65 protein-coding genes (2 of these 65 running past the window's edge) are annotated in these 53,359 nt (G+C 64.7%); 31 read left to right on the top strand and 34 right to left on the bottom strand.

What is annotated here, in order from left to right:
- On the bottom strand, window positions 1–479 hold the 5' portion of the coding sequence (gene thiS, locus E0473_RS08890; protein ID WP_137680508.1) for a sulfur carrier protein ThiS. It extends 511 nt beyond the left edge of the window; the window shows 479 of its 990 coding nt (coding positions 1–479); its start codon is at window positions 477–479; its stop codon lies off the left edge, out of view.
- A gap of 20 nt (window positions 480–499) precedes the next feature.
- Window positions 500–856, bottom strand: a complete 357-nt coding sequence (locus E0473_RS08885; protein WP_241657417.1) for a MerC domain-containing protein — start codon at window positions 854–856, stop codon at window positions 500–502.
- A gap of 109 nt (window positions 857–965) precedes the next feature.
- Here E0473_RS08885 and E0473_RS08880 point away from each other — a divergent pair, with 109 nt between their 5' ends.
- The 4 genes from E0473_RS08880 to rpsI all read left to right on the top strand — a co-directional run bounded on the left by E0473_RS08880 (window position 966) and on the right by rpsI (window position 3,555).
- Complete coding sequence (locus E0473_RS08880) at window positions 966–2,000, top strand: COX15/CtaA family protein (protein WP_137680506.1); 1,035 nt, start codon at window positions 966–968, stop codon at window positions 1,998–2,000.
- A gap of 2 nt (window positions 2,001–2,002) precedes the next feature.
- Entirely contained in the window at window positions 2,003–2,332 is a 330-nt protein-coding gene (gene cutA / locus E0473_RS08875; RefSeq protein ID WP_137680505.1) for a divalent-cation tolerance protein CutA, read from the top strand.
- Window positions 2,333–2,521: 189 nt separating this feature from the next.
- A complete protein-coding gene (rplM, locus tag E0473_RS08870) occupies window positions 2,522–3,001 on the top strand; it encodes a 50S ribosomal protein L13 (protein WP_137680504.1) in 480 nt (159 codons plus the stop codon).
- The gene (gene rpsI, locus E0473_RS08865; protein WP_137680503.1) at window positions 3,001–3,555 is read left to right on the top strand and encodes a 30S ribosomal protein S9; all 555 of its coding nucleotides are present in this window, start codon (window positions 3,001–3,003) and stop codon (window positions 3,553–3,555) included. Before rplM ends, rpsI begins: the two co-directional genes overlap by 1 nt.
- A 61-nt stretch (window positions 3,556–3,616) precedes the next feature.
- Here the strand turns inward: rpsI and E0473_RS08860 are convergent, their stop codons facing one another.
- The 4 genes from E0473_RS08860 to E0473_RS08845 form a co-directional block, all read right to left on the bottom strand.
- On the bottom strand, window positions 3,617–3,817 hold the full coding sequence (locus E0473_RS08860; protein WP_137680502.1) for a hypothetical protein: 201 nt from the start codon (window positions 3,815–3,817) through the stop codon (window positions 3,617–3,619).
- A gap of 72 nt (window positions 3,818–3,889) precedes the next feature.
- Window positions 3,890–4,747, bottom strand: coding sequence for a metallophosphoesterase family protein (locus E0473_RS08855; RefSeq protein WP_137680501.1), 858 nt, complete (start codon window positions 4,745–4,747; stop codon window positions 3,890–3,892).
- Complete coding sequence (locus E0473_RS08850) at window positions 4,740–5,588, bottom strand: diacylglycerol/lipid kinase family protein (protein WP_161981550.1); 849 nt, start codon at window positions 5,586–5,588, stop codon at window positions 4,740–4,742. Before E0473_RS08850 ends, E0473_RS08855 begins: the two co-directional genes overlap by 8 nt.
- A gap of 42 nt (window positions 5,589–5,630) precedes the next feature.
- Entirely contained in the window at window positions 5,631–5,894 is a 264-nt protein-coding gene (locus tag E0473_RS08845; protein ID WP_137680499.1) for a hypothetical protein, read from the bottom strand.
- A gap of 247 nt (window positions 5,895–6,141) precedes the next feature.
- Here E0473_RS08845 and E0473_RS08840 point away from each other — a divergent pair, with 247 nt between their 5' ends.
- Complete coding sequence (locus E0473_RS08840; protein ID WP_137680498.1) at window positions 6,142–6,453, top strand: UrcA family protein; 312 nt, start codon at window positions 6,142–6,144, stop codon at window positions 6,451–6,453.
- Window positions 6,454–6,578: 125 nt separating this feature from the next.
- Here E0473_RS08840 and E0473_RS08835 read toward each other — a convergent pair whose 3' ends face one another.
- From E0473_RS08835 to E0473_RS08825, 3 genes are all read right to left on the bottom strand, one after another.
- Entirely contained in the window at window positions 6,579–7,322 is a 744-nt protein-coding gene (locus tag E0473_RS08835) for a LytR/AlgR family response regulator transcription factor (RefSeq protein ID WP_137680497.1), read from the bottom strand.
- Between the two features lie 14 nt (window positions 7,323–7,336).
- A complete protein-coding gene (locus E0473_RS08830; protein ID WP_137680496.1) occupies window positions 7,337–8,485 on the bottom strand; it encodes a histidine kinase in 1,149 nt (382 codons plus the stop codon).
- A gap of 98 nt (window positions 8,486–8,583) precedes the next feature.
- Window positions 8,584–10,101, bottom strand: a complete 1,518-nt coding sequence (locus tag E0473_RS08825; RefSeq protein ID WP_137680901.1) for a fumarate hydratase — start codon at window positions 10,099–10,101, stop codon at window positions 8,584–8,586.
- Window positions 10,102–10,254: 153 nt separating this feature from the next.
- On the opposite strand from E0473_RS08825, the gene E0473_RS08820 reads away from it, so the two are divergent.
- Genes E0473_RS08820 through E0473_RS08805 form a run of 4 tightly spaced genes read left to right on the top strand, consistent with a single transcriptional unit; the run spans window position 10,255 to window position 13,197 of the window.
- Complete coding sequence (locus E0473_RS08820) at window positions 10,255–10,851, top strand: protein-L-isoaspartate O-methyltransferase family protein (RefSeq protein ID WP_137680495.1); 597 nt, start codon at window positions 10,255–10,257, stop codon at window positions 10,849–10,851.
- 2 nt (window positions 10,852–10,853) lie between these two features.
- Window positions 10,854–12,305 (top strand): TolC family outer membrane protein, encoded by a 1,452-nt coding sequence (locus E0473_RS08815; protein WP_137680494.1) that lies wholly within the window; start codon window positions 10,854–10,856, stop codon window positions 12,303–12,305.
- Window positions 12,306–12,307: 2 nt separating this feature from the next.
- Window positions 12,308–12,847, top strand: coding sequence for a DUF2497 domain-containing protein (locus E0473_RS08810; RefSeq protein ID WP_137680493.1), 540 nt, complete (start codon window positions 12,308–12,310; stop codon window positions 12,845–12,847).
- Window positions 12,766–13,197, top strand: a complete 432-nt coding sequence (locus E0473_RS08805) for a (2Fe-2S) ferredoxin domain-containing protein (RefSeq protein WP_241657416.1) — start codon at window positions 12,766–12,768, stop codon at window positions 13,195–13,197. The genes E0473_RS08810 and E0473_RS08805 overlap by 82 nt, the downstream gene beginning before the upstream one ends.
- Here the strand turns inward: E0473_RS08805 and E0473_RS08800 are convergent.
- Window positions 13,194–13,529: a hypothetical protein gene (locus E0473_RS08800; RefSeq protein WP_137680492.1), complete on the bottom strand. Its 336-nt coding sequence runs from the start codon at window positions 13,527–13,529 to the stop codon at window positions 13,194–13,196. The genes E0473_RS08805 and E0473_RS08800 overlap by 4 nt on opposite strands.
- A 127-nt stretch (window positions 13,530–13,656) precedes the next feature.
- Between E0473_RS08800 and E0473_RS08795 the strand changes: the two genes are divergently transcribed.
- From E0473_RS08795 to xth, 3 genes are read left to right on the top strand one after another with little or no spacing between them, the layout of a single operon-like run.
- The gene (locus E0473_RS08795; RefSeq protein WP_137680491.1) at window positions 13,657–14,085 is read left to right on the top strand and encodes a CBS domain-containing protein; all 429 of its coding nucleotides are present in this window, start codon (window positions 13,657–13,659) and stop codon (window positions 14,083–14,085) included.
- Window positions 14,086–14,116: 31 nt separating this feature from the next.
- Window positions 14,117–14,446, top strand: a complete 330-nt coding sequence (gene erpA / locus E0473_RS08790) for an iron-sulfur cluster insertion protein ErpA (RefSeq protein WP_137680490.1) — start codon at window positions 14,117–14,119, stop codon at window positions 14,444–14,446.
- A gap of 1 nt (window position 14,447) precedes the next feature.
- Window positions 14,448–15,218, top strand: a complete 771-nt coding sequence (gene xth / locus E0473_RS08785; RefSeq protein WP_241657415.1) for an exodeoxyribonuclease III — start codon at window positions 14,448–14,450, stop codon at window positions 15,216–15,218.
- Window positions 15,219–15,264: 46 nt separating this feature from the next.
- On the opposite strand, the gene E0473_RS08780 is transcribed toward xth, so the two are convergent.
- The 10 genes from E0473_RS08780 to E0473_RS08735 form a co-directional block, all read right to left on the bottom strand.
- Window positions 15,265–15,927 (bottom strand): cell wall hydrolase, encoded by a 663-nt coding sequence (locus E0473_RS08780; protein ID WP_241657414.1) that lies wholly within the window; start codon window positions 15,925–15,927, stop codon window positions 15,265–15,267.
- Between the two features lie 224 nt (window positions 15,928–16,151).
- Window positions 16,152–16,475 (bottom strand): DUF1491 family protein, encoded by a 324-nt coding sequence (locus E0473_RS08775; RefSeq protein ID WP_137680488.1) that lies wholly within the window; start codon window positions 16,473–16,475, stop codon window positions 16,152–16,154.
- A 19-nt stretch (window positions 16,476–16,494) separates the two neighbouring features.
- A complete protein-coding gene (locus tag E0473_RS08770; RefSeq protein ID WP_241657413.1) occupies window positions 16,495–16,989 on the bottom strand; it encodes a PaaI family thioesterase in 495 nt (164 codons plus the stop codon).
- Window positions 16,964–17,425: a PTS sugar transporter subunit IIA gene (locus tag E0473_RS08765; RefSeq protein ID WP_137680486.1), complete on the bottom strand. Its 462-nt coding sequence runs from the start codon at window positions 17,423–17,425 to the stop codon at window positions 16,964–16,966. Before E0473_RS08765 ends, E0473_RS08770 begins: the two co-directional genes overlap by 26 nt.
- Window positions 17,426–17,561: 136 nt before the next feature.
- On the bottom strand, window positions 17,562–18,137 hold the full coding sequence (hpf, locus tag E0473_RS08760; RefSeq protein ID WP_137680485.1) for a ribosome hibernation-promoting factor, HPF/YfiA family: 576 nt from the start codon (window positions 18,135–18,137) through the stop codon (window positions 17,562–17,564).
- Window positions 18,138–18,187: 50 nt separating this feature from the next.
- Window positions 18,188–18,874: a DNA polymerase III subunit epsilon gene (dnaQ, locus tag E0473_RS08755; protein ID WP_137680484.1), complete on the bottom strand. Its 687-nt coding sequence runs from the start codon at window positions 18,872–18,874 to the stop codon at window positions 18,188–18,190.
- A 36-nt stretch (window positions 18,875–18,910) separates the two neighbouring features.
- The gene (coaE, locus tag E0473_RS08750; RefSeq protein WP_137680483.1) at window positions 18,911–19,501 is read right to left on the bottom strand and encodes a dephospho-CoA kinase; all 591 of its coding nucleotides are present in this window, start codon (window positions 19,499–19,501) and stop codon (window positions 18,911–18,913) included.
- Window positions 19,498–20,358 (bottom strand): shikimate dehydrogenase family protein, encoded by an 861-nt coding sequence (locus E0473_RS08745; RefSeq protein WP_137680482.1) that lies wholly within the window; start codon window positions 20,356–20,358, stop codon window positions 19,498–19,500. Before E0473_RS08745 ends, coaE begins: the two co-directional genes overlap by 4 nt.
- Window positions 20,355–20,933 carry a Maf family protein gene (locus E0473_RS08740; RefSeq protein ID WP_137680481.1) on the bottom strand — a complete coding sequence of 193 codons (579 nt, stop codon included), beginning with the start codon at window positions 20,931–20,933 and terminating at the stop codon, window positions 20,355–20,357. Before E0473_RS08740 ends, E0473_RS08745 begins: the two co-directional genes overlap by 4 nt.
- Window positions 20,930–21,775 carry a pyruvate, water dikinase regulatory protein gene (locus E0473_RS08735; protein ID WP_137680480.1) on the bottom strand — a complete coding sequence of 282 codons (846 nt, stop codon included), beginning with the start codon at window positions 21,773–21,775 and terminating at the stop codon, window positions 20,930–20,932. Before E0473_RS08735 ends, E0473_RS08740 begins: the two co-directional genes overlap by 4 nt.
- A gap of 298 nt (window positions 21,776–22,073) precedes the next feature.
- On the opposite strand from E0473_RS08735, the gene hemE reads away from it, so the two are divergent.
- From hemE to E0473_RS08690, 9 genes are all read left to right on the top strand, one after another.
- Window positions 22,074–23,090, top strand: coding sequence for a uroporphyrinogen decarboxylase (gene hemE, locus E0473_RS08730; protein WP_137680479.1), 1,017 nt, complete (start codon window positions 22,074–22,076; stop codon window positions 23,088–23,090).
- 53 nt (window positions 23,091–23,143) lie between these two features.
- Window positions 23,144–23,587, top strand: a complete 444-nt coding sequence (locus E0473_RS08725) for a CopD family protein (RefSeq protein WP_137680478.1) — start codon at window positions 23,144–23,146, stop codon at window positions 23,585–23,587.
- 176 nt (window positions 23,588–23,763) lie between these two features.
- The gene (rho, locus tag E0473_RS08720) at window positions 23,764–25,020 is read left to right on the top strand and encodes a transcription termination factor Rho (RefSeq protein WP_137680477.1); all 1,257 of its coding nucleotides are present in this window, start codon (window positions 23,764–23,766) and stop codon (window positions 25,018–25,020) included.
- 98 nt (window positions 25,021–25,118) lie between these two features.
- The gene (locus E0473_RS08715) at window positions 25,119–25,382 is read left to right on the top strand and encodes a DUF6489 family protein (RefSeq protein ID WP_137680476.1); all 264 of its coding nucleotides are present in this window, start codon (window positions 25,119–25,121) and stop codon (window positions 25,380–25,382) included.
- A gap of 13 nt (window positions 25,383–25,395) precedes the next feature.
- Window positions 25,396–26,670, top strand: a complete 1,275-nt coding sequence (mnmE, locus tag E0473_RS08710) for a tRNA uridine-5-carboxymethylaminomethyl(34) synthesis GTPase MnmE (RefSeq protein ID WP_137680475.1) — start codon at window positions 25,396–25,398, stop codon at window positions 26,668–26,670.
- 81 nt (window positions 26,671–26,751) lie between these two features.
- Window positions 26,752–28,611: a tRNA uridine-5-carboxymethylaminomethyl(34) synthesis enzyme MnmG gene (gene mnmG, locus E0473_RS08705; RefSeq protein ID WP_137680474.1), complete on the top strand. Its 1,860-nt coding sequence runs from the start codon at window positions 26,752–26,754 to the stop codon at window positions 28,609–28,611.
- Window positions 28,608–29,228, top strand: coding sequence for a 16S rRNA (guanine(527)-N(7))-methyltransferase RsmG (gene rsmG, locus E0473_RS08700; protein ID WP_137680473.1), 621 nt, complete (start codon window positions 28,608–28,610; stop codon window positions 29,226–29,228). The genes mnmG and rsmG overlap by 4 nt, the downstream gene beginning before the upstream one ends.
- The gene (locus E0473_RS08695) at window positions 29,225–30,001 is read left to right on the top strand and encodes a ParA family protein (protein WP_137680472.1); all 777 of its coding nucleotides are present in this window, start codon (window positions 29,225–29,227) and stop codon (window positions 29,999–30,001) included. The genes rsmG and E0473_RS08695 overlap by 4 nt, the downstream gene beginning before the upstream one ends.
- Window positions 29,998–30,975, top strand: a complete 978-nt coding sequence (locus tag E0473_RS08690) for a ParB/RepB/Spo0J family partition protein (RefSeq protein ID WP_137680471.1) — start codon at window positions 29,998–30,000, stop codon at window positions 30,973–30,975. Before E0473_RS08695 ends, E0473_RS08690 begins: the two co-directional genes overlap by 4 nt.
- A gap of 42 nt (window positions 30,976–31,017) precedes the next feature.
- Here the strand turns inward: E0473_RS08690 and E0473_RS08685 are convergent, their stop codons facing one another.
- Both E0473_RS08685 and E0473_RS08680 read right to left on the bottom strand, forming a co-directional pair.
- Window positions 31,018–31,635, bottom strand: coding sequence for a hypothetical protein (locus E0473_RS08685; protein WP_137680470.1), 618 nt, complete (start codon window positions 31,633–31,635; stop codon window positions 31,018–31,020).
- Window positions 31,636–31,783: 148 nt separating this feature from the next.
- Window positions 31,784–32,266, bottom strand: coding sequence for a GAF domain-containing protein (locus E0473_RS08680; RefSeq protein ID WP_137680469.1), 483 nt, complete (start codon window positions 32,264–32,266; stop codon window positions 31,784–31,786).
- A gap of 74 nt (window positions 32,267–32,340) precedes the next feature.
- On the opposite strand from E0473_RS08680, the gene E0473_RS08675 reads away from it, so the two are divergent.
- Window positions 32,341–33,801 carry a PQQ-dependent sugar dehydrogenase gene (locus E0473_RS08675; protein WP_137680468.1) on the top strand — a complete coding sequence of 487 codons (1,461 nt, stop codon included), beginning with the start codon at window positions 32,341–32,343 and terminating at the stop codon, window positions 33,799–33,801.
- A 135-nt stretch (window positions 33,802–33,936) separates the two neighbouring features.
- On the opposite strand, the gene E0473_RS08670 is transcribed toward E0473_RS08675, so the two are convergent.
- On the bottom strand, window positions 33,937–34,758 hold the full coding sequence (locus tag E0473_RS08670) for an ATP-binding protein (RefSeq protein ID WP_137680467.1): 822 nt from the start codon (window positions 34,756–34,758) through the stop codon (window positions 33,937–33,939).
- Between the two features lie 80 nt (window positions 34,759–34,838).
- On the opposite strand from E0473_RS08670, the gene E0473_RS08665 reads away from it, so the two are divergent.
- Entirely contained in the window at window positions 34,839–35,780 is a 942-nt protein-coding gene (locus E0473_RS08665; protein WP_137680466.1) for an L-threonylcarbamoyladenylate synthase, read from the top strand.
- Here E0473_RS08665 and E0473_RS08660 read toward each other — a convergent pair.
- The 5 genes from E0473_RS08660 to E0473_RS08640 all read right to left on the bottom strand — a co-directional run bounded on the left by E0473_RS08660 (window position 35,777) and on the right by E0473_RS08640 (window position 40,365).
- On the bottom strand, window positions 35,777–36,094 hold the full coding sequence (locus tag E0473_RS08660) for a hypothetical protein (RefSeq protein WP_137680465.1): 318 nt from the start codon (window positions 36,092–36,094) through the stop codon (window positions 35,777–35,779). The genes E0473_RS08665 and E0473_RS08660 overlap by 4 nt on opposite strands.
- A 119-nt stretch (window positions 36,095–36,213) precedes the next feature.
- On the bottom strand, window positions 36,214–36,747 hold the full coding sequence (locus E0473_RS08655; RefSeq protein WP_137680464.1) for a CarD family transcriptional regulator: 534 nt from the start codon (window positions 36,745–36,747) through the stop codon (window positions 36,214–36,216).
- A 289-nt stretch (window positions 36,748–37,036) separates the two neighbouring features.
- The gene (gene fdxA, locus E0473_RS08650) at window positions 37,037–37,375 is read right to left on the bottom strand and encodes a ferredoxin FdxA (protein WP_137680463.1); all 339 of its coding nucleotides are present in this window, start codon (window positions 37,373–37,375) and stop codon (window positions 37,037–37,039) included.
- Complete coding sequence (locus E0473_RS08645; RefSeq protein ID WP_137680462.1) at window positions 37,372–37,725, bottom strand: S4 domain-containing protein; 354 nt, start codon at window positions 37,723–37,725, stop codon at window positions 37,372–37,374. The genes fdxA and E0473_RS08645 overlap by 4 nt, the downstream gene beginning before the upstream one ends.
- Before the next feature lie 3 nt (window positions 37,726–37,728).
- Window positions 37,729–40,365, bottom strand: a complete 2,637-nt coding sequence (locus tag E0473_RS08640; RefSeq protein ID WP_421721782.1) for a helicase-related protein — start codon at window positions 40,363–40,365, stop codon at window positions 37,729–37,731.
- Between the two features lie 216 nt (window positions 40,366–40,581).
- Between E0473_RS08640 and E0473_RS08635 the strand changes: the two genes are divergently transcribed.
- Genes E0473_RS08635 through E0473_RS08610 form a run of 6 tightly spaced genes read left to right on the top strand, consistent with a single transcriptional unit; the run spans window position 40,582 to window position 45,209 of the window.
- Window positions 40,582–42,213 (top strand): M23 family metallopeptidase, encoded by a 1,632-nt coding sequence (locus E0473_RS08635; protein ID WP_241657411.1) that lies wholly within the window; start codon window positions 40,582–40,584, stop codon window positions 42,211–42,213.
- Between the two features lie 47 nt (window positions 42,214–42,260).
- Complete coding sequence (gene hemB / locus E0473_RS08630; protein WP_137680461.1) at window positions 42,261–43,256, top strand: porphobilinogen synthase; 996 nt, start codon at window positions 42,261–42,263, stop codon at window positions 43,254–43,256.
- Window positions 43,249–43,809 (top strand): GNAT family N-acetyltransferase, encoded by a 561-nt coding sequence (locus E0473_RS08625; protein ID WP_137680460.1) that lies wholly within the window; start codon window positions 43,249–43,251, stop codon window positions 43,807–43,809. Before hemB ends, E0473_RS08625 begins: the two co-directional genes overlap by 8 nt.
- Complete coding sequence (locus E0473_RS08620) at window positions 43,806–44,378, top strand: GNAT family N-acetyltransferase (RefSeq protein WP_241657410.1); 573 nt, start codon at window positions 43,806–43,808, stop codon at window positions 44,376–44,378. The genes E0473_RS08625 and E0473_RS08620 overlap by 4 nt, the downstream gene beginning before the upstream one ends.
- A complete protein-coding gene (locus E0473_RS08615; RefSeq protein WP_137680458.1) occupies window positions 44,375–44,950 on the top strand; it encodes a gamma carbonic anhydrase family protein in 576 nt (191 codons plus the stop codon). Before E0473_RS08620 ends, E0473_RS08615 begins: the two co-directional genes overlap by 4 nt.
- Window positions 44,931–45,209, top strand: coding sequence for a DUF167 domain-containing protein (locus E0473_RS08610; RefSeq protein ID WP_137680457.1), 279 nt, complete (start codon window positions 44,931–44,933; stop codon window positions 45,207–45,209). The genes E0473_RS08615 and E0473_RS08610 overlap by 20 nt, the downstream gene beginning before the upstream one ends.
- On the opposite strand, the gene E0473_RS08605 is transcribed toward E0473_RS08610, so the two are convergent.
- The 6 genes from E0473_RS08605 to E0473_RS08580 form a co-directional block, all read right to left on the bottom strand.
- Window positions 45,192–45,842 (bottom strand): YoaK family protein, encoded by a 651-nt coding sequence (locus E0473_RS08605; protein WP_161981549.1) that lies wholly within the window; start codon window positions 45,840–45,842, stop codon window positions 45,192–45,194. The genes E0473_RS08610 and E0473_RS08605 overlap by 18 nt on opposite strands.
- A gap of 61 nt (window positions 45,843–45,903) precedes the next feature.
- Entirely contained in the window at window positions 45,904–46,311 is a 408-nt protein-coding gene (locus E0473_RS08600; RefSeq protein ID WP_137680455.1) for a group II truncated hemoglobin, read from the bottom strand.
- 78 nt (window positions 46,312–46,389) lie between these two features.
- Window positions 46,390–47,988 carry a cisplatin damage response ATP-dependent DNA ligase gene (locus E0473_RS08595; protein ID WP_137680454.1) on the bottom strand — a complete coding sequence of 533 codons (1,599 nt, stop codon included), beginning with the start codon at window positions 47,986–47,988 and terminating at the stop codon, window positions 46,390–46,392.
- The gene (locus E0473_RS08590) at window positions 47,989–48,990 is read right to left on the bottom strand and encodes a ligase-associated DNA damage response exonuclease (RefSeq protein WP_137680453.1); all 1,002 of its coding nucleotides are present in this window, start codon (window positions 48,988–48,990) and stop codon (window positions 47,989–47,991) included.
- A gap of 73 nt (window positions 48,991–49,063) precedes the next feature.
- Window positions 49,064–51,433 carry an ATP-dependent Clp protease ATP-binding subunit ClpA gene (gene clpA / locus E0473_RS08585; protein ID WP_137680452.1) on the bottom strand — a complete coding sequence of 790 codons (2,370 nt, stop codon included), beginning with the start codon at window positions 51,431–51,433 and terminating at the stop codon, window positions 49,064–49,066.
- Window positions 51,434–51,618: 185 nt separating this feature from the next.
- Window positions 51,619–51,837, bottom strand: a complete 219-nt coding sequence (locus E0473_RS08580) for a DUF1192 domain-containing protein (protein ID WP_137680451.1) — start codon at window positions 51,835–51,837, stop codon at window positions 51,619–51,621.
- Between the two features lie 125 nt (window positions 51,838–51,962).
- Between E0473_RS08580 and E0473_RS08575 the strand changes: the two genes are divergently transcribed.
- Both E0473_RS08575 and E0473_RS08570 read left to right on the top strand, forming a co-directional pair.
- On the top strand, window positions 51,963–52,943 hold the full coding sequence (locus tag E0473_RS08575; RefSeq protein ID WP_137680450.1) for an NAD(P)H-quinone oxidoreductase: 981 nt from the start codon (window positions 51,963–51,965) through the stop codon (window positions 52,941–52,943).
- 48 nt (window positions 52,944–52,991) lie between these two features.
- Window positions 52,992–53,359, top strand: the 5' portion of a protein-coding gene (locus tag E0473_RS08570; protein WP_137680449.1) for a DUF8021 domain-containing protein. It continues 535 nt past the right edge of the window; the window shows 368 of its 903 coding nt (coding positions 1–368); it begins with the start codon at window positions 52,992–52,994; its stop codon lies beyond the right edge, outside the window.

The raw sequence follows: 53,359 nt of genomic DNA, 5'->3' as shown, positions 1-53,359 counted from the left end.
CGCAGCGTGCGAATCGCGTCCTCGGCAGTGAAACAGCCGGCGGTGTTGGGCAAATAGGTGACCTTCTTGGGGTCGATATGGTCCATCAGCACCGGCTGGCTGGGATCGGAGATGTTCACCCGGCGCACTGCCACGGTGACGATCTCGGCCCCCGCCGCCTCGACTGCGGCGGCGTTCTGGGCGAAGTCCTTGTATTTCCCGGTGCCGACGATCAGGCGGCTGGTGAACCGATGCCCGGCCACTTCCCAGCTATCGTCGTCAGCCTCACCCGATCCGCCGCCGACGAAATGGACGATCTCAAGCTGATCGCCATCGCCCAGTTGCACTTCTCCCAGCCCCGAGCGCGGCGAAATCTCGCCATTGTGCTCGACCGCGACTTTCTCGGGGGCAAGGCCCAGTTCGCGCACGAGATCGGCAATGGTGGCGCAGGAGGTGCGGCGGCTTTCGCCGTTGACGGTGAGGGAGATCGTGCTGGTCATGTGCCAGCAGATAGCGCGCTTCAGGCGTGGCGCAAGTTCAGCACGTGCCCAACGGCCACCAGCGTGACGCCGATCATGGTCAGCACCACCTCTTCCGCGCCGTGGCCGACCGCAAGCGCGCCGCCCATAAACGAAAGGCCCGTCATCGCGACCACGAAAGGTAGCCGGCGCCGGTGCCGCACCGCACCGATGCCAATGGCGATACCCGCCACGATGACCGCCACAACCAGCCCAACACGGTGAATGGCAGGGTCGAGCAGGAAGGTCGCGCCAAGGCCCATCCCGGCCACCAACACCGTGCCCGCGATGCAGTGGACCAGGCACAGTGCGGACAGCACCACGCCTAGCCGATCGAATCGACCGCGAATCCCGGGCATTCTCTGCTCCATTCGACCCATGTATGTAACGCTATAACATTGCGCAAGTGCGAACTTTCGTTTCATGCCCTTGCCAAGCCGGCGCAAAAGGCACAGAGCCCCGCGCATTATGGTCGCACAGGACATTTCTCTCGTGGGCGGCGGAAGGCCGCTGGCATTGGCTCGCTGGCTGCTGGTTGTGGCCACGATGGTTTTCGCCATGGTGGTGATCGGCGGGATTACACGGCTCACCGAAAGCGGGCTCTCGATCACCGAATGGAAGCCGGTCACCGGCGCAATCCCCCCGCTGACCACGGCGCAATGGCAGGCCGAGTTCGAAGCATACCAGCAGATCGGTGAGTACCAGCAGGTCGCCGGGCCTGCCGGGATGACGCTGGGCGACTACCAGTTCATCTATTTCTGGGAGTGGGCGCACCGCCTGCTTGGCCGCCTGATCGGGCTGGCCTTTGCCTTGCCGCTGCTGGTGTTCTGGATGCGCGGGATGATCCCGGCGGGCTACAAGCCGCGCCTGCTCGCCCTGCTGGCGCTGGGCGGGCTGCAAGGTGCCTTCGGCTGGCTGATGGTCCGTTCGGGCCTTAACACCGAGATGACCGACGTCAGCCACTTCTGGCTCTCGATTCACCTGCTCACCGCGCTGTTCACGCTGGCCGGCCTCATCTGGACCGCGCGCGATCTTCGCGCCTTGCCGCGCGGCATCGGCCCGGCGCGGATGACTTCGCTCGGCATGCTGGTGGCAGTGATGCTGCTCGTTCAGCTCCTGCTCGGAGCCTGGGTGGCGGGGCTTAACGCAGGCCTTGCCTCCGACACCTGGCCGCTGATGCAGGGCCGCTTGGTGCCCGAGGCGGACTGGTCACGCGGGGTGCTGTGGACGTTCACCAGCGATCCCTACTGGCTGCATTTCCTCCATCGCTGGTGGGCTTTTGCCGTGCTGGGCGTGCTGATCGTGCTCGCCCGGAAGCTGCGTCCGCTTGACCGGCGCGCCTCGATTGCGATCCATTCGGCGGTGGGTGTGCAGATCCTGCTTGGCATTGCCACGGTGATGACCGGGGTGAATCTTTGGATCGCCGTTGCCCACCAAGCGGTCGGCGCGCTGCTGGTGGCGAGTACTGCCTGGGGCATTCATGCGGTCGGCCAGCGGCGGTGAGCATGGACGCGGCCCGCCTAGCGCTGGTCTGGTGCCCCTGCGAAAGCCGCGAGGAAGCGCGCCGCCTTGCTCGGGCTCTGGTGGCTGAGAAGCTGGTCGCCTGCGTCAACATTATAGGGCCCGTGCTCTCGGTCTTCGCCTGGGAGGGCGCGACCGACGAGAGCGAGGAATATGGCCTGCTGTGCAAGACCAGCTCCGACCGGATGGATGCCGCCATCGCGCGCCTCGACGAGTTGCACAGCTACGAAACCCCGGTGATCGTCGCTTGGAACGCCGATCAGACAACGCCGCAAACACTGGCTTGGCGATGCGCTGGGCGCCACAGCGGGTGAAACGGCGAGAGGTATTATTTTACCTCCACGCTAACCCGCACATTCGCTTGACTTAAACCCGCTCTCGGGACAAACGCCGCGCCTTCGCAAGGCCGGTTGCAGATGATTCTGCATTTACGCTGAAGCGGCCCAGTTCACTCATCGCTGTCCGGCCCACGGCCAGCGGCGATAGCAAGGATACCATAGCCCATGAAGGCGCTGACGAAAGTCACCCGGTCGATCAAACCGGCCGAGGTTGAAAAGAAGTGGCTTGTGATTGATGCCGAAGGTCTGGTCGTTGGCCGCCTCGCCTCGATCATTGCCAACCTGCTGCGCGGCAAGACCAAGCCGTTCTACACCCCCCACGTCGACTGCGGCGATCACGTGATCGTGCTCAACGTCGACAAGGTGCGTTTCACCGGCAACAAGATGAAGACGCACACCTACTACAAGCACACCGGCCACCCCGGCGGGCTCAAGGAAACCACCGCCGAGAAGGTTCTGGCCGGTCGCTTCCCCGAGCGCGTGCTGGAAAAGGCGGTTGAGCGCATGGTCCCGCGCGGCCCGCTTGGCCGCGTGCAGATGAGCAACCTGCATCTCTACACCGGCACCGAGCATCCCCACGCCGGGCAGAAGCCCGAAGTGCTCGACGTTGCCGCCATGAACCGCAAGAACAAGGTATCCGCCTGATGACCGACGAAAACAAAAGCGGCGAGACCAACTCGGTGAACGATCTGGCCGACCTCAAGAACGTGACCGGCGGCGTTGCCGATGCGGGCACCGAAGCTGGCGGCGAGGCTGGCGAAGCGGCTCCGGCTGCACCCACCGCTCCGCTGCGCGAGCAGGAACTTGACGCGCAGGGCCGTGCCTACGCCACCGGCCGCCGCAAGGACGCCGTGGCGCGCGTGTGGATCAAGCCAGGCACCGGCAAGGTCACCATCAACGGCCGCGACCAGGAAATCTATTTCGCCCGTCCCACCCTGCGTCTGGTCATCGACCAGCCTTTCACGATCTCGGACCGTCAGGGCCAGTACGACGTGGTGGCCACCGTTTCAGGCGGCGGTCTCTCGGGCCAGGCAGGCGCTGTGAAGCACGGCATCAGCCAGGCGTTGAGCAAGTTCGAGCCTGCCCTGCGCGGTACGATCAAGGCTGCTGGCTTCCTCACCCGCGACAGCCGCGTGGTCGAGCGCAAGAAGTACGGTCGTGCCAAGGCTCGTCGCAGCTTCCAGTTCTCGAAGCGCTGATTTCAGCCTTCACCCGAACACGAAAGGGCGGCCCTGCGGGGTCGCCCTTTTTCGTTGCGGCTTAGCTGTTGCCGCCGCGCAGCTTGTGGATCTGCCGTGCGACCAGCCAGCTGGCCGGGATCGCCAGCACGAAGCCTGCAACAGCCGCCAGCGCAATTTCGCGCCACCCGGCGTGCATGTCGATGGCGAGCACGGCGATCACACCGGCGCCCATCAGGCTGGTCGCGATGACGGCATGGAGGATGAGCGCAATCTTCAACATGAGCCAGTTCCCTTTGTCCGGACGCGGGGATGCTGCCACCGCGCACGGCCTCGGGCATTGTCTCAGGTCAACTCAGTAAACCGGTGGATCGCTTGGCGGAACGCGCCCGACCGGCGCGACAGGTTCGCCCGGTTCGCGTGGCGGCAAGGCATCCTCGGGCACATCGTCGATCTGCATTTCGCGCGTGCCGACATGCTCCAGGTTGCGCACGCAGACCTTAAGCTGTTCGCCATCCCAGTGCAGCTCGTTGAAGCTGGGCGGGGTCGAGCGAATGCGCTGCGACAGAGTGCCTGCGCCGATCATGCGCACCGGTCCGTGATCGGTCTGCTCCATGATGTCGAAAGCGTCGTGAACGTGCCCGCTGAGAACCGCCAGCACGCCGCGCTTCGCCAGCTCGTCAAGCGCGCGCTTCCCGCCATGGGTGAGCGCCGTGCCGCTGGTCCCCACCTCGCGCAGCGGGTGGTGTACGGTGACCAGCGCGCGCGTTCCGGGGGGCAAAGCGTCAATCGCGGCCAGGCAGCGGCGCAGCGCGCCCTTGCTCACCCAGCCTTTCGACCAGTTGATGCGCGGCTGTGCGCGCGCAGTGGTGTTCAGCGGAACCAGCGCCAGCCCGGGCACCACGATCTCGCGCTCGACCAGATCCTTCATTCCGTGAAAACGGCGATAAGGATCGAAGAACCGCTCGAAGAGGTTGAAGTAGGGCAGATCGTGGTTGCCGACATCGACCGTGACCGGCGCTTCGAGGCTGTTGATCCAACGGGTCGCGGCATCGAACTCGCGCTGACGCGCGCGCATCGTCAGGTCGCCGGTGATGGCCACCATGTCGGGGCATTGCTCGCTGATCTCGCGCGCGACCCAGGCGATCGCCCGCTCGTCGACGAGGCCGAAGTGGATATCGGAAAGGTGGAACAGAAGCTTGGTATCAGCCATCGGGCCGCGTCGTTAGCATATCGACCTCTGCATTTCCGAGACGAAATGTAACCGCCCCGCTGGCACTGACAGGCTCGCCATCGAGCAGCAGACCCAGCTCCTCCGCGCCGATGGTGCGCAAGGTGACGGCGTCCTCACGGCCCAGCACATCGTGCGGACCGGCGCGAAAATCGTGCTGCAGCAGAGCCACCGTCTGCTTCACATATTCGCCGGTGGTTTCGGCATGGAACGCGGTGATCTCGATACCCTCGCGCGTTGGCTCAAGCTGGATCAGCGGATAGCCCTCAGCCTTGCCCAGCGCCGGTTCGACACAAGCGACAGGCGGGCCTTCCAGCGTATGTTCGAGCGCGTCGCTCGCCTCGCGCGCCATTCCAGCGAGGTCGCGATTACGCATCGCCTCGCGCACGGTGTTCCAGCTGGTTCCAGGGCCGGTCAGCACCCCGGCATAGCCACTGCCAACCGCGCTCTCGATCATGGCCGCACGGCAGGTCGTCGCGCTGCCCTCGGCCACGGCATCGATCGCCTCCTTCATCTCGCAATCGCCGAACAACCGGTGAAACAGCAGGTTCATCGTGCCGCCCGGCAGCACCAGCACCTTGCCGCTCCAGCCTGCGAGCGCATCGAGCGCCGCATTGATCGTACCATCGCCTGCAAACAGCGCGGCGATCCCGATCCCGGCCGCGTCGAGCGCCTGATGCGTGGGCAAGTCGTCGCGCGGAAAGCTGGTCTCGTCAACGACGGGCAAGCCTCGGGCGCGGCAATGTTCGCGCACCCTCGCCAGCCCGGCTTCATCGTTGCTGCCGCTCGCCTCGTTATGAATGAGCCAGATGCCTTGCTTCACCGCCATACCTTTCAAAATGCGGGTCAGATACCCCGGTTCCCGTCACACACTGCGCCATATCATCCACGCCGCGGCGCCATTGCCCAAAGTGTAGAACGCGTAGAACACCAGCCAGGCCCCCGGCCCCGCGCGCGAGGCGAGCATCACGGCCACCAGCAGCGCGAATTCAAGCGCCAGACTGGCCCGCCGGGCGAGCCGGAACCGCTCCGGCGAAAGACCCGACAGCACCGGGTGCCGGCTGTTGAGCACCACGCTTTGGGCCAGGAAGTTGGCGATTCCAAGAAAGAAGGCGAGGGCGATTCCCATAATCGGGCCCTTCTGCCGCTTGCCAGAGGCCGAAGCAAATCGCCGCTGGTGGAGCGCAGTATGTCGTTCGTCGGCAGCGGCTGTCGTCGGTCGATCAGGCGCGGGGGAAGGTCGAGCGGAAGCGGACCAAGTCCATGGAATCGCCTAGGTCTTTTTGTGCGCCGCGACCGTTTAGCAGTCCCACCCGGTTGCGGCGCACCCGACCGAAGATTTCGCCCCCGACCAGGGTTCAGACAGGAGAGACAACATGCAGGCCATCACCATCAAACTCGCGATTGCCGCCAGCGCACTGGCGCTTGCCCCCACCGTTTCCGCCGCCGAAGGCGAACAGCGTTCGACCCGTGTGAGCTACGCCGACCTCGATCTTGCAACCGCCGAAGGCGTGGCCGAGCTCGATCGCCGGATCGACAGCGCCGCCCGCGAAGTGTGCGAGGCAGACCGCCAGACGACCGGCACCCGTCTCGAGTCGCGCGCAGCCCGCGAATGCGTGGAAACCGCCAGGAACCAGCTCGACCGCCACTTCGCGCAGATCAAGCGCGACGCGAAGCTGGGTGGCTGACACGCGCCATCCTCACCATGCGGGCCAGGCGCTGCCCCAATGGCGCTTCCGCATCGCCTGAGAAGCCGCCCTCAACCGGGGCGGCTTTCTTGTGCGCCGAGCCAATTGGCCGGCTCGCCTTACTCTCAACGCCCCGCCATGGCCTTGACCTTGCGCAGATAAGTCCGCCCGATCCGCAAGACCTCGCCATCGGCCAGTTCGGCGCACCAGACGCCCAGCCCTTCGTGCCGCAGTCCCTTGATGAAATCGCGGCGCAAGATGGTCGAGCGGTGAATACGAATGAACTTTTCCGGGTCGAGCCGCTCTTCCAGCCCGGCGATAGTCTGAAGCAGCAGATAACTGCGCCCCGACCCCACCGGATCGGTGTGCAGGCGGACATAGTCGCGCTCGGCATCGATGCGGTGGACCGAAGCGGCCTCGATCCGCAGCAGTTCGGAGCGATCGGGCACCCACAGCTCTTCCAGCCATGTCGGCGCGCCCGGCTCTGCCGGATCGCTCCGCCGGGCCAGCGCGCGTTCGATTGCGCGGGCGAGCCGATCTTTGCCGACCGGCTTGAGCACATAGTCGACCGCGTCGATATCGAAGGCCTCGACCGCGAAATTGTCGTGCGCGGTAACGAAGATCACCGCCGGCGGGGTGTCGCCCGCGCTGGCTTTCTTCGCCACGGCCAGCCCGTCCATGCCCGGCATGGTCATATCGAGCAGCAGCAGGTCGGGCTTGAGCTTTTCTGCCAGCCGCAAGGCCGCCTCGCCATCCGCCGCAGTGCCGACCACGGCGATGCCCGGCAGCTCGGCGCAAAGCACCTGCATCCGTTCCACCGCGAGCGGCTCGTCATCGACGATCAGCGTGCGCAGCGTGGGTTCGCTCATGATTTGCCCTCCGCTCAGGAACGTTTCGTAAGGATCGGCAGCCGCAGGTGCGTAGCATAGCCACCCGATACGAGGCCCGAAACCACGCTCGCTTCATCGCCGAACCGCGCCTCCAGCCGTTCGCGCACATTGGCAAGGCCGATGCCGTGGCCGTGATGATCGTCGGTGTCGTTCGCCCCCGCTCCGTTATCGGAAACGGTGATGACCAGCCGCCCGTATTCCTCGCGCGCAGCCAGCGTAATCGTGATCTCGCCGCCGCTGGGCGACACCGCGTGTTTGACCGAATTCTCCACCAGCGGTTGCAAAATCATGCCCGGCACCAGCGCATTCTCCAGCGCATGGGGAATCTCGTAAACCGTTCGCAAGCGCGAGGGGAAGCGCACCGCCTCGATTTCGAGATAGAGCTGCTGCAAGGCGATTTCCTGCCGCAGCGGCACATCGGAGGTGGGATCGTCGGCAAGGCTGCGGCGATAAAAGGTCGAGATCGTCTGGATCATCCGCTCGGCCGCTTCGGTCTTGCCGGTCAGCACCATCGCCGAGAGCGAGTTGAGCGTGTTGAACAGGAAGTGCGGATTCACTTGATAGCGCAAGCTGCGCAGCTCCGCCGCCTTGGCCGCGTTGCGAAACTCCTGTTCGCGCCGTTCCGCCGCCCGCGCACGCTCGCCGGTGAGCAGCGCGAGATAGAGCGCGCACCAGGCCAGCAGCAGGAAATAGCGGCTGGTGGCGAAGTCGATCAGCCGTTCACGCTCGGTCGCCAGCGCGACGTCCTGCTGGTCGGCCATCAAGGTGTCGTCGAGGCCCTGCTGCGCCATCTTCAACCCATCGACGGCAGCCTGCAATTCGGCAAAGATCACCGCATTGGCCTGCGCGGTCAGCATGGCGGCGGGCATGGCGAGCAGCAAGGCCGCGCCGATCTTCAGCCACATGGGCTGCGCATCGAACACCCGCAGCACCAGCCACAGGCCGAGCGTGATGAGAATCCCGCACAGGGTGGTCAGCAGCCGCAGCCACAACATTTCATCGAGGAACGGCAGGCCGAGCAGCTCGGCCCGCACGGTAATGAGCGCGAAGTACGTCGCCCACAGCCCCACGACCGAGGCGAACACGGTCCAGAACGGGACACGCGCGGCGGGCTGTGCAGTGCGACCGGGTTTCATCGCCATCCTCTAGCCTGCGCACCTAAGGCCCGGCCAGCCGGGCAGAACCGGTTGGTCGAGCCGAGTCGGCGCTTGGTCGAACGGGTGATCGATCACAGGTCCGCTCACGCGGTCGGCAACAGGCCTTCCTCGCGAATTTTCTTCTGCCAGTGCAGCGGGGCGAGCTTGTGGACGTTGTTGCCCTCGGCATCGACCGCGACCGTGACCGGCATGTCCTTCACCGTGAACTCGTAGATCGCTTCCATCCCGAGATCCTCGAAGCCGACCACCTTGGCCTCCTTGATCGCGCGGGCGACGAGATAGGCCGCGCCGCCCGTCGCCATCAGGTAGGCGACCTTGAAACGGCTGATCACGTCCACCGCATCGGCGCCGCGCTCGGCCTTGCCGATCATCGCCAGCAGGCCCTGATCGAGCATCATCTCGGTGAACTTGTCCATCCGGGTGGCGGTGGTGGGGCCAGCCGGGCCGACCACTTCGCCCATCACCGGGTCGACCGGGCCGACATAGTAGATCGCGCGGCCCTTGAATTCGACCGGCAGCTCTTCGCCCTTGGCCAGCATCTCCTGAATGCGCTTGTGCGCGGCATCGCGCCCGGTCAGCATCTTGCCGTTGAGGAGCAGGCGGTCGCCCATCTTCCAGCTCGCGACCACTTCGGGGGTGAGATTATCGAGATCGACGCGAATGGCCTCGGCGTCGGGCTCCCAGTGAACATCGGGCCAGGCATTGAGATCGGGCTGCGGCAGATAGGCCGGGCCGGAACCGTCGATGGTGATATGCGCATGGCGGGTGGCTGCGCAGTTGGGAATCATCGCCACCGGCTTGCCCGCGGCATGGCACGGCGCATCGAGGATCTTCACGTCGAGCACGGTGGAGAGCCCACCAAGCCCCTGCGCGCCCACGCCCTGCGCGTTGACCGCGTCGAAAATGTCGATCCGCAGCTGTTCCAGATCGGTCTGGGCCCCGCGCTGCTTGAGCTGCGCCATGTCGATCTGCTCCATCAGCGAGAGCTTGGCGAGCTTCACGCAGTGCTCGGCCGTGCCGCCGATACCGATCCCCAGCATCCCCGGCGGACACCAGCCCGCGCCCATCGAGGGAATTTGTTCCAGCACCCAGTCGACGATATTGTCGCTGGGGTTCATCATCTTGAACTTGCTCTTGTTCTCGCTGCCGCCGCCCTTGGCCGCAACATCGATGCTGACCGTGCGCCCCGGCACCATTTCGACCGAAAGCACGCAAGGCGTGTTGTCGCGGGTGTTGCGACGGGTGAAGGCCGGATCGGCCAGGATCGATGCGCGCAGCTTGTTGTCGGGATTGTTGTATGCCCGGCGCACACCCTCGTCGACGACCTCCTGCAGGCTCTGCTTCGATTCGAGGCGGCATTCCTGCCCCCACTTGATGAACACGTTGACGATCCCGGTGTCCTGGCAGATCGGGCGGTGCCCCTCGGCGCACATGCGGCTGTTGGTGAGGATCTGCGCGATGGCATCCTTCGCCGCCGGGCCTTGCTCGGCCTTATAGGCCTCGCCCAGCGCGGTGATGTAATCCATCGGGTGATAGTATGAGATATACTGCAGTGCATCGGCGACCGTCTCGATCAGGTCGTCCTCGCGGATCGTCACCATGTCGCTCATCGTCTCGTAACTCCTGTTGGTCGATGGCCCCTAACCAATGCGATCGCCGCGCGACAGTTTGCGACGGTCAAAGGCCTTGGCCTTGGCTTTGGTTGCGCTTAAGGCACTTTGCGCCGCATCCGACAAGAGTTTGCTGAAGAGACTATGCTGGAAACCACCCTGAGCCCGACAAATCCTGCACGCCGTGCGATGATCGACAGTCAACTGCGCACCAGCGGTGTAAACGCACCCTTCGTGCTTTCGCGCATGACCGCGGTCGCCCGTGAGGAGTTCGTGCCCGAAGCCTTGCGCGCCACGGCCTATATGGACCGGGCGATCCGGCTTGAAGGCGGCGGCGCCCTGCCCGCACCGGTGGTGCAGGGAATGATGCTGCAGGAAGCCGCGCCCAAGGGCGACGAGGTAGCTATCGTGGTCACCAACGGCAGCGGCTATCTGGCCGAGCTGCTGCGCCCGCTCGTCGCCGAAGTGATCGCGCTGACCCCCGCCGAGGCCGCCAGTGCCGGCACCGGGGGCAAGCCTGCCGATCTGCTTCTGGTCGATGGCGCTGCCGAACAGCTGCCCGAGAGCCTGCTGGCCCGGCTCGCCGAAGATGCCCGCATCGTCACCGGCGTGGTCGAAGGCAGCGTCACCCGCCTCGCGATCGGCCGCAAGACCGATAACAAGGCGGCGCTGTTCCCTGTCCAGGACATGGGCATTCCGCGCATTAGCGCTTTTGACGCTCCGAAGGGCTGGAGCTTCTGACCATGCAACCCCGCTCGGCCATCGTGGTGCTGCTCGCTTCTGCCTGCCTGATTGCCAGCCCCGCCCAAGCGGATACACTGAAGGACGCGCTCGCATCGGCCTATGCCGAAAACCCCACACTCGAAGCCGCCCGCGCCCAGCTGCGCGCGACCGACGAGAATGTGGTAATCCAGCGTGCCAGCGGGCTGCCCAGTGCCAGCGCCTCGGGCACTTACACCGAGTACCTCAAGCAGAATTCGACGAACTTCATCTCGCCCGACCGGGCGGTCAACGCAGGCGTCGATCTGGCCGTGCCGCTCTATCAGGGCGGCGCCGTGCGCAACGGCGTGCTCGCGGCAGAAACGCGGGTGGAAGCAGGCCGCGCCGACCTGCGCGGCACCGAGAGCGCCGTGTTCAGCCAGGTTGTCGCCGCTTACATGGATGTGATCCGCAATGAAGCGATCGTCGGTCTGTCAGCAAACAACGTCGAGGTGCTCGAAGTCAATTACCAGGCTACCAGCGACCGGTTCGAGATCGGCGATCTCACCCGCACCGACGTGGCCCAGTCCGATGCGCGGCTTGCGCTGGCACGCAGCAACCTGCAATCGGCCGAAGCGAACCTCATCACCGCGCGCGAACGCTATGTCGAACTGGTCGGCAATGCGCCGGGCGAGCTGGCCCCGCCGCCACCGCTGCCGGGACTGCCCAGCGATGTCGACACCGCCGTTCAGATCGCGCTTGAAAACAATCCCGACCTGATCGCCGCGCTCGAACGCGCGCAGGCATCGCGTTATGATATCGACGTGGCCGGGGCAGGGCGCCTGCCGACGCTCGAAGCCTTCGGCACGGGCGGCTATCAGAACTATCTCGGCACGCTCAGCGACCCGAACACGTCCGAGGCTTCGACCACCGCGCAGGCTGGCCTACGTCTGCGCTTGCCGCTGTTCCAGGGTGGCCGCGTTTCGGCGCGCGAGCGTCAGGCCCAGGCCAATTCACAGGCCGCGCTCGAACAGGTGGTAGCGACAGAGCGCGCGATCATCGCGCAGGTCCGCGGCGCCTATTCGAGCTGGCGCGCGGCCAGTGCCATCGTTCGCTCCTCGCAAAACGCCGTGGATGCCGCCGCTCTCAGCCTCGAAGGCGTGCGGGCGGAGAATACGGTGGGCAACCGCACCATCCTCGATATCCTCAACGCCCAGCAGGAACTGCTGAATGCGCAGGTCGAATTGGTGACGGCGCGGCGCAATGCCTATGTAGCGGGCTTCACCCTGCTTGCCGCCATGGGCCGCGCCGAAGCGCGCGACCTCGGCCTTGCCGACTATGGCCCGCTGTACGATCCGGTCGTCAATTATAACCGTGTGCGCGGCAATGTGTGGGACTGGAGCCGCGAGGAAGACCCGGTGACCCAGAGCATCCGTACGGTTGACATCCCGGCGCAAGACGCGGAAATTCCCGAGACCACTGGGCCGGAGCAATAGCCATGCAGCACTCTGAAGCTTCGACCGAGGAAATCCTCGGCATCATCAAGCGAGTGATCGAACGCGAAAACCGCGAAGTCGCTGCCGATGAGAAGCGCAAGCGCGAATCTGTGCGCTTTGCCACCGCGCTGCGCCCATCCGGCCGGGTGGAGAATGGCGAAGCTCTGATCACCGGCTCCGATGCCGATGAAGTGCTCGATTTGGGCGAGGCCGAACTGGTCGTAGACAGCGATCACGCGGCAGAGCTGGCTGACCGCGACGACAGCCCGGCAGGCAGCGACAAGGCGGGGCCGCAAGCCGAGCCTGAAACTCTCACCAGCACCGCCGCCCGCAAGAGCGTGAACGACAGCTTCGCCGCCCTGGCGATGCTTGCACAAGGCGATGCGGAGGGTTCCGACGCGCCCAGCGAAAGCCCGCTGGAAGGCATGGTGCGCGACATGGTGCGCCCGATGCTGGCCGAATGGCTCGACACGAACCTTCCCGCAGTGGTCGAACGGCTGGTGCGCGAAGAGATCGACCGTATCGCGGGGAAAGCACGCTGAGCGAGCTGGCAAAGGCGCAGCGCGCGCTGACCAAAATCGGCGGCAGCGCGATTCATCGCCAGATCTTCCTCTGCGGCATATCGGAAAAGCAGAAGTGCTGCCGCCGCGAGGAAGGCGAACGCGCGTGGAAATACCTCAAGAAGCGGCTGAAAGAACTGCGTTTGGTCGGCCCGGTTCAGCGCACCAAAGCCGATTGCCTGCAGATCTGTGACGCCGGGCCGATCGCGGTCGTCTGGCCCGATGGCGTCTGGTATCATTCGTGCAACGAAGACGTACTCGAACAGATCATCCAGCGGCATCTGATTGGCGGCGAACCAGTTGAGGAATACCGCCTCCGCCCTGCCAGCTAGTCTTTCCAGCGCGCCTTGCGGCGATCAAGCGGCGGCGGTGCCTGCGGATCGAGCTTATCGAGCGAGTTTTCGACCGACTCGTCATGGCCCGTGCCGCTGGAGAGGAACACCAGCCCCATCAGCGCGCTCATCAGCAGCATCGAGAAACCGATTCCCAGCGCGGTGGCGATGAAGAAGTGCGGCGAAACGTTTTCGACCTGGGTGTAAATCACGGTCAGCGCCACGATCACCGTAACCACGGTGAAGGCGAACATGAACCGCATCAGGCGGCGATAGCGCGCCCAGGCGTAAGCGGCCTTCTTCGGATCGTCGAGCGGGGAGGGGCCGGGCATGCAGCCTCCAATGCCCGTTCGCGCGCGCGCCTGCAAGGCCAGCCTTGCTCCCGATTTGCGCAGACCGGGCAAAGCGTGGCATTATACGGACAAGCCCGCATCAAGGCAGGGCAGGGGAGGTCACCGCATGACGATTGCCAGCATTCTCGAAAGCCGCGACTCGCAGGTCATTTCCTGCACCGCCACCGACAGCGTCCAGACCGCAGCCGGGCTGCTTGCGGAAAGGCGCATCGGTGCCTTGCCAGTGCTCGCGGGGGACGAGATCGCGGGGATATTCTCCGAGCGCGACCTGCTCTACTCGGTCGCGCGCGAGGGCGAAGGCGCGCTCCAGCGCACGGTGGGCGAGGTGATGACCAGCCCGCCGATCACCATCGAACTGGGCACCAGCGTGCTCAGGGCTTTGTCGCTCATGACGCGGCGGCGCATCCGCCACCTGCCGGTGATGGACGGCCAGCGCATGGTCGGCTTCGTTTCCATCGGCGATCTGATCAAATTCCGCATGGATCAGATCGAATCCGAGGCCGATCAAATGCGCGAATATATCGCCTCGGCTTGAGCCTGCGCCTGGCAAGGCTTAGATCAGGGGCATGACCAGCCCCCTGACCCTCACCGAAGCCGCTGCCGCACGTATCAATGCGATTGCCGAACGGCAGCAAAAGCCCGCCATCCTGCGCCTTTCGGTGGAGGGCGGGGGCTGTTCGGGCTTCCAGTACAAGTTCGACCTCGCCCAAGCCGCCGAGGACGACGACGCGGTGAGCGAGACGGCGGGCGTGCGGCTGGTGGTCGATCCGGTCAGCCTCGATCTCGTGAACGGCGCAACGGTCGATTATGTCGAATCGCTGGGCGGGGCGGCCTTCCGGGTCGAGAACCCCAATGCCGCCGCCGGTTGCGGCTGCGGTTCGAGCTTCGGCATCTGACGTGAGAATCGCCAGTTTCAACATCAATGGCGTGAAAGCGCGCCTGCCGCGCCTGATCGAATGGCTGGAGGAGACACGCCCCGCCATCGCCTGCCTGCAGGAGATCAAGAGCCAGGACGAGGGCTTTCCGAGGAAAGAGTTCGAGGCGATCGGCTATCACGTCGAGACCCACGGCCAGAAGGGCTTCAACGGCGTCGCTATCCTCACCGACGGCGGCCCGGCCGAAAACGTCTCGCGCGGGCTTCCGGGCGATGACGACGATGAACAGGCCCGCTTCATCGAAGCGGATTTTCAGGGCGTCCACGTCGCCAACCTCTACCTGCCCAACGGCAACCCGCAGCCCGGCCCCAAGTTTGATTACAAGCTGGCGTGGATGGAGCGGCTGCGCCTTCACCTCGACGGCCTGCTGGCGAGCGAGAAGCCCTGCGTGGTGCTGGGCGACTTCAATGTGATTCCCGAGGACAAGGACGTGTTCTCGGTGAGGGCGATGGCGACCGACGCGCTGATGCAGCCCGAATCGCGCGACGCCTATGCCCGCCTGCTGGGCCAGGGCTGGACCGATGCGCTGAACGTGCTCAACCCGCGCGGCGGCGTCTGGACCTTCTGGGACTATCAGGCCGGCGCTTGGCAGCGCGACCACGGTTTCCGCATCGATCACCTGCTGCTGTCGCCCGAATGCGCCGACCGCATGAGCGCCGCCGGTGTCGACAAGGGATATCGCGGGCGCGAGAAGGCCAGCGATCACGCCCCGGTCTGGGTCGAGCTGGACTGAGCCTGTAAAGGCGCGCGGGCAGGGCGCTCAGGCCCCGCTCGCTACCTCAACGATAGAAAATGTGGCTGTCGATGGTGGCGCGTGCCACCTTGGTGCGGGCCCAGCGCGGATTCACGCGGGTGGCGTGGAAATAGAGCGCATCGTCGGCGTCGCTGGCCCACATTTCGCTTTCGGCGATATGGGCGATCGCCTTGGCGCGCTGCCATGCGGCAGAGCTGCGATTGGGCTCCGGGATACGACCGCCGCGCACGAACGAGAATTGCGCCCGCTGCTTCACGACGCTGCAATAGCTGTCGGGGAAAGCCGCGCTCTCGGCGCGGTTAATCACCACCCGTGCCACGGCAAGCTGGCCTGCCAGCGGTTCGCCGCGCGATTCGAAATAGATGGCCTGCGCGAGACACTTGATGTCGCCGCTCAGTGTGTCGTCGATTTCGGTTTGCGCAACCAGTTCGCGCAGGTTGCTGACATCGACCGGCGGCAGCGCGATAGCTGGCGCGGCATCGTCGCCAATGTCCTGGACCACCGGGCTGGCCACGAAGCGCACTTCGTCAGCAGCGGCGTCCTCGGACGGGGTCTCTTCGATCATCTGGGGCTGATCGCCCACGCCCTGATCCTGGGCTCTTGCGCCTTCGGCAATCGTGCCGACAGTCGCACCAAACAGTGTCACGGCCGAGACAATCGCCCCGACGCGAAGGAAACCTGCAGTCATGTATCCCGTCACCATGGCGGTGAGAAGCCAGTCCGGGCCAAAGGCTTGCCAGCGCGATCCAATTAGCGCTTGGCAAGGCCACATCCGATTGCGGTGGCCCGGCGTCTTCTCCCCGTCTGCGCACCACAATGACCGGCCGAAATGCCGATTGTCATGGTTTACGCTTCTTCAGGAAAGGCGCGGGCCAAATAGCCATCGACTGTCGAATGTCAACCGAGGTGCGGTCACTTGGTCAGAAACTGTGCCGCCTCGGGATGATCCAGCTCGACCACCCACAGATCATGGTCCTGGCGTTTGCGTCGCTGCCAGTATTCCATGATTTCGATAGGGTTTTCAGACGCTTCCTGCTTGATTGGCGTCCATTTTCGGGTGCCGTCCAGCTGCGGCATTCGTTCGAACAGGCAACCGTTTGTGCCTCTATGGCAACAGATAACCAGCAATGTCCCGGCCTCGCGTTCTCCCTTAGCCAGAACGGCGCCAAAGCCTCCTTGTGCCTCCACTGCGCGCAGCAGCCCGGTCACTTCGAGGTGGGCGGGGATTCGCGCCATATCCAAACCGCGCGCCTTATCAGCCCGGCAAGCGGTAGCCGTCGAGGCCCGACAGCGCGATGCGCGAGCGCATGAAGGTGCCGGTGCCGCGCCCGATCTCGTCGCCCTCTTCGTCGGTCAGATGCGCCTCGGCGATAAACACGCGGCGCTTGCCGCTGATCCAGCGCCCCTCGGCCACAACCTTTCCCGCACGCACCGGCTTGGTGAAATGGAGGTTGAAGCCCGTGGTCAGCAAAAACCGGTCCGAAACCAGCGAATTGGCGGCATAGAAGGCCGCATCGTCGAGCATCTTGAAATAGATCGTGCCATGCGCGGCGCCAGCGGCGTGATAGACCCGCTCGTCGACGTCGAAGGCAATGCGCGCCACGCCCGGCGCGGTGATTTCCAGGCGCGATTCGAACAGGTTGTTGATCGGGGCCGAGGCATAGAGATGCTCGAGCGCGCGATAGTGCGCCTGCGCTCCGCTCGCCGAAGCGGGAGGCCCGCGATCAGGCGGCGTCACGGTCCGACGCATTGGTGAGCAGGCCATACAGCGCCTCACCGTCGGGGGCGTCGCTCAGCGCCTCGTGGACGTCCTCATCGCGCATCAGGCGCGAAATCTCGGCCAGGGCATAAAGATGCATGGCCCCGCTACCCTCGGGCGAAAGCAGGCCGAACACGAGATCGACCGGCATCCCATCGGCAGCGGCAAAGTCCGCTGGCCGCTCAAGCCGCAGCAGCGCTCCAATCGGCCGCTTGATACCAGCAATGCGCGCATGGGGAATCGCCACGCCGCGTCCGAAGCCGGTGCTCCCGAGGCTCTCGCGCTCGAGCAGCGCCTCGAGCACCTGCGTCGCATCGAGCGCATAGGCGCGCGCGAACAGCTCGCTCAACTGCTGAAGGATGTCATCCTTGGTCGCCGCATCGACAATGTCGACCGACTGCGGGTTCATGGCAAAGGTGGCATGCATGATCTTGTGGTTTCGTTCTTCCGCGAGGCAGCTGTTACAGCCCCGGCTACGGGGCCACATCCAGCGGATGCAGCCCCTATAGTCGAAAAGCTATGACGGGACCCTTACACCAGCGACGAAAGGTCCGGTCGGGCCATCAGGCGGGTTCGACCCAGCCGACGGCTCCATCTTCGCGGCGATAGACCATATTATGACGCCCGGTGCCAGCGTTTTTGAAAAACAAGGCATTGGTGTGCCGCAGATCGAGCAACATGACGGCATCGGCCACGCTCACTTCGGGCACGTCGATGCTGGTCTCGGCGATGATGGCGGGCGCATCCTCGCCCACGTCTTCATCGGTGTTGTCGTTATCCTCGAACGGCGCGAACACGGTATAGGCGGCCTCCTCCTCGCGCGCGGCGTGGGTGGCCTGTTCGTGGTGATCCTTCAGGCGGCGCTTGTAACGGCGCAGCTGCTTCTCGATCTTCTCCGCCGCCTGATCAAAGGCCTGGTGCGCATCCTGCGCCTGGCCACGGCTTTTCAGGATCAGCCCATGATTGACGTGCAGGATAATGTCGGCAGCAAAGGCGTTCGCCGGTGCCTTGCCGAACGTAACGGTGGAGGAAAGCGCGCGACTGAAGTGCTTATCGACAATCGTGGTGAGCCGGTCGGAGGCATGCTCCTGCAGCGCTGAACCGGTATCCACCTGGTGGCCCGACACACGAATATCCATAAGTCTTCTCCTGCTTCTTACTTGTATCTACCCGATATGGGTACGACACCTCATTGCGTCCAGAGAGGTGAACTTATTGTTTTCAGAAACTCCTTATGACGCGTAATTTCGTCATCCGTCGCAAAATGGGGGCGGGCTGGCCGATGTTCGCCAAGCTTGGGCGCAAAGACACTGCCGGTGCGTTCCACCTCGGTGCCTTGATCGACCGCGAGGCCAAGCCCGATCTGGCGGCCACCCAGCAGCTCGACATAGACCTGCGCCAACAGCTCGGCGTCGAGCAATGCGCCGTGCAGCACACGGTGGCTGCGGTCGACCCCGTAGCGCGAGCATAGCGCATCGAGCGTGTGCTTCGCGCCGGGGTGACGTTTGCGCGCGATGGCCAGCGTGTCGATCATCCGCTCGTGACTGACCGCGGCAAGGTCGCAGGCGGCAAGCTCGAAATTGAGGAAGCCGAAGTCGAACTGCGCATTGTGCGCCACCAGCGGAGCATCGCCGAGGAAATCGAGCAGTTCCTGCGCGCGTTCGGAAAACAGCGGCTTGTCGGACAGGAAGGTGGCGGAGAGGCCGTGGACCCGCTCGGCCTCCATCGGCATGTCGCGCTGCGGGTTGAAATAGCCGTGAAAGGTTTCGCCCGTAGGGATGCGGTTGACGATCTCGATGCAGCCGATTTCGACCAGCCGGTCCCCGGTTTGCGGGTCAAGGCCGGTGGTTTCGGTGTCGAACACGATTTCGCGCATGGGGCTTGTTATCTGCCTTCGCAGCGGCTGTTGCAACTAGGCAATGAGGCTGGCGAGCAATTCGCGGACCTGCGCGCGCGTTTCTTCGAGCGGAAGGCCAGTGTCGATCACATAGTCGGCACGCTCGCGCTTCTTCGCATCGGGCATCTGCGCGGCGAGAATCGCGGCGAATTTCTCTTCGGTCATGCCAAAGCGGGCCAGCACCCGCGCGCGCTGCACCTCGGGCGGGGCGGAGACGACCACGGTCCGCTCGACATAGTCCGCGCCCTTTTCAAACAGCAGCGGGATATCGAACAGCAGCACCGGGGCGTCCATATTGCGCAGGAGAAACTCACGCCGCTTCGCTGCGACGGCCGGGTGAACGATGGCCTCCAGCCGGGCGAGCGCCTCCGCATCGCCGAACACCTGCGCGCCGAGCGCTTCGCGGCGCACGCCGTTCTCGTCTGTGGAGCCGGGAAACTCCGCCTCTATCGCGCCGAGCAGGCTGCCGCCGGGGCCCTGAATCGCGCGCACTTCGGCATCGGCATCGAACACCGGCACGCCGAGATCGGCGAACATCTGCGCCACCGTGCTCTTGCCCATGCCGATCGAGCCGGTGAGGCCGAGCAGGATCGGGCCATCGCTCATGCGGTGAGCATTGCGCGCAGCTGGGCATCGCCGTCGTCGCGCGGGGGCTTCTGGCCGAAGAAATATGCGAAGGCCACGGCGGCCTGGCCGATCAGCATGGACAGCCCATCGACAGTCGGCAAACCTCCCGCGCGCGCCTCTTGCAGGAACGGCGTGTCGAGCGGGCTGGTCACGATATCGTAGGCCAGCGCGCCCGGCGGGGCGTGGGTGAAATCGAAATGTAGCGGCGGCTGGCCCGTCATGCCGAGCGGGCTGGCGTTGATCACCAGATCGAGCAGGCCCTCGCGGTCGTCGAAGGCGAAGTCGGTCGGATCGGCGAAATGCGCAATGTCCACCGCGTGGTGCTCACCCTCGGGGGCGAGTTCATCGAGCAGGCGGCGGGCCTTCTCAGGATCGCGCCCGGCCAGCACCAGCGTAAAGCCTTCGCCCGCCAGCGCCTTGACGATAGCCCGCGCCGCGCCGCCGGTGCCGAGAATACGCGCCATTCGGAACAGGTGTTGCTCATCCAGCAACGGGCGCAGCGGTTCGAGAAAACCGGGCGCATCGGTGTTGGTGCCGCGCAAGGTGCCATCCTTGCCGCGATAGATCGTGTTGACCGCGCCAATCGAGCGGGCCGGTTCTTCGATCAGATCGAGATGCTCCATCACCGCCAGCTTGTGCGGCATGGTGACGTTGCAGCCGCGCCATGCGGGATCCTCGCGACGTTCGGTGAGATAGGTCGCCACCTCGTCCACAGCGACGCGGCAATGGCGATATTCGGCATCGATCCCGGCTTTCTCGAGCCAGTGGCCATGAATCAGCGGCGATTTCGACTGGGCAATCGGGTCGCCGATAACCTCGGCATAAAGTCGACTCACGCGGGCAGCTCCTCCAGCTCGCGCAGCGCGCCGAGCACGGGCAGCAGCGGCATTCCGAGCACGGTGAAATAGTCGCCCTCGATCTTCTCGAACAGCTGCACGCCCATCGCCTCGATCCGGAACACGCCGACGCATTGCGCGACCTCGGGCCACTCTGCGCGCAGATAGCGCTCGATAAAGTCCTCGGACAAATTGCGCACCGTGAGCCGCGCCTGTGCGCCATGCTCCCACCGGACGTAACCGCCCAAGGAAACCGCCGCGGCCGAATCCAGGACCATCTCTTTGCCGGAGAAATAGCGCAGATGCTCTTGCGCCTGCACACGGCTGGTCGGCTTGTCGAACCGCTCACCTGCCACCGACAGCACCGAATCGCTGCCCAGCACCGGCACTTCGCCGCCATCGATGGAAACGGCCTTTGCCTTGGCCAGCTCAAGCGCCACCTGCGCCGGGGGCACATCGCCGAGCGAAGCTTCAAGCGCGCGCTCGTCGATGGCGGCGGGCATGACATCGAATTCGACCCCGGCATCGGCAAGCATGGCGCGGCGCGAGGCGCTTTTGGAGGCAAGAATAATCATATCGGTTTGGGTCCGACCTGGGGTTGGCGTTCGCGCAGCGAGCGCTCGTTGTGCAATTTGATGATCGCAGCGGCGGTTTCCTCGATCGAACGGCGGGTGACGTCGATCACCGGCCAGCCGTTGTCGGCAAACATGCGCCGCGCGAAGGCGACTTCTTTCTCCACCCGCTCCTCGTCGACATAGGCGGTGGTGGTGCTCTCGTTAAGCGAGAGCAGGCGGTTGCGGCGGATCTCGATCAGCCGCTTGGGCGCGGTGGTGAGGCCGACCACCATCGGCCGGCGCAGCTTGAACAGCGCAGGCGGGGGCGGGCTTTCCACCACCAGCGGGATGTTGGCGACCTTGAAGCCGCGGTTGGCGAGATAGATCGAGGTCGGCGTCTTCGAGGTGCGCGACACGCCCGCCAGCACGATATCGGCCTCTTCCCAGTTGTCGAAGCCGACCCCGTCGTCCTGTGCGATGGTGTACTGAATCGCATCTACGCGCTTGAAATAGGCCTCGTCCATCTGGTGCTGCTTGCCGGGCCGCCCGCGCGCCTGCTGGCCGAGCCGCTCCTCCAGCGCCGCCGTCACCGCATCGAGCACGGCCACATGCGGCAGGCCGAGCTGGCGGCAGCGCATTTCGAGGCTGGAGCGGATTTCCGAGTTCACCAGTGTATAAAGCACGAGGCCCGGATTGGCCTTCAGGTCATCAACGATCCGCTCCAAGTGCTGAAGCGAGCGCACCATCGGCCAGAAATGGCGCACGACATCGGTATCGTCGAACTGCGCCAGCGAGGCTTTCGCCAGCATTTCGAGCGTTTCGCCGGTGGAATCCGACAGCAGATGAAGGTGCAAACGGGTCATGTGGATAAGTCCCGGCATAAACCACGGGACGCAGTTGCGGACAAGCATGGGATGGAATCTCATCCCCGCTAGCGGCCATTTCCTCCCGCCAGTGATCCCCCGATGCAACGCCTTGTCGACAGGCTGGGGATTTCGGGGACAAGCAATGATTGACAGCGCCAAGGCATGAGTCGATCAGCCCGGCAGGCCTCAAGCGGCGGGACAAATCCGCGACAACTGCGCTTTCCCCGCTTTCCACAGGGCCTACAAACACCATAATCCTTATTATAAATATTATTATATTGATTGGACTCTCGCGATGCCCGGACCTTTGCTCGATACCTTGAACGGTCAGCGCCAGGACCGGCTACCGGTCTGGTTCATGCGGCAAGCAGGTCGCTATCTCGCAGAATACCGCGCTTTGCGGGCTGAGAAGGGCGGCTTTCTGGAGCTGGTTTACGACAGCGAAGCTGCCGCCGAAGTAACGCTGCAGCCGGTGCGGCGGTTCGGGTTCGATGGGGCAATCCTGTTTTCCGACATCCTGATCGTTCCCTATGCCCTGGGGCAGGACCTGTGGTTCGAGGCGGGCGAGGGGCCGCGGCTGGCGCCGCCGCTGGTCGATGCAGCCTGGCAAAGTCTGGATGCTGCGCCAGAGCGATTTGAGGCCATCTACGAGACCGTTCGGCTGTGCCGGGGTATGCTGGGCCCCGACGTGACCATGTTGGGCTTTGCGGGCTCTCCCTGGACCGTGGCGACCTATATGGTCGCAGGACAGGGCTCCAAGGATCACCACGCGGCGCGCCAGCTGGCCTATCGCGATCCGCAAGCCTTCGGTTCGCTGATCGGCGCAATCGAGGAGGCGAGCTTCACTTATCTCGTAGGCCAGATCGACGCGGGCGCCGAGGCGGTGCAACTGTTCGATAGCTGGGCAGGCAGCCTCAGCCCCGCGCAGTTCGAGCAATGGGTGATCGCGCCGAATGCCCGGCTTGCGGCGCGGCTCCACGAAGCACGGCCCGGTGTGCCGGTGATCGGCTTTCCGAAGGGTGCGGGCGGCAAGCTGCCCGCTTATGCCCGCGAAACGGGTGTCGATGCCGTGGGTGTCGACGAGACGGTCGACCCGGTATGGATCGCCCGCGAATTGCCTTCCGAAATGCCGGTGCAGGGCAATCTCGATCCGATGCTGTTGCTGGCAGGCGGCGCGGAGCTGGATCGGGCTATAGCTCGGATTTGTTCCGCGTTCGAAAATCGTCCGCACGTGTTCAACCTCGGCCACGGGATCGATAAGGAAACCCCCATCGCCCATGTCGAGCAGGTGTTGTTGGCGCTCCGCAGATAATTGGCGCGATAAGAGGGATGACGGATCGCCTCGGCGCGCCTATCTAGGCGGCCATGCAGGACTTCCTTCTGACGATCTACTATTGGCTCAAGGCCGGGCACCTGATCTTCGTGATCTTCTGGATGGCGGGCCTGTTCATGCTCCCGCGCCAGCTGGTTTACATGCACGACAGCGCGCCCGGTTCGGCCGAGGAAGCGCTCTGGGCCAAGCGCAGCGGGCTGCTGCGCAAGGTGATCCTGACGCCGAGCCTGATCGCGGTCTGGGCTTTCGGGCTGCTGCTCGCCTATAGCGGCGGCGCGTTCATGCAGGGCTGGTTTCACGCCAAGCTGCTGCTGGTGATCGTGCTGAGCGGCTATCACGGCTGGATGGTTGCCAATGCCAAGAAGATGGCGCGCGGCGAACGCCCGCTGAGCGAGAAGACGCTGCGGCTCGTGAACGAGGTGCCCGGCGTGGCGGCGGTGCTGATCGTGATCCTGGCGGTCGTCAAACCGTTCTGATTTTGCCCTGAACTGGCCGACCTTGATGCGTCTCCGATTGACCGGGGGCGCGCTAGGCCATATTTAGCGCAAACCAATCGGCACCAGATCGCTCGTCCGAAGCGATCAAGGCCTGCTTTCCCCAAGCCCCATGGCCTGCCGGCATCCCTATATAACTACTTGGAATTGAAGACGAAATGCATCTTAAAGAACTCAAACGCAGGACGCCGGCCGAGCTGGTTTCGATGGCCGAGGAAATGGGCGTCGAGGGTGCCAGCACTATGCGCCGGCAGGATCTCATGTTCGCGATCCTCAAGGAAGTGGCCGAAGACGGCGAGGAAATTCTCGGCATCGGCACGATCGAGGTGCTGCAGGATGGCTTCGGCTTCCTGCGCAGCCCCGAGGCGAACTATCTCGCCGGGCCGGACGACATCTATGTCTCGCCGAACCAGGTCCGCAAGTGGGGCCTGCGCACCGGCGACACCGTCGAAGGCGAGATCCGCGCACCCCGCGATGGCGAGCGCTATTTCGCGATCACCAAGCTGATCAAGGTCAACTACGACGACCCCGATGCGGTGCGCCACCGCACCAACTTCGACAACCTCACGCCGCTTTACCCGGATGAGCGGCTGAACCTCGACACCAAGGACCCGACCGTCAAGGACAAGTCGGCCCGCGTGATCGACCTGATCTCGCCGCAGGGCAAGGGCCAGCGCGCGCTGATCGTCGCCCCGCCGCGCACCGGTAAGACGGTGCTGCTGCAGAACATGGCCAAGGCCATCACCGACAATCACCCCGAGGTGATTCTGCTGGTGCTGCTGGTCGACGAGCGGCCTGAGGAAGTCACCGACATGCAGCGTTCGGTCAACGGCGAGGTGATCTCCTCGACCTTCGATGAACCCGCTTCGCGCCACGTGCAGGTCGCCGAAATGGTGATCGAGAAGGCCAAGCGTCTGGTCGAGCACAAGCGCGACGTAGTGATCCTGCTGGATTCGATCACGCGTCTGGGCCGTGCCTACAACACCGTGGTGCCAAGCTCGGGCAAGGTGTTGACCGGCGGTGTGGATGCGAATGCGCTGCAGCGGCCGAAGCGCTTCTTCGGTGCCGCGCGCAACATCGAGGAGGGCGGTTCACTCTCGATCATCGCTACCGCGCTGATCGACACCGGAAGCCGCATGGACGAGGTGATCTTCGAAGAGTTCAAGGGCACCGGCAACTCCGAAATCGTGCTTGACCGCAAGGTGGCGGACAAACGCATCTTCCCAGCGCTCGATGTCGGCAAGAGCGGCACGCGCAAGGAAGAGCTGCTGGTCGAGAAGGAGCAGCTCTCGAAGATGTGGGTGCTGCGCCGCATTCTCATGCAGATGGGCACCATCGATTCGATGGAGTTCCTGCTCGACAAGATGAAGGATTCGAAGACCAACGAAGACTTCTTCGCGACGATGAACCAGTAGAGTTCGTTCGCAGCGCTGGAAATTTCCGGCGATTGGCGCATATTGGTGGGCCCGGCTTTCGCGAGAAGGCCGGGCCCAGCCATTTGAAAGGCCCGCCCATGAAAGTCACCATCGAAGTCGATTGCAGCCCCGAAGAGGCGCGCCAGTTCATGGGGCTACCCGATGTCGAGCAGGCAAACGCAATCTATATCGACAATCTCGCCGCAGCGATGAAGGGCGCGGGCAGTGTCGAGCAGCTTGAGCAATATGCCAAGCACCTGGCGCCAATGGGGCAGATGGGGCTGAAGATGTTCCAGAGCTTCGTCGAGGGCGCGCAGAAGTCTGCGGGTGGTACTTCGTCGAAGAGCTCCGACAAGGGCTGACTGCGCACCTGCGATGGACACAATTTTTGCGCTTTCCTCTGGCGCTCCGCCCGCCGGAATCGGAATCGTTCGGCTGACAGGACCGCAGGTGCGAGCCGCTCTTTCAGCGGTTTGCGGTAAGGTTCCAGAGCCGCGCCGGGCCGCGTGGGCGGCCTTTCGCGATAGCGCAGGCGCACAGATCGACGACGGTCTGGTACTCTTTTTCCCCGCACCGCATTCGGTAACCGGCGAGGATGTTGGCGAGCTGCATTGCCACGGTGGCCGCGCTGTGGTCGCGGCGCTTGAGGCTACCCTGGCCGATGTTCCTGGATGTCGCCGTGCCGAGCCGGGCGAGTTCACTCGTCGCGCTTTTGCCAATGGCCGCATTGATCTCGCCGAGGCTGAAGGGCTGGGCGACCTGCTTGCGGCCGAAACCGAAATCCAGCGCCGCGCCGCGCTTGCCATGACAGGCGGGGCGTTCTCTGGCGAGGTGAATGGGTGGCGCGAGCAGCTGCTGGCCTTGTCGGCGGAAGTGGAAGCCTCGCTCGACTTTGCCGAGGAGGATGACGTTGAGACGCTTGGCGATAGCTTTGCGCGCAAACTCGCCAGTCTGGCGGACAGTCTGCGCAATGCCCTTGCCGCGCCCCATGCCGAGATGCTGAAGGAAGGTTTTCGCGTGGCGCTGGCGGGGCCGCCGAACGCAGGCAAGTCCACGCTGTTCAACGCACTGGTCGAAAGCGAAGCCGCGATCACTGCCGAGATTGCGGGCACTACACGCGACGTCCTGGTCCAGTCGGTCGCCATCGACGGGATCGCTTTCAGCTTCGTCGATATGGCGGGGCTCCGGTCGAATACGGAAGACAGGATCGAAGCCATCGGAATCGAGCGCGCCGAAACGGAAATTGCCAAGGCAGACGTGGTCCTGTGGCTAGGGCCGGAAGGGGCTGGGCCAGACGACTGCTGGGACATCGATGCTCAGTGCGACCGGGACGAACGGGACAAAAAGCCGGCGCCAGACTTTACCCTATCTGCGCGCACAGGAGACGGATTGCATCAGCTGCGAAGCGCCTTGGTCGAGCGTGCGCGCTCGGCCATGCCAGCGCCGGGAGAGGCTGCGCTCAACCGCCGGCAACGCGGACTGATTGCGTCGGCGCTCGATGCGCTCAGCGATGCGGCGACTCATCGTGACCCGCTTCTGGTGGGCGAGGGGCTTCGACGCGCGCGTCTCTCCTTCGATGCGTTGCTCGGAAAAACCTCGACTGAAGACGTGCTCGATGCGGTGTTCGGGCGCTTCTGCCTCGGCAAATGACGCGCGTGTTCCACGTGGAACATTAGCGCTGCGAAATGCCCGTTGTGGGGCGCGGGCACTGCGCCTAAGTCAGTCCCGATCATGAGCACATTTGACATCATCGTTGTCGGCGGTGGACACGCCGGTGTTGAAGCCGCGGCTGCTGCGGCCCGCATGGGCATGGCGACCGCGCTGGTCACCTTCGACCCCGCGACCCTCGGCGCAATGAGCTGCAACCCGGCGATTGGCGGGCTGGGCAAAGGCCACCTCGTGCGCGAGGTCGACGCCTTCGATGGGCTGATCGGTCGCGCCGCCGATGCTGCGGCAATCCACTATCGGATGCTCAATCGTTCCAAAGGCAGCGCGGTGCAGGGCCCGCGCATTCAGGCTGATCGCAAGCTGTTCAAAGCCGCGGTCCAGGCCATGCTGGCGGCTCAGGAAAACCTGACAGTGATTGGCGGCGAAGTTGCGTCGCTGCTGATCGAGGGTGGGCGTGCCGCCGGCGTGACATTGGCGAGCGGCGATAAGCTCTATGCCCCGGCGACGATCCTATGCACCGGCACCTTCCTTGGCGGAGTGCTTTTTTGCGGTGAGAAGCGAAGCACCGGCGGCCGTATCGGTGAGAATGCGGCTTCCGTATTGGCGGAGCAGTTGCGCGGCGCAGACCTGCCGATGGCTCGCCTAAAGACCGGAACCCCCCCGCGATTAGACGGGCGCACTATCGATTGGTCCGTGCTGGAGGAGCAGCCCTCCGACAGCGATTTTTGGACCATGTCCCCGCTCACGGAGCGTCGCGCCAATCCGCAGATCTTTTGCGCGATCACGCGCACCAATCCGCGCAGCCACGCTATCATTGCCGACAATCTCGATCGCTCGCCGTTGTTTACCGGTGCGATCGACGCGGCAGGCCCGCGATATTGTCCCAGCATTGAAGACAAGATTCATCGCTTCGCTGATCGTGACGGGCATCAGGTCTTCCTCGAACCCGAGGGTCTCGACACGCAGCTTGTCTACCCCAACGGCATTAGCACGTCGCTGCCCGAGGATGTGCAGCTGGCTATGTTGCGGACGATGGCAGGTTTGGAACAGGTGGAGATGGTTGTGCCCGGCTACGCGGTCGAATATGATCATATCGACCCGCGCGCCTTGGGCCGCGACCTGCAGCTTGCAGCGCTCCCCGGCGTCTATTGCGCGGGCCAGATCAACGGCACGACCGGATATGAAGAGGCAGCTGCGCAGGGTTTGATCGCCGGACTGAACGCGTCCTGCGCATTGCAGGGGAGGGAAGCGCCTGCGCTTGACCGGGGCAATTCCTATCTCGCGGTGATGGTTGATGATCTGACGCTGCATGGTGTGAGCGAGCCATACCGTATGCTTACGGCGCGCGCAGAGTATCGCCTGAGGCTGCGCGCAAACAACGCGAGCACGCGACTGACCCCGATTGCGGCGGAACTTGGGTGTCTCGATAAGCCGCGCGCAGAATGGTTTGTCCTCCATTGTGATGGGCGCAGCGCTTGGGAAGAAGCGTTACAATGCGAGGTGCCTGCAAGTGCCTTGGCAGAGAAGGGGCTGAATGTGCGCAATGATGGGGGACGAAAGTTGCTGGCCGAATGGCTGACCCATGCCGATATTTCGCTGGCCGATCTGGCTGATTATCTGCCCGCTGGGTTCGACCCGGCAACCCCGCTTGCACAGGAGGTGGCCGAGGACGCGGCCTATGCCCCTTATTTGCAGCGTCAGGAATCGGAACTGCGCGACTTGCGCGCTTCGCAGGAGTTGGTTTTGGGACGAGACTTCGACTGGGGCGCGGTGCCCGGACTTTCGAACGAGATGGTAGAACGGCTAAGCGCAGCGTCTCCCGCAACGCTCGCTGACGCGGGGCGGGTTCGCGGGATAACGCCTGCGGCCTTGGCCGCGCTGCTGGTTCATGCGCGCCGCGCTCAGGCGGAGCTATCAGCATGAGCGGCGATGAGGGGAAGGCCTTTTGTGCGCTGCGATGCGACTCCGCCGCGATGGAGCGCTTCGCCATTTTTCTAACTATGCTTGAGAGCGAGAACGAGCGGCAGAACCTCGTATCCACGGCCAGCCTTGCCGATGCCTGGACCCGGCACATTGCCGACAGTCTGCAGCTGCTAGATCATGTTCCACGTGAAACATCGCCATGGCTCGACATGGGCACTGGGGCGGGCTTCCCGGGTCTGGTCGTCGCGCTTGCGAGGCCAGACCTTGATGTGGTTCTGGTCGAATCGCGAAAGCGGCGCGTTGAATGGCTTGAGCATGTGTGCGAGCGCTTTGGGTTGGCAAAGTGCCGGGTGGTCGGCGCAAGGCTCGAAACGATCGAAACCATCCCCGCAGGCGTGATCAGTGCGCGCGCATTTGCGCCGCTGGAGAAGTTGTTGCGATTATCCGCGCGCTTTTCCACACCAACGACCACTTGGCTGTTGCCCAAAGGGCGGTCGGCGGCGCAAGAACTGAATGAGCAGTCGCAGGCGATTCAAGCGATGTTCCACGTGGAACAATCGGCGACCGATCCCGACGCGGCGATCATTATCGGACATGGAAGGCCGCCAGAGACATGATCTGCATCGCGATAGCTAATCAGAAAGGCGGCGTGGGCAAGACCACCACAGCCATCAACATCGCCACAGCCATGGCCGCGACCGGTTGGCGGACGCTGCTGATCGATCTCGATCCCCAAGGCAATGCCTCGACCGGTGTGGGGCTTCGCGCGTCCGAGCGCAAGCTGTCGAGTTACGACTTGTTGATCGGCGAATGCACGCTGGCCGAATGCACGGTCAATTCGGCGATACCGGGCCTGAATCTGGTGCCGGCTACAGTCGATCTGAGCGGGGCCGAGGTTGAGCTGGTCGATGTCGCGGATCGCGCCCAGCGTCTTCGCGATGCTTTGGCGCAGGATAGCGCGCATGACATTTGCTTTATCGATTGTCCGCCGTCGCTCGGCTTGCTGACGCTCAATGCGCTGTGCGCCGCCGATACGCTGATGGTACCGTTGCAGTGCGAGTTCTTCGCGCTCGAAGGTTTGAGTCAGTTGTTGCAAACGGTTGAGCAAGTGCAGCAGCGCTTCAATCCCGATCTGAACATCGTCGGGGTGGTGCTCACCATGTTCGACCGGCGCAATCGGCTTACCGATCAGGTTTCCGACGATGTGCGCGAGTGCCTGGGTGATCTGGTGTTCGAATCGGTGATTCCACGCAACGTGCGCCTGTCCGAAGCGCCAAGCCACGGCTTACCCGCGCTAATCTACGACCACGCCTGCGCTGGCAGCCGCGCTTACATGGCGCTGGCGCGCGAGTTGATCGGTCGCTTGCCCGAACGGAGGAAAGCCGCATGAGCGAAGAGACAAGCGAGACCAGGGGTAAGGGTGACTCCGTTCCGCGCCGCAAGCTCGGCAAGGGTCTGGGCGCGCTGCTGGGTGAGACTCGCCGCGAAGAACCGCTGGTCGCGCCGCGCAATCTGCCAGAGGGTGACTCTGCCGATGGCGAGGGGCAGGCACCGGCCGAGGAAGGCCTCGCCATGCTCGCTGTTTCGGCTATCGAGCCGCACCCCGAGCAGCCGCGCCGCCACTTCGACGAGGAGGCGCTCGCAGAGCTGGCGGCCTCCATCGCCACGCGCGGGGTGATCCAGCCCGTTATCGTGCGCCGTCTGGATCCAGGCCGCTATCAGCTGGTGGCGGGTGAGCGTCGCTGGCGCGCTGCGCAAAAGGCGCAAGTGCATGAAATTCCTGCACTAATTCGCGATCTTGATGATCGCGACGTGATGGCGCTGGCGCTGATCGAGAACATTCAGCGCGAAGACCTCAATCCGGTCGAAGAAGCGCGCGCTTATCAGCGGCTCGCCGAATTCGAAGATATGACCCAGAGCGAGATCGCCACGCTGGTCGACAAGTCGCGCAGCCATGTCGCCAACCTCCAGCGGCTGCTGGCTCTGCCCGAGGAGGTGCTCGATCACCTGGAGCAAGGCCGCCTCGATATGGGCCATGGTCGTGCGCTGATCGGACTGGATAACGCGGCCGAGGTGGCCGACCAGGCGGTGCGCAAGGGGCTCAGCGTGCGCGAGGTGGAGAAGCTGGCGCGCAAGGGCCGCGATGGCGACGGGCGCAGCCAGCGTCGGCAGGCACGCCCCCCGCGCGATACGGCGCAGGATGCCGATATCGTCGCGGTGCAGAACCACCTTGAGGAAATGCTCGGCCTGCCCGTGCATATTGCCACGGAGGCGGACCCAAGCACTGGCTCGCTCACCGTGCGCTTCCGCAGCCTCGATCAGCTCGACATGATCTGCCAGCGGCTCACCGGCGGCGGGATCTAGCCTGTCCGTGAGCGCCGCGCAGAAAAGTTGCGCGGCGCGACCTTAGCGAATCGACGTACGCTTGTCGGGCTGCGGTGCCAGGCGACGCGGAATGCTGCGACGAGCCGGGCGGGGCGGGGCATCGACATCGACCCACTCTTCGTAAACCACTTCGCGCGCGGCGATGCGGCGGGTGGTCTGCACCGGCACCATCATCACCGGATAGGCCCCCATCGGATAGCCCCCAAAACCGCCGCCTTCATAGCGGGCGAGGTAGTCGCTGCAGTACGCGTCGGCCTGATCGGTGCGCTCAGCGTGTCGCGCGTAATCGTCATATCGACGGTCAGAATAGGCTGGCAGATAGATCGCGCGGCAATCGGTCAGCCAGTCGCTGCGTTGCTGCGGGCTATAGCCGCGCGGCGGGCCACTGGGGCCGGTTGTGACGACCGCTTCGGGCACCAGAGCCGGATAGTCGACTGGCCGGGCATAAGAATCGTAACGGTAAGCCCCATCCGATTGTTCATTATATCCAGGTGCCGCGCCCTTATCTTGCACCACCTCGTAACTTTCGTAAGCGATCGGCTCAGACGGCGCGTCATAGCGGCTATCCTGCGCCTGAGCGGGAAATGCGAGGGCCAGCGCGGCAAGCGAAGCTGTCAGGAAAGCGGACTTGGTGGACATTCGGGTCATCCTTGATGGAGCGGCCCGCCCGCCGCAGACATGCACCGCTGCGCGCCGGAAGGCCGTTAACCCGATGTTTAGGATGATTAGCCGCGCAAAACAAAGCAATCTGCGCCGGCAGTCCCGAAAGGAGACGCGGTCAGACGCTTCAGATCCGGTCGGAAAGCAGCGCTGCCAGCGTTTCGATTCCCGCACGGTCCTCCGCATCGAATCGCGCCGGGGTTGGGCTGTCGAGGTCGATCACCGCAACCACCACGCCATCGCGCAGCACCGGCACCACCAGTTCGGAGCGGCTGCGCGCATCGCAGGCGATATGGCCGGGGAAGGCGTGAACGTCTTTCACCAATTGGCTGCGCCCCTCGGCCGCCGCCGCGCCGCAAACCCCGCGCCCAACCGGGATACGGATGCAGGCAGGGCGACCGCAAAATGGCCCGAGCACCAGTTCGCCCTCCACCATGCGATAAAACCCGGCCCAGTTGCAGTCGGCCACGAACTCGCCAAGCAGGGCGGCGACATTGGCCATATTGGCGACCGCATCGGGCTCCCCCGCGGTGATGGCCTCGGCGGCCTCGCATAACTGGGCATAGATGGCAGGTTTGGCGGCGTTGGGAGCGGGGGCGAAATCGAACATTGCCCCGCTCTAGCCGCGCGGGGGCGTGTGGCAAAGTGTTTGCCGCCATCGCGCGGCCAGCGTATCGGTGAGGCATGTCTCGCCTCATCAAGATCCTTATCGCCCTCGTCGTCATTCTGGTGCTGCTGGCCGCGCTCGGCTGGTGGCTGCTGCGCGGCGATCCGGCAGAGCTCACGCTGGATGAAACCACCGGCACCGACCCGGTGCTGGCCGCGCCTGAGGAGCAGACGATTCCCACCGTCGTGGTGGCCAAGCCAATCGGCTGGGGCGACGATGGCGCGCCGGTTGCGGCGGAGGGGCTGGAGGTCAGCCGCTTTGCCGATGGTCTCGATCATCCGCGCGTGATCTACACCATGCCCAATGGCGATGTGCTGGTGACGCTGACCAACGCGCCCGAGAGGGTGGTTGCAGGCGGCTGGCTCACCAACCTCGTTGCGGGCTTCCTGTTCGCCGAAGCCGGCGCGGGCGAGCCTTCGCCCGATCAGCTGGTCTTGCTGCGCGATGGCGATGGCGACGGTGTGGCCGAGGAACGCCATGTGCTGCGTGACGATCTCGCTTCGCCCTCGGGCCTCGCCTGGGCCGATGGCAAGCTTTACGTTGCCAACCACGATGCCTTGCTGAGCTTCGACTATGACGCGGGCGCGACGACGCTGCCCGGCGAGCCGGAAAAGCTGGCCGACCTTCCGGGGGGCGGCAACCACTGGATGCGCAACGTGCTGCTGAGCGAGGATGGCACGGCGCTTTATATCGCGGTCGGCTCGGCCTCGAACATCGCCGAGGGCGGGATGGAGGCCGAGGACGGTCGCGCTGCGATCCACGAGTTGAACCTCGAATCGGGCTTCGCACGCATTTTCGGCGCGGGGTTGCGCAATCCCAACGGTCTTGCCCTTAATCCGTGGTCGGGCGAGCTGTGGACCACCGTGAATGAGCGCGACATGCTCGGTTCCGACCTTGTTCCGGACTATCTCACCGACGTGCCGATTGGCGCGCACTACGGCTGGCCGTGGTTCTACTATGGCGACACCACCGACGACCGAGTGAAGGGCGCCTATGGGATCAACCCCAGCTATGTGCGCACGCCGCGCTATGCCTTGGGCGCGCACGTTGCGGCGCTGGGGCTGGTGTTCAGCCAGGAGGGTTCGCGCATGGGCGAGGGATTTGCGAACGGGGCCTTTATCGCCCGCCATGGCTCGTGGAACCGCAAGCCCGCCGCCGGGTATGACGTGATCTTTGTCGAATTCGACGAGCGGGGCAATCCGATTGGCAAGCCCAAGAAGGTGCTGAACAGTTTCCTCACGGGCAATGGCGAGACTCATGGTCGCCCGACCTGGCTTGCCTGGGATCAGACCGGCGCGCTGCTGGTGAGCGACGATACCGCAGGGATCATCTGGCGTGTGATGGCTCCCGGCGCCGAGGGCACTCCCGCGATCGAGCGGATCAAGGGTGACCGCCTGCCGCCGCAGATTCAGCTTAACGGCGATCCGGCGCGGGCGTTCGAGAATCCGCCGCCCGGGATCACCATGCCCGGCATGTAAGCTCGGGCGCTGTCCTTCGAGACGGCGCTCAGCCTGCGGCTTCGTGCCTCCTCAGGACGAACGGGCAGGGGCATTGTAACGCAAGCGAATTCGTCGCCCCGGGCTTGACCCGGGGCAGGGCTTGGTTCCGGGAATCTAGTCGAGCGTCTTGCCCGCGCGGCCCGCAAGTTCGGTGATGAAATGCCAGGCGATTCGCCCTGAGCGCGCACCGCGCCGCTTCGCCCAGCCCAGCGCCTCGTCCTCATATAGCGTGAGGCCGAATTCTTCCGCATAGCCGCGCAGGACGGCCAGATAGTCGTCCTGAGTCATCGCATGGAAGCCGAGCGACAGCCCGAAGCGATCAGCCAGGGCAAGTTGGTCGTCGACCACGTCGCGCGGATTGATCGGGTCGTCCTGCTCGCTCATATCGCGGGCGAGGATCGCGCGCCGGTTCGAGGTGACGGCGAGCCGCACGTTGGCGGGCCGTGCCTCCACCCCGCCATCGAGCCAGCTGCGCAGGTGGCGCGGGGTGACGCTGTCGCCCTCGGCAAAGCCCAGGTCGTCGATGAAGACGAGGAAGTTGCGCCCCACCTTGGCAAGCTGCGCGAAGAGGGCGGGGAGGGTGGAGACGGCATCGGTGGCGACCTGCACCAGCGCAATATTGCCACCATCCGCCTGAGCTGCGGCGACCGCAGCCTTCACCAGTGCCGACTTGCCCGTGCCGCGTGCGCCCCACAGCAGCATGTCGTGCGCGGCGTGGCCTGCGGCGAGCCGCTCGACGTTGGCGACGACGGCCTCTTTCTGCCGGTCGATCCCGCGCAACAAATCGAGCTTCTGCGCCACGATTCGCGCGACTGGGCGGCCTCCGTGGCTGTCCCAGACATAGGCGGGGCTGGCGGCCCAGTCGGTCGCCGTGGCGGTGTCTGCTTGGGCGAGGGCCTCGGCGAGGCGGCGCAACAGGTCGTTCTCTGTGGTCATACCTAGCGAAACAGCCGTTTGCAGCGCGCGCGTCAAGCTTGGGCCTTGGCCAAAGCCCCCGCGCGGGCTAGCGGCGGAGCATGGTTGGTAAGGCAGACAGGCTGATTGCGCCCGATGCGCAGGGCATCGCGAGAGCGGCCGAGCTGCTGAGCGCTGGCGAGCTGGTCGCGGTGCCGACCGAAACTGTCTATGGCCTCGCCGCCCGTGCGGACAGCGCCGAGGCGGTGGCGAAAATCTATCGCACGAAGGGGCGGCCTGATTTCAACCCGCTGATCGTGCATGTCGCCACGCTTGCACAGGCCGAGCAACTCGCGCTGTTCGATGAGCGGGGACTCCGGCTGGCCGAGGCGTTCTGGCCCGGCCCGCTGACCATGGTGCTCCCTGCGCGCGCCGAGAGCTCCATCGCGCCTGCCGTCAGCGCGGGTCTGCCGACGATTGCCGTTCGCTGTCCGGGTCATCCGGTGATGGTGCAGTTGCTTGAGGCTGTAGGGTTGCCGCTGGCCGCCCCCTCGGCCAACCGCAGCCTTGGTGTCAGCCCGACCCGGCCTGACCACGTTCGCGAGTCGCTCGGTGATGGGTGTCCGCCGATTCTCGATGGCGGTGCCTGCGCGATGGGTCTCGAATCGACCATCGTTGCGCTGCGCGATGATGGCGGGTGGAGCCTGCTGCGACCCGGCCCGGTCGAACGGCGGGCGATTGAATCAATTGTGGGGCCGCAAAGCGCCTCGTCGGGCGCGAAAATCGAGGCTCCGGGGCAGATGCGCAAGCACTATTCGCCGGGTAAACCGGTGCGGCTCGATGCGCGCGAGGCAGCTGCGGGCGAGTTTCTGATCGGGTTCGGCGCCATCGCCGGCAGCACGAATCTCTCACCCGATGGCGATCTCGCCGAGGCAGCAGCGCGGCTTTATCAATGCCTCCACGAAGCGGCTGCTGCGCCGCAAAAGAGGATCGCCGTCGCCCCGATTCCACACGAAGGAATGGGCGAAGCAATCGCCGACCGCCTGCGCCGCGCTGCGGCCTAGCGCAGCGGTTCGTTCAGCTCCGAGTCGATTTCGCGGCGGATTGCGATGGCCTCGCGGCAAGATTCCTCGCGTCCGCGCTCGCAGCGATCGGCCTCTCGTTCATAGTCGCTCTGAAGATCGCCCAGGCGCGCTTCGCGGCGGCGCATTTCGCGGCCCCGGTTGCGGTCGGCTTCGTCCTGGCTGGTGGTGGCCCAGTCCGCCCCCTGCGACACCACCCGCACAGGCGCGGTCGCCACGTCGAACGCCGTCTTTGCCAGGCATCCCCCGGTCAGCGGGGCAAGCCCGAGTACGGCTATCGCCAGATGTCTTTGCATGTCCCGCATCTCCTTGGTTTTCGGTACTCTAGGGTGAACACGTGAAAGCGCGGTGAACACGAAAAAGGGCCGCGCGCGGCGAGGCGGGCGGCCCTTTTCGTCATGCAAGAAGCCGAAGATCAGGCGTCTTCGGTGTTCTCGTAATACTGCGGAGCGTGCTCGTTCAGCACCTGCAGGATCTTGGTGAGCGCAGCCGGCTCGTCGGTCTTTTCCATCGCCGCCAGTTCGCGGGCGAGGCGGCTGGAGGCAGCCTCGAAAATCTGGCGTTCGGAATAGGACTGCTCGGGCTGGTCGTCGGGGCGGAACAGGTCGCGCGTTACCTCGGCAATCGACACTAGGTCGCCCGAGTTGATCTTCGCTTCGTATTCCTGCGCGCGGCGGCTCCACATGGTGCGCTTGACCTTGGGCTTGCCCTTGAGCGTTTCCATCGCTTCTTTCAGCGTCTTGTCGGAAGACAGCTTGCGCATGCCGATCGCTTCGACCTTGTTCACAGGAACGCGCAGAGTCATGCGTTCCTTTTCGAAGCGGAGAACATAGAGATCGAGCTTCATACCGGCGATTTCTTCGCTCTGGAGCTCGGTCACACGGCCCACACCGTGCTTGGGGTAAACAACATAATCGCCGACTTCGAAGGCGGGCGCACTGGTTGCCATGGATTTTCCTTTCATCGACAGGACCAGCAGACCCAGCGTCAAACACTTACGAGGCCGCGCGACCCATCGGCGACCTTATTGGGTGCTTGTTCTGAGTGAGAGCGGGGAGCCTGCCTTCCTAATCCGCCTGCCGCGCGGAAACCGCAGCAGTTGCACAAGTATATAACAGATTCGTAACATAATTGCCACCCCCTCCGCTCAGAAAGGGATAAGCGGCCCCGCTCTCAGGGGATTTGCCTAAGCTAGGAGGCGGCCAAGCCGGACAGCGCCGCCGAAAAAAGGCAGCGAATCAGTCGCCTTCGCCGGGTTCGGGCGAGAAGTACTTGTCGAGTTTGCCCTCTTCGCCCTTGTGCTCGTCGGCATCGGCGGGCGGATCTTTCTTTTCGGTGATGTTGGGCCACTCTGCCGAATATTTTGTGTTCAGCTCAAGCCAGGCCTCAAGCCCGCCCTCGGTATCGGGCAGGATCGCTTCGGCTGGGCACTCGGGCTCGCACACGCCGCAGTCGATGCATTCCGAAGGATTGATGACGAGCATGTTCTCGCCCTCGTAGAAACAGTCAACCGGACAGACTTCGACGCAATCGGTGTACTTGCATTTGATGCAGGCGTCGGTGACGACGTAGGTCATGGTGCACTGTGTCCTTCGATCAGTTGGCCGACCCCATCTGAAGCGGGCCGGGAAACGCGGCTTGCTATGGCGATTGCGCCGCCTTCGTCAAGCGCGCGATAGTGTTGCTGCGCTTCGCTAGCCGGTCCGCGCCGGTCCGGCAAAGCAAGGATTTCTATCAGGCGGACATGATGCGGCATGGGCAGCGTGAGTACGTCGCCGGGCAAGATCAGCGCCCCCGGCTTGGTGATCCGCTGGCGATTGCGACGGATATGCCCCCGTTCCACCCATTGGCGGGCCGCGGAGCGGGTACGCACGAAGCGAAGCCTGACGAGCAGGAGATCAAGCCGAAGGCCGCCTCCTGACGCCATCTGCTAGCTTTTGCTCCCCAAAAGGTCGGCGAGCCCGGCGAAGGCGTTGCCGGTGGCAGGGCGGTGGTCCCCGGCGGGACGATTGTCGCGCTGCGGCCGACCTTTCCCTTTCGCGCCGGGTTTACCCCGGCCTTTGCCCCGATCCCGATCCTTGTTCCGGTCGTTGCCATGTTGCGGTTGCCGCGCCGGGCGGAAATCCTTGCGCGGGGGGCGCCAGGTCCAGGGCACCGGGCGCGGCGGGCCATAGGCCCCCTCGGCCATGGCCACCGGCTCGCCCTGACGGAAGCCCGCATCTTTCATCAGGCCGCGAAAGCTTTCTGGCGACAGGCCCATGCTGGTGGCAAGCGCGGTGTCTATCGCAAAGCCGCGCGTATCCTTGGTGTCGGCGATCTTGAGCCGCTGCTCGTGCGCGGCGCGGAACAGTTTTTCCGCCATGTCGAGCCGCACCGCCTGCTCGCCCGCGCGGCGATAGCCTGCGGGAAGCTGCCTGTCGGCTGCGATCACCGGAGCCATCGTTTCGGAAACCGGGCGACGATCCAGCCCCAGTTCGTGCAGCAGCTTGCGCGCTGCCGGGCGCAGCAGGGCGGGCACGAACACGTCAAGCGCGCCGATGGAGACGCCAAGCTTGCGCAGCAGCGGGCGGCGCTCCTTGGGCAGGTTGGCAAGCCCTGCCTCTTCGCGCGGAACACTGCCGCCGCGTTCGGCAAGCGTCAGCAGCAGGGCGCGCACTTCGCTGCCCGCTTCGGGATCGCTGGTCGCATCCTCGATGGCGCGCAGCGGGGTGAGCGGGGCAAGGGCGCCCTCAAGCCACACGTCAAGCGCTTCGGAAAGCTGCGCGCGGTGCGCCGGATCGAGGTTGCCGAGTTCCTTGGCCATCACGAGCCGGGGGCGGCTCGCGCTCTTGCCGCGCTCGAGCGTCGCCACCTGCTGATCGCCGCGCCACAGGCCGCCGTTCGCAATCGCGACGTCGCCCAGTTCGCTGGTGATCAGCTTCTGCGCCTTTTGCGCCAGCAACGCGGGCATATGCTTTTCGGCGGCGGCGAGCATCAGCTTGCGGTCTTCCTGGCCCGCGGTCTGGTCGACCACGAAGCGGAAGCCCTCAAGGTGGCCGATGGCATGGTCCTCGACCATGACTCGCCCGTCGTCTTCAAGTTTTACCCGCAAAAGTCCTGCATCCTTTCCCATTCCCCGCATCAATACCGAGGTTCGGCGATTTACGAAACGTTCGGTTAGCCTTTGGTGAAGAGCATCGGACAGCCGCGCCTCCACTGCCCGGGCGCGGGCGGCCATCTCGTCACGCGCCAGCACCCAGTCGGGCCGCTGGCAGATATAGGCCCAAGAGCGGATTGCCGATAGCCGCCCTTGCAGCGTGTCGATATCCCCTTCGGGCCGGTCAAGCTCGCCGATCCGATTGGCGACGAAGTCGGCGCCGATATGGCCGCCCTTCAGGTCGCGCCAGAGGCGGGCGACGAAACGTGCATGGGCATCGCTGCCCTGCTGGCGGAAATCGGGCAGCTGGCACACCTCCCAGAACCGCCGCACCTGCGCATGGCCGCGTGTGGCGGCGCGAATCTCGCTGTCTTCGGCAAGGCGGCGCAGCACGGCGAGGTCGATCGCCTCGGGCGCGGCGGCCATGGCCGGATGATCGGGGCGCATTTCGAGATCGGCGATCAGCCGGTCTATCGAATCGAAGCGCGGTTCGGGGTTGCGCCAGAACAGCCGGGTCAGCGGTGCGAAGCGGTGCTGCTCGATAGCGTAGACCTCGTCGTCGCTCAGTTCGAGCGCGGCGTGGCCGCGATTGCCTGACAGGGTGCCGAAGCTGCCATCGGTCTGGTGGCGACCAGCGCGCCCGGCGATCTGAGCCATTTCGGCGGGGGTGAGGCGGCGCTGGCGCACCCCGTCGAACTTTTCGAGGCCCGCAAAGGCAACATGATGGACATCGAGGTTAAGCCCCATGCCGATGGCATCGGTGGCGACGATGTAGTCGACCTCGCCCGACTGGAACAGCTCGACCTGGCGGTTGCGCGTCTGCGGGCTCAATGCGCCCATCACCACCGCCGCGCCGCCGCGAAACCGGCGCAGCAGCTCGGCGGTTTGATAGACTTGCTCGATCGAGAAGGCGACCACGGCCGAGCGCTTGGGCAGCCGTGAAAGTTTCACCGGCCCCGCATGGTGCAGCGTGGAAAAACGCGGCCGCTCCTCGATCCGCGCCTCGGGCACCAGCGCGCGTACCAGCGGTTCGAGCGTGCCCGCGCCGAGGATCATCGTTTCCTCGCGTCCGCGCGCGTGAAGCAGACGGTCGGTGAAGATGTGGCCGCGATCCCGGTCCGCGCCCAGCTGCGCCTCGTCCAGCGCGACGAAGGCCTTTCCGCCTCCGTCTCGGGGCATGGCTTCGGCGGTACACAGGTAATAGCGGGCCTGTGGCGGCTCGATCCGCTCCTCGCCGGTGATCAGCGCGACCTGTTTGTCGCCCTTGATTGCGCGCACCCGGTCATAGACCTCGCGCGCCAGCAGGCGGAGCGGAAAGCCCATCGCGCCGCTCGAATGGGCGCACATGCGCTCGATAGCGAGATGCGTCTTGCCCGTGTTGGTGGGGCCGAGCACGGCGCGAATGGTCGCAGTAGCGTCAGAACGGGGCACAACGATGCAATCATGCCGGGCCGTTCGGTTTCGCGCAAGCTTATCGGGGCGATAAGGGCGTGGAGCATTTGGACGCTCGTGCGAGTCCTCTCATCGACATTAGATGCGAATTAACTTTATTGCGGCAGGGCTTTAGCTAGAAAATCGCGCGATATCGTAGATTGGCTCGACGCGCCCTTAGGGGCAGAAGCAAGCCGGGCCGCAAGGAGCAGAATTTTGGCCAGCAAGCGCCGGGCAATCGTATGGAGCGACAAGGACGCGCCGCGACCGCCTGCCGAACAGTCGACCGACCGGATGGAATGCCAGGCCGATGCCGCGCAAACCAGCGAAGGCAAACGCACCATCGCGCGCTTTTCCGGCAAGCGCGAACGGCTCGGTCAGATGCGTCGCCGCATCGGCCTGATGTTCCAGCGCAATGAACTGGCCACCGATCTGGCGCAGGATATCGGCTCGGCGCGCTGGCTGCGCGGCACTGCCACGATGCTGGGCTTGTCCGCCATCGCCATTGCCGCCTGGCCCGGTTTTTCGCCGGTCGAAGCCGCGCCCGCCATGCGGATCGACGACCGTGTGCGCGACGAATTCCGCAGCCAGATGATCATGCCGCTTGGCCTTGGCGCCGATAGTGGCCGCCGCATGGGCGCGACCTTCAGGGTTGAAGAACTGGCCAGCGCACCCGAACGCCCGCGTATCGATCTTGTCGCAACGCTAACGCAAGGCGACGGGTTCGAACGGATGCTGCGCCGCGCCGGGGTTGGCTCCGGCGAGGCGGAGCAGATTGCGGGAATGGTGGCAGGTGCCATGCCCTTGAGCGAGATCGCGCCCGGCACGCAGGTCGATATCACGCTTGGCCGCCGCTCGTCGCTTGATGCGCCGCGCCCGGTCGATGGCTTGTCGTTTCGCGCGCGGTTCGATCTGCAACTGGCGGTCGAGCGGCGCGAAAATGGCGCATTGGCGCTGGTGCCGCGGCCGATTGCCGTCGACGCCACGCCCTTGCGCATTCGCGGCACGGTGGGTGAGGGGATTTACCGTTCCGCCCGCGCCGCCGGCGCGCCGCCCAGCGCAGTGCAGCAATTTCTGCGCACCATCGGCGAGGAGCTCAACCTCGACCGCGATATCTCGGCGACCGACGAGTTCGACTTCATTATCGACTACAAGCGCGCCGCCACCGGCGAGATCGAGGTCGGCAAGCTGCAATATGCGGCGATTGTGCGCGACGGGCAGCCGCGCAAGCAGATGATGCGCTGGGGCCGCGAGGGCCTGTTTTACGATGCTGGCGGAGTTGGCGAGCAGCGTCAGGGCATGGTGGCACCCGTGCCCGGCCCGATTTCGTCGAACTTCGGGATGCGGCGTCACCCGATCCTCGGCTACCGCCGGATGCATTCGGGCATGGATTTCCGCGCCCGCAGCGGAACGCCGATTGTCGCGGTGAGCGATGCCCGGGTGGTTTCCGCCGGTCGCGCCGGGGGCTGCGGCAACGCGGTCAAGCTGTCGCATGGCGGCGGGTTGGAAACACGCTATTGCCATATGAGCCGGATGGCGGTTCGCTCGGGCCAGTCGGTCAAGCGCGGGCAGGTGATCGGCTATGTCGGCTCCACCGGCCTCTCGACCGGGCCGCACCTGCACTATGAAATGTACCGCGGCGGCCGGGCGATCAATCCGGCGAGCGTCAAATTCGTCAACCGGGCGCAGCTCGAAGGGCGCGAGCTGGCAAATTTCCGCGCCAGCCTTGCGCGCTGGCAAACGGTCGAGCCGGGCGCGGCGCTTGCTACGCTGGTGCCAGCTTCGGGTGCGAATGAAGAGCCGGTGCGCGAGATTGATCGGCTGGAGAACCGCCAGCGCGTCAACTGAGCGCGTCGCCATTGCCTGCGCGGCCGATTTTCGGCAGGAGCGCAGGCATGACCAGAGCCTATCCCGCCACCCGCCTCCGCCGCACCCGCACCCACGGCTGGAGCCGTGCGATGGTCCGCGAAACCGTGCTTACGCCGGCCGACCTGATCTGGCCGCTGTTCGTGACCTCGGGCAAGGGCGTGGAAGACCCGGTCGGCGCACTGCCCGGCGTGTCGCGCTGGTCGGTCGATCTGATTGCTGGCCGTGCGAAAGAGGCAGTGGCGCTGGGCATTCCGTGCATCGCGCTGTTTCCCAACACTCCGCGCGAAAAACGCAGCGACGACGGGGCCGAGGCCTTCAACCCCGACAACCTGATGTGCCAGGCGATCCGCGCGATCCGCGATGCCTGCGGCAACGACATCGGCATTCTCACCGATGTCGCGCTCGACCCCTATACAAGCCATGGGCATGACGGGCTGGTCGACGAGGGCGGCTATGTCATGAACGACGATACGGTGGCAGTGCTGGTCGACCAGGCGCTCGCCCAGGCCGAGGCCGGTGCCGATATCATCGCCCCGTCCGACATGATGGATGGGCGCGTGAAAGCGATCCGCATGGCGCTCGAAATGGGCGGCCACCACAATGTGCAAATCATGGCCTACGCCGCCAAATATGCCTCGGCCTTCTATGGCCCGTTCCGCGATGCTGTCGGCACCGATGGCTTGCTGAAGGGCGACAAACGCACCTACCAGATGGACCCGGGCAACGCCGATGAAGCCATGGCCGAGATCGCGCTCGACATTGCCGAGGGTGCGGACAGCGTAATGGTGAAGCCGGGCCTTGCCTATCTCGACCTGATCTGGCGCGCCAAGCAGCGCTTCGAAGTGCCCGTGTTCGCCTATCAGGTCTCGGGCGAATATGCGCTGATCGAGGCAGGCGCGGCGGCGGGCATTGCCGACCGCGAGGCGCTGCTGATGGAGAAGCTGATCGCGTTCAAGCGGGCGGGATGTTCGGGCGTGCTGACCTATCACGCGCCGTTCGCCGCGCGGTTGCTCAATGGCTGAGCGTTCTCTTGTCACCGAGCGGCTGGACCTGCGCCCGGTGACCGAGGCCGATCTGCCCTGGCTTCTGGCCGAGATGAACACGGCCGAGGTGATGCGCCACCTTGGCGGCCCACGCAGCGATGAAGCGATTGCCGAAAGCGTTGCAATCGATCTCGCGGCCATGGCCGAGGGCAGCGGCATCCGCTTCACGATCTGGCTGCGCGACAGCCAATGCCGGGTCGGTCGCACTGGGCTCCTCACGGTGCGCAGCCCTGCCGCTCCCGATGGCCTGCGTGGACAGCCCGAAATCGGCTGGAGCCTGGCCAGCGCGTATGAGGGCCAGGGCTATGCCACGGAGGCCGCGCGGGCGCTGCTTGCCTATGGGTTCGAGATATTGGGTTTAGCGGCGGTCTACGCGCAGGCTAGCGATGCCAATGTGGGCTCCACACGGCTGATGGGGCGGCTCGGTCTCTTGCGTGCGGCGGGTCTCGATTACAATGATCCCGAATATGCGCCTGAGGAGAATCCCACACGCGTATACCGTCTGACCCGTGAGCAATGGAGCAAGCAGTGAGTCAGTTGCCCGAGACGATTCTCGAAACCGAACGGCTGCGCCTACACGAGTGGGACGACGGATCGTGGGATGATTTCATCCGCCTAACCAATACGCCTGGAGTGATGCGCTGGCTCGGCGGGGTGCTTGATGGCGACGGTATCGCAACCTTTCGCGCCCGGCTTGATGGCTATCGCGACCGGTTCGGTCACACTTTCTGGTGTTGCCGCCGGAAGGATGATGGCGGCCATCTGGCGGGCGAAGTGCTCGGCATGGTCGGCCTCAAACGCGCCAATCAGGAGGGAGGGCCGCAAGGCGATCACGAAATCGGCTGGCGCTTTCGCGAGGATAGCTGGGGCCATGGCTATGCGAAAGAAGCAGCGCTCGCAGTGCGCGACCAGGCGTTTGGCGAACTGGGCGCGCCGCATATCATTGCGCTGACAATGGACGGAAACAAGACGAGTTGGGGCCTCATGCGAAGGATCGGGATGCAACGGCGCGCCGATCTCGATTTTGCAAGCAAGGACTTCGGCGGAAATACGATTATCGCCTATTCGCTTGCGCGTGAAGACTGGGAGTTGCTCGCATGAATTTCGCCGAACGTTTTCCCGGTGCCACCATTCTGCCGTTCGATGGCAAAGTGCCGCAGATCCACGAAACCGCCTTTGTCGCGCCGGGTGCGCGAATCATTGGGGATGTGACGATCGGGCCGCAGGCGAGCATCTGGTACAACTGCGTATTGCGCGGCGACATTCACCGGATCGAAGTCGGCGCGCGAAGCAACGTGCAGGATGGATCGGTGTTTCACGTTGAAGGCCCGCGGCCCGATACCGATGGCTGCCCCACGATCATCGGCGAGGACTGCGTGATCGGCCATATGGCGGTGGTTCATGGAGCGACTCTGGCCAACAAAGCCTTCGTCGGCATGGGGGCCATCGCGATGGACGGGTGCCATGTGGGCGAAGGCGCGATGCTTGGTGCTGGCGCGTTGCTCAGCCCCGGCAAGAGCATTCCCCCGCGTGAGATATGGATCGGGCGGGCGGCCAAGCGCTTCCGCACTATGGATGCGGCGCAGGTGGAGAAGATCCGCTTTCAGGCCGAACGCTACTGCGCCTTGGCCGAGCGACATATGGCAGCCTTGCATGGCAAGACCGAAACCTGATCTCCCGCCTGCCGACGCAATCCGGGCGCTCGCCGACGACGAGGGGCGGCTGGCACTGCGCGTCACGCCGGGCGCGCGCAGCGAGGGTATCGCGATTGTCGATGGCGCGGTGCAGGTGAAGGTGCGCGCCAAGCCGCAGGATGGCGCGGCCAACGATGCGGTGATTGGCCTGCTCGCCAAGGCGCTCGGCAGCGCACCCTCGCGGCTCACCTTGTTGCGCGGCGCAACTTCGCGCGACAAGCTAGTTCGGCTGGGCTGACTCGCGCGCTTCGATCCGGCAGGCGAACAGCGCCAACGCCAGCACCCACAGCGCGCCAAGCCATCCTGCCGCGGGTTGGAAATTGAGATAAACCAGCGCGCCGACGCAGCCGCCGCCCGAAAGGCTTGCCCACAAAAGCAGGCTTTCGAACGCCCCGCGCCGCCGCTGCGCGCTTGGCTTGATAAGACCCGCCAGCCCTTCGCCCACGCGCACCAGCGCCCCGGTCATGTAAGTGACGCCGAGCGCGACCTCGCCGCTCTTGCGGAACACGTTGTTGATCGCGCCCATCGCCAGCACCGCGCCGAGCAGTAGGCCGAGCGTCAGCCCAAAGGCCTGTGCAGTGGCAGCGGCAAGCAGCAGCATTGTAGCCGCGATGAGAACCGAGGTCTTGCGCCAGGGCTCGAGCCGGTCGGCCACCAAGGCGCCCAGGGCCACGCCGACCACGAACCCGGCCAGCAACATGCCCGCCATCGCCGCCGCGCTCGACCCGCGTGCCAGCTCCACGCCGAGCCGGGTGGTGTTGCCCGACATGAACGAAACGAAATAGCGGTCCGCCGCGAGGAACCCGCTGGCATCGACGAATCCGGCCGCGCCAGCGATGCTGTAGGCGAGCGAGCGATCTGCGCGGGACATGCGATACATGCCCCACAAATGCTTTACGACAGCGCAGCGCGCAATTGGATTTTGGTGGCGGTCAGCCTGCCATCGCTGCGGTGCGCACCATGCCGCCAGCCATCATCTCGAAGCGTTCGTTCATCAGCTTGCCGACGGGGTGATCGGCGAGGCCGCAATCGGCAAAGGCGTGCGCCATCGCCTCAACCCATTGCCCTGCAGTCTGCGCGGTGATCGGAAAGCCTGAGTGCATACTCATCATGCATTTGCCCGGATTGGCCTCGAACCAGTCGCGCGGTCCGCCTGCCCATCCGGCGAGGAACCCGGCCAGAGATATGCGCATCGGGGTGAGATCGGCCGCGTGGATGGCGCGCAATTCGGCATAGGCCGGCTCGCTGTCCATCAGGTCGTAAAAGCGCTCCACCACGGCTGCGATAACGGGCTGGCTGCCGATCTGTTCGTAAGGCGTGAGTTTGGACTGGTCGTTCACGGCAGGCTCTCTCGGGCAGATGGGTTCAGCGTGCCATGTGCCGGCTGCGCAGTCAGGCCGCCTTGATATGCCGCAAAGCTAGTCGCGCACCAGCGCAAGCAGGGCGTCGATCCGGTCGGCCTCGTGTGCGGGTTTGTCCCAGCGAATGCGGTGGATGCGCGGGAAGCGCATGGCGAGGCCGGACTTGTGGCGCTTGCTGGCATGAACCGAATCGAAGGCGACTTCGAACACCAGGCTCTTGTCCGTCTCGCGCACCGGCCCGAAGCGATTGACGGTGTTCTGCCGCACATGCCGGTCGAGCTTCTTCAGTTCCTCATCGGTGAAGCCCGAATAGGCCTTGCCCACGGGAAGCAATTCGCCGCCCTCGTCGGGATCGGCGGTCCAGCAGCCGAAGGTGTAGTCGGAATAGAAGCTGCTGCGCTTGCCGCTGCCGCGCTGGGCATACATCAGCACGCAGTCGACCAGCAGCGGATCGCGCTTCCACTTGTACCACAGGCCCGTCTTGCGGCCCGCGACATAGGGGCTGTCGCGGCGCTTGAGCATGAGCCCCTCGATCGCATCGTCGCGCGCGCCCTCGCGGATTTGCGCGAGGCGGGCGAAGTCATCCGCTTCGACGATTTGCGAGAGGTCGAAATGGCTATCCGGCAGGCGCGGCATCAGCGATTCAAGCTGCGCGCGCCGCTCGCTCCATGGCAGAGCGCGCAGGTCATCGCCGCCGATGGCGAGCGCATCGTAAAGCCGCACGAAAGCCGGCGCCTCGGTAAGCATCTTCTTGCTCACCGTCTTGCGACCAAGCCGCTGTTGCAAAGCGTTGAAACTCGCCGCGCCGCCTGCTTCGCCGCCCTGATGGCTGCCGCGCACAAGCAGCTCGCCATCGAGCACCGCCGGAATGGTGAGCGCGTCGATCAGCTCGGGAAAGGTGGCGGAAATGTCGTCGCCCGAGCGCGAATAGACCCGCGTTTCGCCACCCACATGCACCAATTGAACCCGGATGCCGTCCCACTTCCATTCTGCCACATAGTCGGCGAGATCGACGACGGTGTCTTCGAGCGGGTGGGCGAGCATGAAGGGGCGGAACAGCGGCATGTTCGCGGTGTCGGGCGGATCGGCGCCTTCGGCGGCCCAGGCGAACAGCTCTGTGTAGGGCGGGGCGAGCGCGTGCCAGTATTCCTCGACGCTATCGACTTCCACTTCGAACGCCTGCCCAAAGGCGACCTTCGCCAGTCGCGCCGAGACGCCCACACGCATCCCGCCGGTGGCAAGCTTGAACAAGGCATAGCGACCCTTCGCATCGAGCCTGTCGAGCAGTTTCGGCAAGTCCTGCATTACGCTGGCGCGGGTCATGGCCGAAAGGCTGGCGACCGTTTCAGACACAGTAGGGGGAGGGGCGTCAGCGGCGCGCAGGGGCTCGGGCCAGAGGAAGCTGGCAGTTTCGGCGGTGTCGCCCACGAAATCGCGGCTTAGGCTCCACAGCACCGGATCGACCCGCTCTTTGAGCAGGTTGCGGATGGTGGAGCTTTTGACCGCCGAAAAGTCGAGCCCGTCGGTCAGCGCGGCGAGCGCCCACCCGCGGTCTGGATCGGGTGTGGCGCGCAGATAGTCCGCGATCAGCGCGAGCTTGCCGTTACGGCTGCGCGTGTAGATCAGCGCGTCGACGAGCGCGGCGAACTCTTCCACCTAGTCGTCCTCGTCCTCATAGCCCACTAGCGCCAGCGCGCGGGCCTTGCGCTGGTGCAGCTCGTGCCAGCGCAGAAGTGCCTCCTCGCGGCCGTGGGTGATCCAGGTCTCGCGCGGGTTCACCTCCAACACGGTCTGCGTCAGCTCATGCCAGTCGGCATGATCGGAGATCACCAGCGGCAGCTCGACATTACGCTGGCGGGCGCGCTGGCGCACGCGCATCCAGCCGCTCGCCATGGCGGTGATCGGATCGGGCAGACGGCGGCTCCAGCGGTCGTTCAGCGCCGAGGGCGGGCAAACGACCACCCCGCCGCGCATCTCCTCTTTCGTATGGTCGGCCACGAGCCGCAGCTCGCCCAGCGGCACGCCGAGGTCTTCGTAGAGGCGGCACATCCGCTCCATCGCGCCGTGCAGGTAGATCGGATCGTGATGGCCCGCCGCGCGCAGTTCGGCGATCACCCGCTGCGCCTTGCCCAGCGCATAGGCACCTACCAGCACACAGGCCTCGGGGTTGGCCTCCAGCGCGCCAAGCAGCTTGCCGATCTCCTCGGTAATCGGCGGATGGGTAAAGATCGGCAGACCGAAGGTCGCCTCGGTAATGAAAATGTCGCACGGCGTAAGCTCGAACGGGGCGCAGGTTGGATCGGCGCGGCGCTTGTAGTCGCCCGTGATCACCACCCGCTCGCCCGCATGTTCTAGCAGGATCTGCGCCGAACCGAGGACGTGCCCCGCGGGCAGATATGTCGCATCGACCCCGCCTGCGAGCCGCAAGGTCTCGCCATAGGCCACGGGCACCGCGCCCTCGCGCGTGTTGTAGCGCAGGTCCATGATCGCGAGTGTTTCGGGGGTGGCGAGCGTTTCGCCGTGGCCGCCGCGTGCGTGATCGGCATGGCCATGGGTGACCAGCGCCCGCTCTACCGCCACCGAAGGATCGACCCAGCAATCGGCCGGGGCGACATAAATGCCCTGCGGGTGCGGCTGGATCCAGTGGGGGGCGCTCATCGCTGCATAAACCGACAGGGCGGCGCTGGGGTTCCAGCGCCGCCCTGCGGTAAGTCAGTAATTTGCGGGACGATCAGTCTTCCGAGGTGCTGCCCTCGGCCGAGGCATCGCCCTGCTCTTTCTTCGCCGCTGGCTTCTTGCGCGTCTTCTTCGGTTTGGCCTTCGGCGGGGCGGCGGTCAGCTCAAAGGCGAGTTTGTTCTCCTTCACGCTGACATGCACCTCGCCGCCGTGGGCGAGCTTGCCGAACAGCAGCTCTTCGGCGAGCGGCTGTTTGACCTTTTCCTGGATCAGGCGGCCCATCGGGCGCGCACCCATCAGCTTGTCGTAGCCGCGTTCGCCCAGCCAGTCGCGCGCATCGCTGTCGAACTGGATGTGCACGTTCTGGTCGGCCAGCTGCAGTTCGAGCTGAAGGATGAACTTGTCGACCACGCGGCTGATCGTGTCCTTGCCGAGATAGCCGAACGGCACGATCGCATCCAAGCGGTTGCGGAATTCGGGGGTGAACATCTTCTTCACCGCCTCTTCCGCCGCCTCCACCTTGGTGCCGCTGCCGAAGCCGATGCCTTGCTTGGCCGCATCCGACGCACCCGCATTGGTGGTCATGATCAGCACCACGTTGCGGAAATCGACCGTCTTGCCATGGTGGTCGGTCAGGCGGCCGTTATCCATCACCTGCAGCAGGATGTTGAACAGGTCGGGGTGGGCCTTCTCGATCTCGTCGAGCAGCAGCACGCAATGCGGGTGCTGGTCGATGGCATCGGTGAGCAGGCCGCCCTGATCATAGCCGACATAGCCCGGAGGCGCACCGATCAGGCGCGAGACGCTGTGGCGCTCCATATATTCGGACATGTCGAAGCGCTTCAGCTCGATTCCCATGATCGAGGCGAGCTGACGCGCGACCTCGGTCTTGCCGACGCCTGTGGGGCCGGAAAACAGGAACGAGCCGATCGGCTTGTCAGGGTCACGCAGACCGGCGCGCGAAAGCTTCATGGCGGTGGAGAGGCGATCGATCGCCTGGTCCTGCCCGAACACCACGCGCTTCAGGTCTTTCTCGAGGTTGGCGAGCGCGGCCTTGTCGTCCTTGCTGACCGACTTCGGAGGAATGCGCGCCATGGTCGCGATGACCTTCTCGATCTCCTTGGCGGTGATCGTCTTGCGGCGACGGCTCGGCGGCACCAGCATCTGCATCGCGCCGACCTCGTCGATTACGTCGATGGCTTTATCCGGCAGCTTGCGGTCGTTGATGTAGCGCGCGCTCATCTCGACCGCGGTCTTGATGGCATCGGGCGTGTACTTGACCTTGTGATGCTCCTCGAAGGCCGTGCGCAGGCCCTTGAGAATCTTGATCGTATCCTCGACCGAAGGCTCGTTCACATCGATCTTCTGGAACCGGCGCAGCAGCGCGCGGTCCTTCTCGAAGTGGTTGCGGAATTCCTTGTAGGTGGTCGAGCCGATGCAGCGGATCGAACCCGACGACAGCGCAGGCTTGAGCAGGTTCGAGGCATCCATCGCCCCGCCGCTGGTGGCACCGGCGCCGATCACGGTGTGAATCTCGTCGATGAACAGGACCGCGTGCGGCATCTTCTCCAGCTCGGAGACGACCTGCTTCAAGCGCTCCTCGAAATCGCCGCGATAGCGGGTGCCCGCCAGCAGCGAGCCCATGTCGAGCGAATAGATCACCGCCTCTTCGAGCACCTCGGGCACGTCGCCCTCGACAATCTTGCGCGCGAGGCCTTCGGCGATGGCCGTCTTGCCGACGCCAGGGTCGCCCACATAGAGCGGGTTGTTCTTCGAGCGGCGGCACAGGATCTGCACCGTGCGGTCAACCTCGGGGCCGCGCCCGATCAGCGGATCGACCTTCCCATCCAGCGCCTTCTGGTTGAGATTCACGCAGAACTGGTCGAGCGCCGAATCCTTCTTGTTCTTCGGATCGACCTTTTCCTCAGCCTTGGCGGTTTCGGGTTCTTCGCTGCCTTGCGGATTGCGGTTTTCGATCTGGCGACCGTTCTTGCCGATGCCGTGGCTGATGAAGCTCACCGCGTCGAGCCGGCTCATATCCTGCTGCTGGAGGAAATAGACCGCATAGCTATCCCGTTCGGAGAACAGCGCGACCAGCACATTGGCGCCGGTTACGGTGTCCTTGCCCGAGGTCTGCACGTGCAGGATCGCGCGCTGGATCACCCGCTGGAACCCTGCGGTCGGCTGCGGATCGGCCTGATCGGACGATTTCAGCGACTGGTATTCCTGATCGAGATACTGCCGCACCACACCGGCCAGCTCCTCAAGATCGACGCCGCAGGCGGTCATCACTTCCGCCGCGTCGTGATCGTTGACCAGCGCCAGCAGCAGGTGTTCGAGCGTCGCATATTCATGCGTCCGGTCGATCGCGTGCTGGATCGCGGTGTGGAGGGTCTTTTCGAGGTTCTGCGCGAAACTGGGCATTGCAGTCTTTCGGTTGGCTTAGCCAGCAAGAGGGCCGGCAGGAGAACCAGTGTGCGGCTGGCAAGGTGAACGGGAGGCTAAGAGGTGCGTGAGGGAAAACCGGCCCTGCACGGGGCCGGTCTGTTCATGACCGATATGGTGCGCCTTGGCGCAATTGCGAGGGTGGAGCAGGGCCGGTCGGCCTCTCACTCGCCCCCTCCGTCGCTGGGCCTCGGCCTGAACAGCTGATCGGCAAGACTGCGATGTGCCGCTGCCTTGGCGTGCTGCGCCTTGACGCGCGCGATCTCGGCTTCGAGCAGCGCGATCCGCTCCATCAGCTCGTCCTGAGAATAGCGGTCGAGATCCTCTTTGGCCAAGAGGCTTGCCGCATCGGTACGGACTCGCGGAAGATCGTCGCCATCCATTAAGCTGCAACATCACTATCGGATTGCTTGCTGTCAATGGCTCCGGCTAAGTGGAATTACAGCAAACACGAAACGGGGACGCGCAAGCCAAGGGGGGCAGAGTGAATTTGCAGGCATCGGACCGAATGAGGGCCGTAAAGATCAGTGAATCAGGTGGACCGGAGGTGCTCAAGCTGGTTGAGCAGCCGGTACCAAGCCCAGGCCCGGGCGAGGTGCTGGTCAAGGTCGCCTATGCAGGGGTCAACCGGCCCGACTGTTTGCAGCGTGCGGGGCTCTATCCGCCGCCGCCGGGTGCGAGCGAGCTGCCGGGGCTGGAAATTTCGGGAACGGTCGTGGGCGCGGGCGACAGCATCGGGGCCGACTGGATCGGGCGCCGCGTCTGCGCGCTGGTGAACGGCGGCGGGTATGCGCAGTATTGCCTCGCAAGGCCGGGTTCTTTTCTGCCGGTGCCCGAGGGGCTGCCCATGGAACAGGCTGCCGCCATGCCGGAAACGCTGTTCACCGTGTGGCACAATGTGTTCCAGCGCGGGCTGGCGCGCGATGACGAGACGCTGCTGGTGCATGGCGGCACTTCGGGCATCGGCTCGATGGCGATCAAGCTCGCCAAACTGTTCGGTCTGACCGTGATCGTGACCTGCGGCAGCGACGAGAAATGCGCTGCCGCGCGGTCAATGGGCGCCGACTATGCGATCAACTACAAGGAGTCGGACTTCGTGGAGGAGGTCCGTTCGATCACCAACAAGGCGGGATGCCAGATCGTGCTCGACATGGTGGCGGGCGACTATACCCAGCGCAATCTCGATTGCCTTGCCGCGGAAGGCCGGCTGGTCACGATTGCCGTGCTGGGCGGGGCCAAGGCCGAGATCAATATGGCCAAGCTGATGATGCGCCGTCAGACCATCACCGGCTCGACCCTGCGCGCCCGATCAGACACCTTCAAACAGCTGCTCGCTGCCGAGATCGAGCGCGAGGTCTGGCCGCTGGTCGCGCAAGGGCTGTTGCGCCCGCAGATGGACGAGATCTTTCCGCTGGCGGAGGCGGCCGAGGCCCATCGCCGGATGGAGGCGGGCGATCATGTCGGCAAGATCGTCTTGGCGGTGGACTGACAGCGGCCAATTGTTCAGAAGTGTCATTGTAACAGGAGAGACAATGCCATGACTTCGAACCCCGCCCCGATCGCCACGCGTGAGGACCTCTATTCCGCCATCGACACCTACCTTGCCGCGCTCGCGGCGAAGGATGTGTCGCGGGTCGACTGGGCGGACGACGTGGTGTTTACCGAAAACAACGTTCAGCTGATGCTCGGTGACGGTCTGTGGAACACCATCACCAAGGTGCGTGACACCTATGATGTGAAAGCGGCCGATCCGCAGACGGGGCAGGGGAGCTGGTTCGGTATTGTCGAAGAATCGGGCGATGCGGCGGTGATGTCGATGCGGATCGCTATGAAGGGCGGCAAGATCACCGAGGTCGAGACTCTTGTTTGCCGACCGAGCGAACTCGGTCCGTTCCCGCAGATCGA

Origin of the sequence: Aurantiacibacter suaedae (assembly GCF_005434915.1) — a bacterium.
Lineage (GTDB): Bacteria > Pseudomonadota > Alphaproteobacteria > Sphingomonadales > Sphingomonadaceae > Alteraurantiacibacter > Alteraurantiacibacter suaedae.
This window is presented reverse-complemented; position numbering and strand designations above follow the sequence as displayed.

Coding starts and splice junctions, on each gene's coding strand:
- E0473_RS08660 (WP_137680465.1), bottom strand. CDS start 36,094: ATGCAAAGACATCTGGCGATAGCCGTACTCGGGCTTGCCCCGCTGACC.
- E0473_RS08680 (WP_137680469.1), bottom strand. CDS start 32,266: ATGTTCGATTTCGCCCCCGCTCCCAACGCCGCCAAACCTGCCATCTAT.
- E0473_RS08675 (WP_137680468.1), top strand. CDS start 32,341: ATGTCTCGCCTCATCAAGATCCTTATCGCCCTCGTCGTCATTCTGGTG.
- E0473_RS08670 (WP_137680467.1), bottom strand. CDS start 34,758: ATGACCACAGAGAACGACCTGTTGCGCCGCCTCGCCGAGGCCCTCGCC.
- E0473_RS08625 (WP_137680460.1), top strand. CDS start 43,249: ATGGCTGAGCGTTCTCTTGTCACCGAGCGGCTGGACCTGCGCCCGGTG.
- E0473_RS08590 (WP_137680453.1), bottom strand. CDS start 48,990: ATGAGCGCCCCCCACTGGATCCAGCCGCACCCGCAGGGCATTTATGTC.
- mnmE (WP_137680475.1), top strand. CDS start 25,396: ATGGACACAATTTTTGCGCTTTCCTCTGGCGCTCCGCCCGCCGGAATC.
- E0473_RS08855 (WP_137680501.1), bottom strand. CDS start 4,747: ATGGCTGATACCAAGCTTCTGTTCCACCTTTCCGATATCCACTTCGGC.
- E0473_RS08580 (WP_137680451.1), bottom strand. CDS start 51,837: ATGGATGGCGACGATCTTCCGCGAGTCCGTACCGATGCGGCAAGCCTC.
- E0473_RS08815 (WP_137680494.1), top strand. CDS start 10,854: ATGCAACCCCGCTCGGCCATCGTGGTGCTGCTCGCTTCTGCCTGCCTG.
- E0473_RS08715 (WP_137680476.1), top strand. CDS start 25,119: ATGAAAGTCACCATCGAAGTCGATTGCAGCCCCGAAGAGGCGCGCCAG.
- mnmG (WP_137680474.1), top strand. CDS start 26,752: ATGAGCACATTTGACATCATCGTTGTCGGCGGTGGACACGCCGGTGTT.
- rsmG (WP_137680473.1), top strand. CDS start 28,608: ATGAGCGGCGATGAGGGGAAGGCCTTTTGTGCGCTGCGATGCGACTCC.
- E0473_RS08615 (WP_137680458.1), top strand. CDS start 44,375: ATGAATTTCGCCGAACGTTTTCCCGGTGCCACCATTCTGCCGTTCGAT.
- cutA (WP_137680505.1), top strand. CDS start 2,003: ATGGACGCGGCCCGCCTAGCGCTGGTCTGGTGCCCCTGCGAAAGCCGC.
- E0473_RS08740 (WP_137680481.1), bottom strand. CDS start 20,933: ATGATTATTCTTGCCTCCAAAAGCGCCTCGCGCCGCGCCATGCTTGCC.
- E0473_RS08725 (WP_137680478.1), top strand. CDS start 23,144: ATGCAGGACTTCCTTCTGACGATCTACTATTGGCTCAAGGCCGGGCAC.
- E0473_RS08665 (WP_137680466.1), top strand. CDS start 34,839: ATGGTTGGTAAGGCAGACAGGCTGATTGCGCCCGATGCGCAGGGCATC.
- coaE (WP_137680483.1), bottom strand. CDS start 19,501: ATGAGCGATGGCCCGATCCTGCTCGGCCTCACCGGCTCGATCGGCATG.
- E0473_RS08820 (WP_137680495.1), top strand. CDS start 10,255: ATGCTGGAAACCACCCTGAGCCCGACAAATCCTGCACGCCGTGCGATG.
- E0473_RS08840 (WP_137680498.1), top strand. CDS start 6,142: ATGCAGGCCATCACCATCAAACTCGCGATTGCCGCCAGCGCACTGGCG.
- rho (WP_137680477.1), top strand. CDS start 23,764: ATGCATCTTAAAGAACTCAAACGCAGGACGCCGGCCGAGCTGGTTTCG.
- E0473_RS08685 (WP_137680470.1), bottom strand. CDS start 31,635: ATGTCCACCAAGTCCGCTTTCCTGACAGCTTCGCTTGCCGCGCTGGCC.
- hpf (WP_137680485.1), bottom strand. CDS start 18,137: ATGGATATTCGTGTGTCGGGCCACCAGGTGGATACCGGTTCAGCGCTG.
- E0473_RS08885 (WP_241657417.1), bottom strand. CDS start 856: ATGCCCGGGATTCGCGGTCGATTCGATCGGCTAGGCGTGGTGCTGTCC.
- E0473_RS08835 (WP_137680497.1), bottom strand. CDS start 7,322: ATGAGCGAACCCACGCTGCGCACGCTGATCGTCGATGACGAGCCGCTC.
- E0473_RS08610 (WP_137680457.1), top strand. CDS start 44,931: ATGGCAAGACCGAAACCTGATCTCCCGCCTGCCGACGCAATCCGGGCG.
- E0473_RS08845 (WP_137680499.1), bottom strand. CDS start 5,894: ATGGGAATCGCCCTCGCCTTCTTTCTTGGAATCGCCAACTTCCTGGCC.
- E0473_RS08795 (WP_137680491.1), top strand. CDS start 13,657: ATGACGATTGCCAGCATTCTCGAAAGCCGCGACTCGCAGGTCATTTCC.
- rpsI (WP_137680503.1), top strand. CDS start 3,001: ATGACCGACGAAAACAAAAGCGGCGAGACCAACTCGGTGAACGATCTG.
- E0473_RS08575 (WP_137680450.1), top strand. CDS start 51,963: ATGAGGGCCGTAAAGATCAGTGAATCAGGTGGACCGGAGGTGCTCAAG.
- rplM (WP_137680504.1), top strand. CDS start 2,522: ATGAAGGCGCTGACGAAAGTCACCCGGTCGATCAAACCGGCCGAGGTT.
- E0473_RS08770 (WP_241657413.1), bottom strand. CDS start 16,989: ATGCGTCGGACCGTGACGCCGCCTGATCGCGGGCCTCCCGCTTCGGCG.
- E0473_RS08765 (WP_137680486.1), bottom strand. CDS start 17,425: ATGCATGCCACCTTTGCCATGAACCCGCAGTCGGTCGACATTGTCGAT.
- E0473_RS08825 (WP_137680901.1), bottom strand. CDS start 10,101: ATGGTGACGATCCGCGAGGACGACCTGATCGAGACGGTCGCCGATGCA.
- hemB (WP_137680461.1), top strand. CDS start 42,261: ATGACCAGAGCCTATCCCGCCACCCGCCTCCGCCGCACCCGCACCCAC.
- erpA (WP_137680490.1), top strand. CDS start 14,117: ATGACCAGCCCCCTGACCCTCACCGAAGCCGCTGCCGCACGTATCAAT.
- E0473_RS08645 (WP_137680462.1), bottom strand. CDS start 37,725: ATGGCGTCAGGAGGCGGCCTTCGGCTTGATCTCCTGCTCGTCAGGCTT.
- E0473_RS08655 (WP_137680464.1), bottom strand. CDS start 36,747: ATGGCAACCAGTGCGCCCGCCTTCGAAGTCGGCGATTATGTTGTTTAC.
- E0473_RS08880 (WP_137680506.1), top strand. CDS start 966: ATGGTCGCACAGGACATTTCTCTCGTGGGCGGCGGAAGGCCGCTGGCA.
- E0473_RS08695 (WP_137680472.1), top strand. CDS start 29,225: ATGATCTGCATCGCGATAGCTAATCAGAAAGGCGGCGTGGGCAAGACC.
- E0473_RS08735 (WP_137680480.1), bottom strand. CDS start 21,775: ATGACCCGTTTGCACCTTCATCTGCTGTCGGATTCCACCGGCGAAACG.
- E0473_RS08690 (WP_137680471.1), top strand. CDS start 29,998: ATGAGCGAAGAGACAAGCGAGACCAGGGGTAAGGGTGACTCCGTTCCG.
- dnaQ (WP_137680484.1), bottom strand. CDS start 18,874: ATGCGCGAAATCGTGTTCGACACCGAAACCACCGGCCTTGACCCGCAA.
- E0473_RS08860 (WP_137680502.1), bottom strand. CDS start 3,817: ATGTTGAAGATTGCGCTCATCCTCCATGCCGTCATCGCGACCAGCCTG.
- hemE (WP_137680479.1), top strand. CDS start 22,074: ATGCCCGGACCTTTGCTCGATACCTTGAACGGTCAGCGCCAGGACCGG.
- E0473_RS08805 (WP_241657416.1), top strand. CDS start 12,766: ATGGCTCGACACGAACCTTCCCGCAGTGGTCGAACGGCTGGTGCGCGA.
- E0473_RS08605 (WP_161981549.1), bottom strand. CDS start 45,842: ATGTCCCGCGCAGATCGCTCGCTCGCCTACAGCATCGCTGGCGCGGCC.
- E0473_RS08810 (WP_137680493.1), top strand. CDS start 12,308: ATGCAGCACTCTGAAGCTTCGACCGAGGAAATCCTCGGCATCATCAAG.
- E0473_RS08830 (WP_137680496.1), bottom strand. CDS start 8,485: ATGGCGATGAAACCCGGTCGCACTGCACAGCCCGCCGCGCGTGTCCCG.
- E0473_RS08800 (WP_137680492.1), bottom strand. CDS start 13,529: ATGCCCGGCCCCTCCCCGCTCGACGATCCGAAGAAGGCCGCTTACGCC.
- fdxA (WP_137680463.1), bottom strand. CDS start 37,375: ATGACCTACGTCGTCACCGACGCCTGCATCAAATGCAAGTACACCGAT.
- clpA (WP_137680452.1), bottom strand. CDS start 51,433: ATGCCCAGTTTCGCGCAGAACCTCGAAAAGACCCTCCACACCGCGATC.
- E0473_RS08775 (WP_137680488.1), bottom strand. CDS start 16,475: ATGGCGCGAATCCCCGCCCACCTCGAAGTGACCGGGCTGCTGCGCGCA.
- E0473_RS08780 (WP_241657414.1), bottom strand. CDS start 15,927: ATGACTGCAGGTTTCCTTCGCGTCGGGGCGATTGTCTCGGCCGTGACA.